Here is a 57,671-nt window from a genome sequence, read left to right on the forward strand (position 1 = left end):
CAAGTTCAATGTCAGCTTCCCGGAATACGTAAAGGGCATGAAGGAAGTTGCGGCGGAGCTGGAGGTGCCGCTCGTCGATCTTAGCGCCCTTAGTGTTGCCTATTACGACTCTATTGGCCCAGCAGCTACGCTGTCAGTGTTCCTGCATGTGGAACCGGGCATCTATCCGGCATTCATGAATGGTGTGCAGGATAACACCCACTTCCAGGAGTATGGAGCTATTCAGCTTGCGCGGCTGGTATCCGGGGCGATCAAGGACCTTGGCCTCCCGCTGTCCGAGTATGTGACGGGGATCGAGCCGCCGGATGCTCTGCCGGAGAAGCCGCAGGGCCTTAAGGCAGGCAGTATCAGCAATGCTACGGCGACTCTGAACTGGAATGCATCTGAAGGAGCGGATATTTACCGGATCTACAGGAAGCTGAAGGATGGCGCTGATTATACGCTGATCGGGACGGCAGCCGTTCCGCAGATTACGATTGGCGGCATGGAGGATGGCAAGGAGTATCAGGTGCGGGTATCAGCCGTCAACGGACTGGGTGAGTCGGAGCTTTCGGACGTGCTGACCATTCGCATGAAGAAGGCGCAGTTCAAGTATGATTTCGGTCTGACAACCAGCCCGGTCGCAGAAGGCTATGCGGCTGTCACGCCACAGACGCAGTATACAGAGGAGCGAGGCTACGGCCTTCTGACGACGGAGGGGATGGATGGCCGGGACCGCGGGGCAGGCGACGATCTGCAGCGGGACTTCATTATGCGCGGCGGCGGCTTCGAGTTCCAGGTGGATCTCCCTAACGGAATCTATTCCGTTAAAGTGCTGATCGGGGATATGCTGGCAGGCGCGTCCGCGCGTACGAGCGTCACCATAGAAGGCAAGAATCTGGGTACTTATTCATCCGGCAAGGCCAGCACAACCGAGCAGGTCTTTAACAATATTGAAGTGAAGGACGGCAGGATGAACTTCATGTTTGCCGACCAAAGCTCCATTGTTAACGCCGTAGAGATTACACCAGTTATCCAGGCGCCGGGTGACCTTAAAGCGGATTCCAAATCGCTGGACCCAGATAGTCCTTCCGTGACCCTGTCCTGGACGGCGGTCGAAGGCGCGGCAGGCTACGGGGTATACCGCAAGGATGTCGAGGCTGCGGCTCCGGTACTGCTTGCGAAGGTTGCGGAGTCTTCCTATACGGACCAGGAAGCGGTCATCGGCTCGGAATACGAATACACAGTTACAACGCTGGAATCACTGGATGGCTCCGGACTGGAATCGGTCCCGTCGGATCGGGTCCTGGTCTCCATGACGGATCCAGACGCCGCTGCGCCGCCTGCGCCGGTGAACCTGTCGGCGGTGTCAGTAACGAAGAATGAAATCACAATTACGTGGAATGAGGTGCCGGAGGCCTTGTCCTATCAGATCTTCCGGGCAGATAAGAACGGGAGCTATGTGCTGATTGGCAAGACAGCAGAACTGACATTCAAGGACACGGACGTGCTGACCACGGTTCCTTATTCTTACAAGGTCGCAGCGGTTAACGCAGGAGGTGTATCCCCGCTGTCAGAGGCTCTGGTGACAGAGGCGGGAACCGTTCTTAGCAGGCAGATGGAGTACTTGAAGAGAGCGCTTGTTGCCGTGAAGACGGATGAAGGTGTCTATGTCGGCTGGCGGATGCTGGGTACGGACCCTGAGAATATCGCCTTCAATCTGTATCGCAACGGCAAGAAGCTTAACGGCGAGCCGCTGACTGGCAGCACGAATTATCTTGACAGCAAGGGCAAGACGGATGCTGTATACGAGGTAAGAGCTGTCGTGGATGGCAGAGAAGAGCCGTCGGGAGAAACGGCACAGGTCTGGGGAGGAAGCAGTCTGGACATCCCGCTGAATAAGCCGGAAGACGGCGTAACGCCGCTTGGTGATCCCTATACCTACCGGGCTAACGATGCCAGTGTAGGCGACCTGGATGGCGACGGGGAGTATGAGTTTATCGTGAAGTGGGACCCGAGCAATTCCCAGGACAACTCAAAAGCCGGTTATACCGGCAATGTGTACATTGACGCCTATAAGCTCGATGGTACGCAGCTGTGGCGGATTGATCTGGGCCGCAACATCCGGGCGGGTGCACACTACACGCAGTTCATGGTCTATGACCTGGATGGTGACGGAAGAGCAGAAGTTGCCATGAAGACTGCGGATGGATCTGTAGATGGAGAAGGCGTTGCAATTGGTGATCCGTCGAAGGACTTCCGCAACTCCTCCGGTTATGTGCTGAGCGGGCCGGAATACTTGACAATCTTTGACGGCCTGACCGGCAAGGCGCTGGCTACAACCGATTATGAGCCGCCGCGCGGAACGGTTGATTCATGGGGAGACGGCTATGGCAACCGGGTTGACCGCCTGATGGCGGCCGTTGCTTACCTGGACGGCGAACGTCCTAGTCTGGTCATTACCAGAGGCATCTACACCAGATCGGTTCTCGCAGCTTATAACTGGCGGGATGGGGAACTGACGAAGCTGTGGACCTTTGATACGAAGAATGACGGTTATGGCTCATTTGCCGGCCAGGGTTATCACAGCCTGAGTGTTGCGGATGTGGATCGCGACGGCAAGGATGAGATTGTCTATGGCAACATGGTGGTGGATGATGACGGAACTGGTGTTTACTCGACCGGGCTTGGGCATGGCGATGCGCTGCATGTCAGCGATCTGAACCCTGCAAGACCTGGACTAGAGGTGTTCTCTACACAGGAAAACAAGGGATCGCCATACGGGTATTCCATGCGTGACGTAGCGACCGGCGAGGTTCTCTGGGGCGTGCACACCGGTGAAGATACCGGCCGGGGCGCAACTGCAGATATTGATCCCCGGCATACTGGCGCAGAGGCCTGGGCGGTATCCGGCGCCTGGAACAGCCGCACAGGCGGCCTGTATTCTGCACAGGGAGAGCGGATTTCCGACTCCATTCCATCTGCCAACTTTGCAATCTGGTGGGATGGCGATCTGCTGAGAGAGCTGTTGGACCACAACTTCAATGCAGAGGCAGGCGTTGGCGTCGGCACAATTGATAAATGGGATTACGAGCAGAGCAAGCTTGTTAACCTGCTCACAGCGACAGGGACGTACTCGAACAATCACACGAAGGGCACACCGGCTCTGCAGGCGGATCTGTTCGGCGACTGGCGCGAAGAGGCGGTATGGCGGACCGAGGACAGCAGCGCGCTTCGTATTTATACAACCACTGCCGTGACGGACCACCGCATCTTTACGCTGATGCATGATCCTCATTACCGTCTGTCTATCGCATGGCAAAATGTGGGCTACAATCAGCCGCCGCACACCAGCTTCTTCCTGGGCCACGGCATGGAGATGCCTGCTATGCCGCGTATTTACACGGCGGGAGCAGGTGCGCCGGTTACTGGCATAGCCGTAGAGCCGGGTAAAGCCGATGTCAAGGTAGGTGAACAGCTTCAGCTGAAGGCAGTCATCTCACCGGCAGGCGCGTCTGACAAACAAGTGACCTGGACGTCCGCAGACCGCAGCATTGCAGAGGTCAGCGAGGGTGGTGTTGTGACGGGTGTAAAGCCGGGACGGACGACAATAACCGCGGCAACGCGGGACGGCGGCTTTAAGGCAGAGGCGAATATCATCGTTAAGCCGAATAACGGAAGCTCCCAGCCATTTCTGAAAGGGCCGGAGCGCAGTGCCTCTGGCGAGCCCTTTGACTTGATTTATGGTCTGGGTGCGGGTAAGGAAGAGGCAGCCGCGCAGGATATCACGATTCACTATGATGCCGAGCGGCTGCGGTTCGTCTCCGTAATGCCTGTGGATGACAGCCAATTCGCTGTGGCTGACTATGATGCTGAGCAGCCGGGGGTTGTTCGCATCCTGGGCGTTCATGTTGGAGAAGAGCCGACAAAGGCGGCGGACGGATTGCTGAAGCTTGCCTTCCAGGTGAAGCCGGAGGCGAAGAAGGGTGCAGCTGGAATCTCGGTTGCCAGCCTGATTGCAGCCAGCGGAGCGGGCAAGGAAACGAAGCTCGAGGGGACAACACACTCTCTTCAAGTTAACCTTGCAAATGCGTCTGATCTGGCGGAGCTGATTACACAAGCTCAGAAGCTGCTTGATGAGGCCGTAGAAGGCAAGCGTGCTGGCCAGTACCCGGCGGGGTCCAAGGCTGCTCTGCAGGCTGCAGCTGCTGCTGCGGCAGCAGTCGCTGACAAGGAAGATGCATCGCAGCAGGAGATTGAAGCAGCGCTGAAGGAGCTCAGCCAAGCCGTGACCGTATTTCGTGCTTCTGTCCTTGTAAGCAAGCCGGAAGACCATAATGAGATTGGGAAGCGGTCGGTTGGCGACCTGGCTGTTATGACGAAGAGCTATGGCATGACCTCAGCTGATCCAGGCTGGAATGCCGCGAAGAAGAATGACCTGAACAATGACGGGAAAGTTGAAATCGTGGATCTGATTATGATGGCCCGTACGATTTTGAACAAGTAAGTGTGTACGGGGCTTGTAAGGGAGGGGCGGCGCAAGCCGTCCCTTTTTCTCATGAAGCAGCGGAGGTAAACAGTATGAAGGGGATGGATGCATGCCCGGCGGCAGGTGTCACTGCGGGTGGCGAAAGCGGGATTTTGTACTGATTTTCAGCGTGAAATAGTCACTTGCACCCCCTTGTTTTTTTGATTTTTCCGCTTATTTATGGTATGGTTGATACAGCTAAAGATGGAATCCACTCACATTAGGCGGGGGTTTAAAGGGTGCTTGCTTTGAAACCTTGCGCATGGTGTGATTTTTTTATTTCTGTCTTGGCCCGTACACTCATATATATAGGAGTGTATGGAAGGTGGACGAGGGATCAGAATACCAAGTCCCACGGCCCAGGCTGGTCTAAGAGAGGCGAAGCGTCTGACTGCCGCCTGTGGTATTCCATTCGAATCTAGCCGAGGAGGTTGCATAGCTGTGTATTATTCCCGTAAGAAAGTGGAAGAGGTTCCCGAGGAATTGACCGAAGTCTGGTCGTGTACCAATGACGGCTGCAACGGATGGATGAGAGATAATTTTGCTTTTGCGGTTGAACCGACTTGTCAGCTCTGTCAATCGCCCATGACCAAGGAGGCCAGGATGCTTCCCCAGCTCGTTAACACCAATCAGGATCAGCGCGCTGTGAGGAATGCAGTTAAATAAAAGCTTGCCGGCCGGCAGCGGTTCTTTCCAAAGAACTGCTGCCGGCCGTTTGCTTAGTCTACTGGCTGTACCTGGCGAGCTCCACTCCTGTCAGACGGATAATATCAGCAATGCTTTGCTCCAATGAGTGAAGAGTCTGCTTGCGGGTGTTGACCTGTCCGCTTAGTACGAGGGCCTTGCTCAAGGACTTGTGCGAGCTGACGGCATCGCGCTTGCGAAGCGACTGCTTCACTGAACCCCACTCCGCAGCAAGCGATTTGGACAAGCTGCTGACGGCGCTCCGCTCCGCCTTCTTCTTGAGCTTCACTGCATCCATTCCCGCAAGCATGCCGCGCAGGCGCTTCTTACGCTCTGCTGCTTCTGTACGGGCGGCCTTCAGCTTCGCTTCCCTGTTCTTAATATCCTGCTTGGCAACCTGTACGGCTGGCTTGATCTGATCCGCTTGTGAGCGCAGGGCTGCGGCAAGCTCCTTTTGCCCGAAGGATTTGGCTGCTGCTGCCTGTTTGGCGAGTGAATCATAGAGTGCCAGCAGGGGCTTGTACCGCTGTTTGATTTGTTCCACTTCCTTCTTGGCGGAAGCAATTCTGGAGGCACCCACCTGCTGAATCTGCTTGCGCAGGGCGAGCAGCGCTTCCTCGCTGCTGTACTGCAGCGATTTAATAGTTTGGTCCAGACTTCTCTCCGTCTTCACCGAAGCGGCCAGCTGGTCATAGGTCTTCGATAGACTTGCGGCGAGCTCGGGGGCGGCTGTATCCATGGTTTTGTCGAGATTGGCGCGGACGGAAGCCGTGAATTCAATGGGAGCTGCGCCAGCCGGCTGCGGGATTGCGAGCAGAATGAGTATGACGCACAGGAGCCGTGCGCACGGTCTGTGCAGTGTTCGTAATGGCATGATATACCGTATACCTCCCTGTAATTTGGGTGAGATAAAGCAAACGGGCAGAATACACGAAAAAAAGCACCCGTAAGAGACGCCTTGTGGCGATTCTTACGGGTGCTTCCGTCGTAAGCCGTGCTTATTCATCTGCTGCAACTATAGCAGGCCCTTCCTAAGTCTGTCAAGAGCTTCCATCTGTTCATGTGGTTACTGGAGGAGGAACGCCGTCATGCGACGCGAGCAGCCTGCGGTACGGTTATTCTGCTGCCTGCGGTTCCGCTGCCTGATAGCCCTTCAGCTCAACCGTCACCTTCTCCATTACAGGCGGATCCTCTGGGCGGTCGCTGGCACCTGTCGGCAGATTGACAATGGCATCCACCATTTCCATCCCCTCCGTAACAGCTCCAAACGCGGCATACTTGCCATCCAGATGGGTGGCGTCCGCAACCATGATGAAGAACTGGGAACCGGCCGAATCATAAGACGAGCCTGAGCGTGCCATGGAGATTACCCCGCGGGTATGCTTCAGATTGTTCGAGTACCCGTTTGCGTTGAATTCTCCTTTGATGCTGTATCCCGGGCCCCCCTTGCCAGTACCTTCAGGGTCACCGCCCTGAATCATGAATCCGGGGATGACGCGGTGGAAGATCGTTCCGTTGTAGAAACCTTTGCTAGCAAGCGAGATGAAATTATCCACTGTATTCTTGGCGACCTCGGGGTACAGCTCCACCTTAATCGTGCCGCCGTCCTTCATCTGGATCGTAACGACTGGATGCGGTGCAGCCGGGTCGTAGGCATTGCGGCCGCTTTGCTCCGTAGTGGTCTCTGGTCTTGGCCCGCAGCCTGCGGCAGCCGCCAGAAGCAGCATAATTGCGGCCGCTATGAGGGGCTGGAACCATTTAAGTGTCTGTCTGTTCATGTCGTAAGTCCACCTTTTATTTGAAATATCAGCCGGTCCTATTATACGACTTGGCCGGGTATTGGTACAAATCAGCCGGACCCCGTCCATTCGAACAGGCAGAGGAAGCTTCGGGGCATATAATGAGTCATATACCTGCAAGAAGACGGGGGTGATTCAGCATGATAATCATGCATCCGGAGGCTCAGTATGTACAGCGGCTTATGGGTCAAGTGGTCGGTGTAACGCTGCGGGACGGACAATATTATATAGGCCGTATCGTAGGTGTGAAGGATGGGGAGCTTATTCTGGCTGGTTTGCGCGGCAACGGGCGTGTGACGGGCAAGGGAGGCAAACGGGACCAAGCTCAAATATCAGGCTTTCTCGGCTCGCTGCTGGGCGGAGCACTGGGTGCCCCAGCTGCCGCAGGAGCCGCCGGAGCCGCCGGTGCAGCCGGAGGAGCTTTACCCGGGATGTTTGGCATGGTTGGCAGAGCCTGGCCGACAATCAAGATCGGCTTTGGCATGCTGCGGTATATCTGGCCGCTTGTCGGCAGGTTTATTTTCAAGTAAGGGTGAGTGAAGATAGCGGGTAAGCCGTCAGTGCGCAAACGCTGGCGGTTTTCGCTGTGTGGATAAATAAGGATAATGGCATATAATAAACAAACTATGGAAGGGTTTTTATGCAGGAAAACAGACAGATATGTCGATATGCAGAAAATTGTAAAGGAATTATTAAGATTTTGTTGCGCTTCACCAGCCGACTTATTATTATGGAAATTGTGACTTAATGCCAATAGCCTTCGAACGATGTCGAATATTCAATTGGCGGCGCTGGATGAAATACAGCAGAAACGGAAACGATAGGCTTCAAAGCCAGGGTTTCTTTATTTTAGGGAGGCAGCGGAATGGATTGGCAGGAACTGATTTTTAAGTTTGTCGGAGGACTCGGTATATTCCTGTTCGGTATCAAGTATATGTCCGAGGGACTGCAGAAGACCGCAGGAGATAAGATGAGGAATCTGCTGGCGACCTACACGTCGAACCCGCTCCTGGGTGTGCTGGTGGGGATTGTGGTTACCATCCTGATTCAGACGTCAACCGGAACGACAGTTATGGCCATCGGGCTTATCAATGCAGGCCTTATGACACTTCGCCAAGCGATTGGTGTCATTATGGGGGCCAATATCGGCACCACGATGACAGCATTCATTGTCGGGATCAAGATTGAAAATTATGCGCTTCCGATTATCGGTGTTGGCGCGTTCTTGCTGTTCTTCATCGGCAAGAAGAAGGTTCAGTACATAGGCCAGATCATATTTGGCTTCGGCACACTCTTCCTGGGCCTTTCCACGATGGGCGGCGGGCTGAAGCCCCTGAGGGACCTGGAGATATTCACAAATTTCATGGTGGATTTGTCGCACAACTCCATTCTGGGTGTCTTAGTCGGCACGGTGTTTACAATGATTGTCCAGAGTTCGAGCGCTACCATCGGCATATTGCAGCAGATTGCTGACGAAGGCATGATTTCACTCCAGGCGGCCCTGCCAGTCCTGTTCGGCGATAACATCGGCACGACCATTACGGCTGTCCTAGCTTCCATTGGCGCGACGGTTGCGGCAAAGCGGGCAGCCCTGGTTCACGTAATATTCAACGTGTGCGGTACGATCATCTTCACGCTGGCACTGCCTATTGTGCATAATGTGGTGCTCTGGCTTGGCGAGGATGTCAATGTGCGTATGCAGATTGCATATGCACACGGCCTGTTTAATACGGCGAATACCTTGCTCTTCCTGCCTCTGATTCCGGTGCTGGCCTGGATTGTAACCCGGATCATCCCGGGCAGCATGCAGGAGCTGGAATTCAAGCCAAAGTTTCTGGACCAGCGCTTGCTGGCAACCCCGTCAGTTGCGCTCGGACAAGCTCAACATGAGATCATTCGTATGGGAGGCTACGCGCGGGAGACATTAAATGACGCGTCAACCTTCTTCTTCGGGCGTGATCCTAAGGTAGCGAACCTGGCGATGCAGAAGGAACAGCTGATTAATGAGCTGGACCGGAAGATTACTGAGTACATGGTAAAGATCCAGCAGAACGGGCTTCCTGAGGGTGAGTCCGAGAAGGCTTCAGTGCTGATGCAGACGATCAATGACATTGAACGGATCGGCGACCATGCCGAGAATATCGTGGAGCTGTCGGAGTTCAGTGTAACCAATAAGGTTGACTTCTCCGAGGATGCGATGCAGAATTTGCGGGACATGCTGGAGCTGGCGGACAAGACGGTCGAGCGCGCCTTGTATGCGCTTGAGCACCAGGACAGGGAAGCGGCTGAACAGGTGCTGGCTTATGAAGCGGAGCTGGACCGGATGGAGGTCATGTTCCGCAAGGGCCACATTCAGCGTCTGAACCAGAATCTGTGCACCGGCAATTCGGGTGCTGTGTTCCTGGATATCCTGAGCAATCTGGAGCGGGTGGGCGACCACAGCAAGAATATAGCACAGTATATTTTGTACGGGGAATAGAGAGTAGAAGTGACGCGTTTGCTGAGGCTGGCAGGCGCGTTACTTTTTTTTCCACATTTCGTGTAAGACTTCCGTAAAGAAGGTTGATATTGGAATTTCCCTGTGCTATTATGGGGCTATCCGAACGAGAACTCCCTTACAATTCACATGTTGTAAAAGGTGATCAGCTTGGATTGGTACCTTTTACAATATGTGAATTTTTTTATGCATGTTTAAAAAAGGACCATATTAATAACCCATTTGGAGGAATATCCATGCAAACAGGAACAGTGAAATGGTTTAATGCGGACAAGGGCTTCGGCTTCATCGAGGTTGAAGGCGGCAACGATGTATTCGTGCATTACAGCGCGATCACAGGCGATGGCTTCAAGACGCTGGACGAAGGCCAACGCGTGGAATTCAACGTTGTTCAAGGCAACCGCGGACCACAAGCTGAGAACGTTGTAAAGCTGTAATATCCTGCAACTCAAATCCGGGCTCTTTCCGCTACCTGCGGAGGAGCTCTTTTATATGTCTACGGGGTGGAAAATAAAGGGGGCATGGCAATAGGACCATGCTCCTTTTTGTGCTGCTCTGATAACAGTTCCGGTGGTCTATACGCTTGCTAGAAGCTGGTTGCTATAATAGAAGAATATAATGGCGGAGGTGACAAAGAGGTACAAACAAGGCAAATCACCGGATGACCGGATACCGGACTGCCGGCAGAAGAAACAGCATGAATAACAACAAGACACGGGAGGAATCGGTTTGAAAAACCAAACATCCAAACAAGGTGAACGGCTTTCCATTTTTATGAAAGCGCTATTCGTTGTGCCTCTTGTACTGACGCTGATCGTATCCGGCTTTTCAATGGAAGTTATGGCCGGTAAAGACAAGAAGGCGCCTACAGCACCTGCTTCGCTGCAGGCGTCGGGGGTCACGGATACGGCCGTCACGCTTGACTGGCGGCCCTCAAGTGATAATGTCGGAGTCGCAGGCTATTGGATCTATCAAGGTACGGCAATGGTCGCCACGACCAAGAACACCACCTTCACGGCGGCGGGACTGCTGCCTTCTACAACCTATTCGTTTGCTGTAAAAGCCGTCGATGCGGCAGGCAATGTCTCAGCCGCCAGTAACCGGGTGAGCGTTACCACGATGAGCGGGGTACAGGAACCAGCCCCGGAACCGGTACTTGAGCCAGTGCCGGCAGATGAGCCGGTTCAGCAGCCGCAGCAGGCTGTTATCGGCTACTATACGGGCTGGTCAACCTATTCGGGCAGGCAGGTTGCCGATTTGGACGGGTCCAAGCTGACGCATATCAATTATGCATTTGCCAATATCAGTCCAGACTATAAGGTTACACTTGGAGACTCCTATGCGGATGTGGAGAAGCGGTTCACCGGCGACCAGACCGGGCAGCCGTTCTACGGCAACTTTAATCAGCTGCTGAAGCTGAAGCAGCGCTATCCGCATTTGAAGACGTTTATATCCGTTGGAGGCTGGTCCTGGTCAGGACGGTTCTCCGACGCTGCACTTACGGATGCGTCCCGTACGGTATTTGCCAACAGCGCGGTTGAGTTTATCGTTAAGTACGGCTTCGACGGCGTCGACATTGATTGGGAGTATCCGGTAGTAGGCGGGGCGCCAGGCGGTGTCAAGAGGCCAGAGGACAAGCAGAACTTCACGCTCTTGATGCAGAAGCTCAGAGAGAAGCTGGATGAACAGGGCGCCCGAGACGGCAAGCAGTACCTGCTGAGCTTTGCGGGAGGAGCAGGAGCCTACTACGCTAATAATGTAGAGCTGGCGAAGCTGCAGGGCTATGCGGATTTCGTCAATATTATGAGCTATGACATCCATGGCCCGTGGGATTCCCGGACAGGCTTCAATGCCCCGCTGTATAAGGACCCGGCCAGCGTATTCGCCGGCGCGACAAGCGTCCACGACGCGGTCCAGCTGTATATCAAGGCGGGGGTTCCTGCGGCGAAGGTTGTCATGGGTGTGGCCTTCTACGGGTACAAGTATGATAATGTCGCGAATGTGAACGGTGGTCTTTACCAGACGTATTCGGGCTCTGCTGCTGTTACGTACTCGGAAATTACGGCCAATTATCTGAACAAAGGATATATCCGCTATTTCCACAAGGATTCACTTGTGCCGTATCTGTTCAACGGCTCGAGCTTCATCACCTATGATGATCCGGAGTCGATGAGAATCAAAGGAGAGTATGTACGGAACCAGAGTCTTGGAGGGGCCATGATTTGGGCGCTCAGCCAGGATACAGTCAGCGGGGAGCTGCTACAGGCACTTCACACAGGTATTCAGCCATAATTCTATTATCCGCGTTTAACCAAAAGGGATGTCCACAAGTCATAACGACTTAGGGACATCCCTTCTTCGTCTCGCTTCCTGTTATTGGCGTGGCGGCTGAATGCTGATTCTGAAGGGGCAAGAAGACGAATCATGCATGCTTAGAACACGGCTTTCAACAATAATTGTGAGAAAAATAACAGGGGTCTAAACGCTTATTCTCTCGCTAATATATAACGGCATTCGACAGAAAATATTCAGATTGACGGGTCTTTAGATGCAAAGCAGATAGGCTATATTGAACTGATAATGATAATCATTTACAATCTTCTCAACTCTGAATGAGAGTGTTTAACCGGGTTAACCGGAAGGAGCCATGCATAACCGGAAGGGGAGAATTTATAGATGCCAGATAATGCGTATTATCTGGAAAGCCAGACGCGCAGAGAATCGAATGCGCGTTCATATCCGCGCCGGATCCCGGTCGCTATCCGGGAAGCGCGGGGCATCCATGTCACAGATGCGGACGGCAGGACATACCTGGACTGCTTGTCGGGAGCGGGAACACTGGCGCTCGGACATAACCACCCTGTTGTGGTAGAAGCACTGAGGCAGGCGCTGGACTCGTCGCTTCCGCTTCATACGCTGGATCTCACCACACCTGTCAAGGAACAGTTTGTGGATGAGCTGTTCAGCCAGCTGCCGCCTGAGTTCGCGAAACGGGCCAAAATCCAGTTCTGCGGCCCGTCAGGAGCCGACGCTGTGGAAGCGGCGGTCAAGCTGGTGAAGACAGCGACAGGCAGACGAACAATGGCTGCTTTTCACGGGGGCTATCACGGCATGACAAACGGGGCACTCAGTCTGACCGGCGCGCTGCATGCGAAGCAGCATGTGCCAGGGCTGATGCCGGATGTGCATTTCCTGCCTTACCCGTATACGTATCGTTGTCCATTTGGTCTGGGCGGCGAGCAGGGGCATGAGGTGGGTTCCAAATATGTGGAACGGGTCTTCGCTGATCCGTCCAGCGGCATACTGCCGCCAGCGGGTGTGATCGTGGAGGCCGTTCAGGGGGAAGGCGGGGTCATCCCGGCCCCGGCGCCGTGGCTGCGCGAGCTTCGCAGAATAACGACCGGGCAGCAGATCCCACTTATTCTGGATGAGGTTCAAACGGGAATCGGACGGACGGGAGCCTTCCTGGCATTCGAGCATGCGGGTATAACCCCGGATGTCATTGTGCTGTCCAAGGCAATTGGCGGGAGCCTGCCGCTGGCCGTGGTGGTCTATGATGAATCGCTGGATAGTTGGGAGCCGGGCGCGCATGCGGGAACGTTCCGCGGCAATCAGCTGGCGATGGCCGCCGGGCTGGCGGTGATCCGCTATATTCGTGAGAACGGGCTGGCATTGTACGCTGAGCAGGTTGGCGGAGTGCTCCGCAGGAAGCTTGAAGCTGTTCAGTCGGATACCGGCTGCATAGGAGAAGTTAGGGGCAAGGGGCTGATGCTGGGCGCGGAAATCGTAGACCGCCGGCTGCCGCCTGACTGTATCGGCAGCTATCCGCAGCATCCAGAGCTGGCAAGAAGCGTGCAGCGTCACTGCCTGGCGAGAGGGCTCATTCTGGAGCTTGGCGGGCGCTATGATTCGGTCGTCCGGTTCCTCCCGCCGCTTACGGTGACGGAAGAGCAGATTGAAGAGATCGCTGCTATATTTCATGATGCTGTGCTTGCAGCTGAACGGGAAGCAATGGAGCCCGCAGGGGCAATGGGATGAAGGGTGACAACAATATGAGTTCAGACATCTTTAAGCAGCCGTTATTTTTGCATTCAAGCGAGTCTTCTCAAGCGGCATACCGGGCCATGATGTCAGGCGCTGCCGATGTGCTGGTGAGGCATTACGCCGGACTGGAGCAGCCGTACAGCGGGCTGGGACCGGATGTGCTGGAGAGACTGATCGGGAATATCGAGGTGTGTCCCGAGGAAGAAGGCATGCCAATGCCGGAGCTGCTGGAGCTGATGGGCTCGGCGGTGCTGCGGAATTCCGCGATTGTGACCGACCCGCTCTGCATTGCGCATCTGCACTGCCCGCCGCTCATGCCAGCGCTTGCCGCGGAGGCACTGATCGCCGCATCCAATCAGTCGATGGATTCCTGGGATCAGAGCATGGCGGCTACCCTGCTGGAAGAGAAGCTGATTCGCTGGCTGAATGAGCTGCTCGGGTACGGCCAGCATGCGGACGGCGTCTTCACAAGCGGCGGAACACAGTCGAATTTCATGGGTATTATGCTTGCCCGTGACCATTATGCACTGGAACGCTGGGGATGGAATGTACAGCAGCAGGGGCTGCCGCCGGAAGCAGGCAGGCTGCGGCTGCTGTGCTCGGAGGAAGCGCATTTCTCAGTTAAGCAGGCGGCCTCTCTGCTGGGTCTAGGTCATCAGGCGGTTGTGCCGGTCAAAACCGATGCAAGGCGGCGCATGTGTCCATTGCGTCTCGAGGAGACAATAGCCAGATTGGTGAGCGAAGGCTTGTATCCATTCGCCATTGTGGCGACGGCGGGCACGACGGATTACGCGGCTGTTGATCCGCTTTCCGCGATCGCGGAGATTGCAGCGCGGCATGGCATCTGGCTGCATGTAGATGCCGCTTACGGCGGCGCGCTCGCCCTAAGCAGCCAGTATGGCGGACTGCTGGATGGTATCGGAGGTGCGGACTCGATTACGGTTGATTTTCACAAGCTCTTCTTTCAGCCGATCAGCTGCGGGGCATTCCTGCTCCGTGACAAGCGGCGCTTCCGCCTGCTGCGGCTGACGGCGGATTATCTGAATCCCGAGGATGAGGAAGGGACAGGACCGCCTAACCTCGTTGTAAAGTCGGTTCAGACGACCCGGCGCTTCGACGCCCTTAAGCTGTATATGTCACTGAAGCATGTGGGCCGGCGGCAGTTCGGGGAGCTGGTCGACCGTACGATCCGGACGGCAAAGGCTGCTGCAGAGCTGATTCGCAGGGAATCCTGCTTCACCTTAATGGCGGATCCGGTCATCAATACGGTGGTGTTTGCTTACCGGCCGCAGCTGGCTGAAGGGCGCTTCGCTGGACAGTCTGCTTCATCAGGAACCGGGCTTACTGCCGCAGATCAGCTGAACCTGACGATTCGGGAACGGCTGCTAGCCGAAGGGACTGGCGTGATCGCGAGAACGAAGTCGGACGGCCGGGTATGTCTAAAGCTGACGATCTTAAATCCCTTGACGGGGCCGCAGCATATCACGGTTTTACTGGAGAGAATCCGGACAATTGGATGGGAGCTTGAGACGGAAATTCCAAACGGAAAGGAGACAGTGGCGAGATGATGGATGCGGTGCAGGTCGCGGGACAAGCGGCAATGCAGGGATTGCTGAACTGTTATATAAGGGAGACGGGGGAAGGGAAGTGGCTGACGTCCCGTGAAGACGGGGCGTCAGAGGAGCTGCAGCTGCTGCTTCCGAGGCAGCAGATTGAAGTACGGGCAGCAGCCGGTTACCGCTCGCCTACAGGAAGACATCTGTTTCACAGCTTCCGCTATCGTGCAGGCGATGCTTGGGTGGAAGCCGATTATATGACGCTCGCTGCCCTGCTGTACAAGGAGCTCGCCCCGGAAGGGTCAGCGTCAGCGGTTCACCGCGAAGAACTGATGCTGCGCACAATCCAAAGCTGCCAGAACGTGGCGGCATTCGCACAAGCGCGCGGCGTGGACAGAGAAGAGCTATACGGTGAAGCGTTCGATTTCATCCAAGCGGAGCAGTCGCTGGTGTTCGGTCACCTGATCCACCCGACGCCGAAGAGCCGTCAGGGAATTGAAGGTGAAGCCCGAATCGATTATTCGCCTGAGATGAAAGGAAGCTTCCAGCTGCATCTGTTCCGGGCTCATGCCTCGATCGTGCAGGAGGACTCGGCATTGCCGCAGTCAGCTACAGAGCTGGTGAAGGAGCAGTACCGCAGGGATCCGGCGGCAGACCCGGCTTTCGTCGCAGCATATTGCGGTCAGGACGACTGGTCCCTGCTGCCGGTCCATCCGCTGCAGGCCGCGTGGCTGCTGGAGCAGCCGCATGTACAGGCTTGGCTTGCCGAAGGCGTGCTGCAGAATCTGGGGCCAGCGGGCAGTGCCTGGCAGGCGACCTCCTCGTTAAGAACCGTCTATCATCCGGATGCGGATTACATGATCAAGGGCTCAATCCCGGTTAAGGTGACGAATTCGCTGCGGGTTAACCTGACGAAGGAGCTGGACCGGGGGGTGGAGGTATCCAGACTGCTCCAGGCGGGCCTTGGCGAGCTGAAGGAACGTTTTCCCCGCTTCCGCATCATTGGCGATCCGGCATATCTGACCTTGAAGCGCCCCGGGTATGAGGAGTCGGGCTTCGAGCTTGTGCTGCGCGACAATCCGTTCCGGGGCAATAGAGCGCAGGGGGCGACACTAATAGCAGGACTCGGCCAGGACCCGCTGCCGGGCAGCACCAGCAGGATCGGCGTGCTGATCCGCTCCATAGCCGAGCGTGAAGGCCGGACAACAGCTGAGGTAAGCCTGGACTGGTTCCGCCGCTACATGAATGTGTCGCTGCGCCCTATGCTTTGGCTGTACATGACATGGGGAATTGCGCTGGAAGCCCATCAGCAGAACAGCGTTGTCCAGCTGGAGGAGGGCTACCCGAGCCGGTTCTATTACCGGGATAACCAGGGCTACTATTTCTGCCGCTCTACAGCTCATCTGCTGGAGCGTGAGCTTCCGGGCGTTGGAGAGAAGAGCCAGACCGTCTGTGATGATGCGGTGGCCGATGAGCGGCTTCGGTATTACTTGTTCTACAACCATCTATTCGGACTGATCAACGGCTTCGGTACGGCCGGGCTGATTGACGAGCGTCTGCTGCTTGCCGAGCTGCGGACCGCGCTTGAACGCTTCAAGCCGTTCGACCGCGAGCCTTCGGGACTGCTGGACAGCCTGCTGCAGGAGCCGGTGCTTCCCTGCAAGGCCAATCTGCTGACCAGGCTGCATGATATGGATGAACTGGCAGGCGCGATGGAGACGCAGTCGGTATATGTACCGATCGATAACCCGCTCGTAAAGGAGGTCGGATTATATGACGATGGCGCCAGTGTTCCAGCTGGAGCATCCGGGGATCGGGAAGACGATCGCCTTCCGTCCGGTGTCGCTGGAGCTTGACTTTGACCGGCTGCTCAAGTGGCAGCATGAGCCGCATGTCATTCCGTACTGGAGGCTTAATATTCCGGCGGAGCAGTACCGTGAGCATCTGGAGGCCTTCCTCGCCAACCGCAATCAAACCTTGTATATCGGCATGCTGGACGGCGAGCCGATGAGCTACTTTGAATCGTATTGGGCCGCTGGTGATATCATCGGGCGGTATTATGAAGCCGGGGAACAGGATCAGGGGGTTCATCTGCTGATCGGACCGCCGGACTATCTGGGCAAGGGCTATGCGCTTCCGCTGCTGCATGCGATGGTACACTTCCAGTTCGGTCATGCTGCGACGGAAAACATTGTAGCCGAGCCGGATATCCGCAACAGCAAGATGATTCATATCTTCAAGCGCTGCGGCTTCCGCTTCGAACGCGAGGTGGAGCTGCCGGACAAGACGGCGGCACTGATGTTCTGCAGCCGTCAAGATTTTGAGAGGAGCTGGACAGCTGATGATCAACCCGCAATCGGATGAACAGGAGCTTCTCCGCTCTGAACAGGCTGATGTGCCGGAGGGGGAGCCTTATGATCTGCTCGGCATCGGGATCGGACCCTTCAACCTTGGGCTTGCCGCGCTGCTGCAGAAGACGGATGTAAAGGCGGTATTCTGCGAGCGGAAGCCGCAGTTTGACTGGCATTCCGGCATGCTGCTGGAAGGGACGACGCTGCAGGTGCCTTTCTTCGCCGACCTGGTGACGATGGCTGACCCGACTCACCCGCTTAGTTATTTGAACTATCTGCACGAGCATGGGAGGCTGTATCACTTTTATTTTCTGGAGCGCTTCCATATCCCGCGCAGGGAATATAATCACTACTGCCAGTGGGCAGCATCCAAGCTGCCCAGCTGCCGGTTCGGCAGCGAGGTCGCCGATGTCCGGCTCGTGGAGCGCGGTGGCGTGAAGCTGTTCGAAGCCGTCATCCGCGATACGGCAAGCGGCGCGGCGCACCGCGTTCTGGCCCGCGATCTGGTGCTCGGCGTAGGCAGTGTGCCGCATGTGCCAAGGCCGATGAGCGGCTTCGGCATAACAGAGGGTGTGCTCCATGCGGCGGATTACCTTAAGCACCGGGAACGCTGCTTGTCCGCGTGCAAGGTGACGGTTATCGGCTCGGGCCAGAGTGCCGGGGAGGTGTTCCTCGATCTGCTGCAGGAGCAGCGCAATTACGGCTACCGCCTGGACTGGCTGACACGGTCGAAGGGCTTCCTGCCGATGGAATATTCCAAGCTGGGGCTTGAGCATTTCTCACCTGATTACACGTCCTACTTCTATAACCTGCCTGCGGCGGTGAAGGACCGTGTTCGCGCCAGCCAAGATCTGCTGTACAAGGGGATCAGCGCGAAGACAATCGCCGATATCTACGATCAGCTGTATGAAGCCGGGGTAGGCGGCGGCCAGCCGGATGTCGGCCTGCTGGCCCTGACAGAGGTCGAAGGCATTCAGCTGGCTGCAGGTGAGGATGCGGCACAATGCCGCCTGACCTGCCGGCATGTCGAGCAGGACAGGACTTTTAGTCATGACAGCGAGATTGTCATTCTGGCAACCGGGTACCGCCATGCCGTCCCAGGCTGTCTGGAACCGCTGCGCGGTCTGCTGGCGTGGGATGAACAGGAACGGTTCGAGGTGACAGAGGACTACCGGCTCGTCTGGAAGGACCACGAGGTGGCGAACCGGATCTACGTGCAAAACGGCGAGCTGCATACTCATGGTGTCGGCGCGCCGGACCTCGGGCTTGGTGCTCACCGCAACAGTGTCATTATCAACGGGCTTACAGGACAGACCGTCTACCCGCTGCGCAAGCGGAATGTGTTTCAGCAGTTTGGGCTTCAGGAGGCGGAACATACAGCGGCTGCCGCAGCGGAACTGCATGGTGAAGCAGCTGGGGGAACCGGCAGAACAGGCGCCAGTACGCCGGAAGCTGCCGGAGCCGCGGGCGAAGGGAGCGGGAAGACATGAGCGGGCTTGTGAACCCGCCCGCTGCAGAGGGAGCTGCAGCAGAGGCTGGGGCAGCCAGCCGGGAAAACGGCGGCAGCAGTCGGCCAGCCGCTGCAGCTGACGCTTACACAGCAGTCAGGCGGCGGGTATTCCGGCAGCTGATTGAATCCGTCTTGTACGAAGGCATTGTGGCGGCGGACAAGGAGCAGGCGGACAGCAGCGATAGCACGCTGTTCCGGCTGCATGGCTTTACAGCCGGCGCAGAGCCGGTGGTATATGAATGCCGGGGCAGAATCACCTCTTCCTTCGGACGTATTCGTCTCGATCATACGCCTGTCCTGAGAAGGGCAGGGCAATCCGTGAAGGAGGCGGAGTCGTTAGCGGCCTTCGTCGAGGAGGTGCTAGGCAGGACTGAAGCGGACAGCTTGAAGTTGTCCGCATTTGCCGGTGAAGTGGAGCAGACTCTGCTGCATGACACAGTGGCTTATGAGGAGCGGATCAGCCGCGGACTGCGGCTTGGGGAGCTGGACTATGATGCGCTGGAGAGCGGTGCGCTGAACGATGGCCATCCCTATCATCCGGCTTACAAATCCCGCATCGGGTTCGACCCGGCAGATAACCGTGCCTTCGGTCCGGAGTTTCGGACCTCTATTACGCTAATGTGGGCTGCGGTGCGGCTGGCGGATGCCGTGGCGGTAATAGACAGCGAGGCTGGAAGTCTTGAGGAGCTGTGGCGTCAGGAACTGGGTGAGATTGTCCTGCAGCAGTTCCGGCATAGACTGATGGAGGAGGGTTGCGACCCGGCCGCCTATGTGCTGCTGCCCATCCATCCGTGGCAGTGGCGGGAGCATATCAGCCGGCTGTTCCTTGCTGAAATCCGCAGCGGACGAATCATCCCGCTTGGTGAAGCAGGCAGCAGTTACCTCCCGCAGCAGTCGATCCGTACACTCGCTAACCGGATAGACGCTGGCAAGCCCTATGTGAAGCTGTCGCTGAACCTGATTAATACATCGAGCAGCCGCCAGCTGCTTCCTTTGTTCGTCGAGAATGCGCCAGTTGTAACCCGCTGGCTGAAACGGGCGGCGGCACAAGACCGGTACCTGACAGAGGAAGCGCGGCTTATTCTGCTTGGTGAATTTGCGGGTGTGTCGTACGCGGCGCCGGATCAGGCAGCCGCTGGGCTCCTGGCAGCGCAGAAGAGAGGTGCGCTCGGCTGCATCTGGCGGGAGAGTCTCTCCGCCTATCTTCAGGAAGGAGAGACAGCGGTGCCGTTCACAGCGCTCTGTGCGATGGAGGCAGATGGCCGGCCCTATATCTCATCCTGGCTTTCGGAGTATGGAGTGGACCAGTGGGTGGAGCAGCTGATGGAAGCCTGCGTCCTGCCGGTCGTGCATCTGGCGGTTGTTCAGGGGATTGCGCTGGAAGCCCATGCCCAGAACATGGTGCTGGTTCACCGGGATGGCCGCCCTGTCCGGGCAGCTTTGAAGGATTTTCACGAGGATGTGCTGTTCTACCGCCCGGGGCTGCTGCATCCTGAACTGTGTCCGCCGTTTACAGAGGATACCGGGTTTGAAGCGGAGAGGATCGAGCAGATCCGCTATCTGACGCTTGGCGCTTTATTTTTCATTAATCTTAGCGAGCTTGCCCTGCTCCTGGCCGAGCAGTTGGGCTATGAAGAAGGCAGGTTCTGGGATATTGCGGCCGGGTCGCTGCTGCAGCATATGGAACGCTTCCCTGAATACGCAGACCGCTTCCAAGCTGTGAACCTGTTCGCTGAGACGACCAGGGTGGAGCAGCTGACGAAGCGCCGTCTGTATCCAGAGGGGCTTAGCTTGATGCATGAGGTGCCAAATCCGCTGTATGCAGCGGCGAGAAGGAGGGGGATTCATGCTGACCGCAGGACGGGAGCATATCGGAAGGCTGGCGTTTGAGAGACGCTGGAGCAGTTACCGCAGTCATGAAGCGCTGGGCAGCCCGGCGGGCAGGAGGTTCGCCCTCTGTGTGAAGGACCCGGCAGAGCTGGTAGCTATCGTGATGTATCTGCGGGAGACGGATGGCTCCGCGCTGCTGCTGCATGGCGGTATGCCGCTGGAGACGGCACTGTCTCATGCCCGCAGGGCAGGTTGCTGCGGACTAGTATACGAAGAAGCCGAGACTTATCTGTCTGTCGAAGGTATTATGGGATACGCAGAGAGCAACCATGGCGGGTGCGGCGGCAAGCCGTCGCTGTTCCAATACAGCTCCGGCACGACCGGTGAGCCGAAGCTGATCGGCCGCAGCTGGGAAGAGATCAGCGCAGAGCTTGCCGCCTATAACGAAGCGCTTCAGGCCGACCCGTCATGGAAGCCGGTCGTATTAGCTTCTGTCAGCCACTCTTATGGGCTGCTGTGCGGCGTACTGGCTTCCCTGGCAAGAGGCAGCGAGCCGACGGTGGTGCCGAATACGAATCCGAAGCTTGCGCTTGGCATCATCCGGGACACACCGGCCCATCTGGTCTATGCCGTTCCGCTCCAGCTTCATCTGCTGGCTTCGCTCGCGGCAGGCGGGCAGCGGTTCCACCGGCTTATGACTTCAGGAGCGCCGCTGCCAGCGCCGCTGTGGGAACAGCTTGTGCAGCGCTCGGATGCCGTGCTGCAGCAGTACGGCTGCTCGGAGGCGGGCTGCCTGACGATCAGCCGGGGGATGCTGGCGCCGGGTGATATCGGCCAGCCGCTGCCGCATGTGCAGCTGACTGCCGGTCCCCAGTCGGATTCTCCAGGCGAGCTCATCGCAGATATCGGAAGCCGGATCATTCGAACGGGTGACGTGGGTTACAGGAATGAACAGGGTCATATCATGCTGATGGGCCGCGCTGATGATGTGATTAATATCGGAGGCTTGATGGTTTATCCGACCGAGGTGGAGGATACGCTCCTGCGAATGAAGGGTGTGCGCGAAGCGGTAGTCTACCGCGGCAGGCATCCGGTCATGGGCGAGATGGTGAAGGCGCAGGTTGCAGCTGATCCCGGAGTGACGCCGGAGATGATTCGCGCATGGTGTCTGCAGCAGCTGGCGCCTTATCAGGTGCCCGGCGCAGTCGCATGTGTAAGCAGCATCGAGAAGAACGGAAACGGCAAAGTAAGCCGTAAATTACTGGAAGCAAAGGAGGCGGCATTGTGAACCGGGAGCAGCTGAAGGAGAGGCTGCAGGAGCTGATAGCCGGTATGCTGCAGGAGATGGGAGCCGGTCTGGAGGAGACGGCGGGAGCAGACGGAAGCAAGCGCGGTCCGTTGGCGGGTACGCTGAGTGAAGAGCTACGGCTGAACGAGGATTTGCGGCTGGATTCGGTCATGCTGCTGCAGCTGCTTGTGCTTATTGAGACAAGGCTTGGCCTGCAGGTGCCGGAGAATGAAGTGGACCCGGGCATCTTTGATACGGTCGGGTCACTGGTTGATTTTATGCAAGAGCTGGACGATATGAATGCACCCGATCCTGTGTCTGGGCCGGGAGTCCGTTAAGGAGGACGCAATGAGATTCGGTTGGAAGGATATCAGGATCAACGTGCACTGCCTGGTCAGCTGTTACTGTGACATTGTTAAGCGCCGCAGCGGGGTTGATTACCGGCCCTTCTACTTCAATGTGTGGGATGCAGCGTTCGATGTGACGGAGGAAGGCAATCTGACCTATTATGCGAACCCTGCCAGTCTGGACTTCTACCATCTCTGGGTGGAGAAGCTGTTCGGCCTGTGTCCTGTGGATTGGTATGCTGCGCTGCACAGTCCGGAAGCAGGTGCGGAGAGGCTGTCCGAGCTGCTGGAGGAACGGCCGGATTACCGCTTCGTAATGCCCCATCTGGACATGTTTTATCTGCCGGACCGGGACACGAGGTTTGATCTGAAGCCCTTCCCGCATTACGTGTTTGTGGAACTGGTGTCCGATGATTCTGGGCAGCTGCTGATGTACGATCCGGATTTTCGCTGGGAAGGTCTTGTTCCACGGAACCAGGTGATGGGAGCGTTCATCAACAATCCTGACCCTGGCGGCTGGTATATCGATGCCGAGACTGTCAAGGAGCCTTCGCCGACGCTCATCAAAGCCTATTTCGATGCGGGGTTCAACCGGGATGCCAACGAATTGACAGACCGTCTGCGGGAGATCGTGACGGCGGCGGACCGGAATGGTTCTGCGTCTTCGCTGACAGCAGCGGTAAAGCATTTGAAGGTAATCGTCATCCGCAAGTACAGCTACGACTATGCGCTGATGTACTTTCACGACCATCTGGAGCTGCCTGCGGAGCATTACGAGCAGTGGGCGCAGACGATCCGGGATCTGGTGCAGCTGTTTACGTCAGTTCAATTCTTATGTGTAAAAATGGCGATGACCGGGCAGTCCGCCCTGCTGGCGCAAATCCTTGCCAAGCTGGACGAGGCCGACCGTACGGAGCGTCTGCTTAAGCTGGAGATTGAGCGGCTAATGCAGGAGTGGTGCGTGAAATACGGCGTGCAGCCGGAGGCAGCGGCAGGTTCGTTGTAGATAAATAATCTGGGTAGGAATAGGCAGAGAAACGAGGTGTAGGGCATTGAAGCTGTCATTGTGCACGATTTCCTTTCGCCATCAACTGATTTCGTTTGGCGATATCGTCCGCTTTGCGGAGCGGCACCGGTTTGACGGCATTGAGCTGTGGGGAGTGCATGCGCGCCAGATGTATGAACGGGAGCGGGAGGAAGCGCTGGCGCAGCTGGATGTAATGCGAAGCGCGGGCCTTGCCGTCTCCATGATCAGCGACTATATCGATATGGGCGGATCGGCGGACCGTCAGGCGGCCCTTGTGAAGGGCAGCCAGCTGGCGGATATGGCTCGCTGGTTCGGCGCTAGGCGGATTCGGATTTTTGCCGGAACGAAGGCAAGTATGGAGATGACGGCCGAAGAACGCGCCGATTGTGTGCGGCTGATTCGCGAACTCAGCGAGCGGTGTGCGGACAAAGGGGTGGAGCTGCTTGTGGAAACCCACCCTGGCACCCTGGCGGATACGCTGGCATCGACGATCCGGCTGATCCATGAGGTAGAGCATAAGAGCCTTGGCATTAACCTCGACTTCCTGCATCTGTGGGAGTCGGGGACGGATCCGGTTGCGGCGTTCCGGCAGCTGGAGCCCTGGGTCCGCCACTTTCACCTCAAGAACATCAGCTCGGCGGATAAGCTGGAGGTCTTCCTTCCTCAGCATGTATACGCGGCGGGAGCCAGCCGTGACGGCATCGTGCCACTCGGTGAAGGGGCAATCGACTATGCTCCAATCCTGCAGCGGATAGCGGATACGGAATGGTTCGGTTCTCTGGAATGGTTCGGCCACGATCCTTGCAGGGTGCTGGCGGCAGAATCGGCCTGGGTGCAGAGTATCTGCGGCGCGGCGGAGCATCAGACAGAACCGGTACGGTAATACGGAGACGTGCAAAGTCCGGAATACAGATGTTAGCTCAATACAACGGTACAGCAGCTGTTTAAGGCCTGCTGTGCGGTTGTTTTTTTGTTTGCTTGAAATAGCATCCGGAAAATAGCTGTATTATGCATGAATCGTACGTTTTTTGGCATGGTAAGGAGTGGGTGGATGCAAACGGAAGAAGGGGGATACACATGTTTACCACTGACCGGGTTGTGCTGACTGTTGTCTGGTCCCTTGTCGTTGGCTCATTCCTCTTCCTTGTGCCGGGGAGCAAGAGAAGGGAGTCGCTCATTGTGTTCTTCTCCTGCCAAATGCTTACTTGGTCGCTCAGCCTGTTGTTCGTTGAGTTTGGCCTCCTTACGAACCCCGTGCGGGAGTTTCAGGAGGCAACGCAGACCAATTTCACATTTAACTATGCGTTTTTCCCTATGATCGCGGTCTTCTACAACCTTTATTTCCCTGAACGGGCAGGCCGTATGCTGAAGCTGGCGTACATGGCCCTGGTTCCGATGATTGCTACCGTATGCACGCTGCTGGCGGAGCATTATACGAACCTGATCCACTATAAGCACTTTCACTGGTATATGAACTGGTTTGTATTTGCGGCAGGATTCTATGCGATGCGCCGGTATGCAATCTGGTTCTTCTATGGTTCAAGTCCCTCCAGGAAAGGCGGGAAGTACCTATGATCTGGATTACGGAGTGGAAATTTGATCATTGGTTCCTGGCTTCTGTCTATGTGACCTGCTTCATTCTGCTGTTCCTGATCCCTAAGGAGCGGCGCAGGCAGGCTCACGCCGTCTATCTGTTCCAAGGCTTCATGACCTGGATTCTTGGACTGATTGTGGTGGAGATGGGCTGGCTGGATTACCCGGTGAGGGAATTCAACCTGGCCACGCAGACAAGCTTCCTCTTTGAATATCTGGCTTATCCGACGGTGACAGCCTATTTCAATGTTTATTACCCGGCTGGCCGGCCGGCTATCGTTCGCATGCTGTACACAGGGGCCTACTGCGCAGCGATCACGATACCGGAGATTTTCCTGGAGGAGTACACGGACCTTATCGAGTATCACAGCTGGGAATGGTACTGGACGTTCATCAGCCTCTACCTGACACTCATGCTGTCCAGATGGTTCCATAACTGGTTCTTCTACGGCGGAGGAAATGATACTACCGTATACAAGAGGCTGATAGGTTCCGAGCAGGCGGAGCAGCGCAAGCCGGGACGGTAAAATGGCTGTGACGGCGGCTTTCTTCCAGCCCCTCTTTTCTGTTAAGATCAGGACAGGAACTGCATAGGGGAAGGGGACCGGGTGCTGGATGATCCCGAACTATATTCTGATTAAGGACAAGCTGGACCGGATGATGGTATCCGGCGAGCTGCCGGTAGGTGCGAAGCTGCCCTCCGAGCCGGAGCTGGCAGCCTCCTTCGGTGTGAGCCGGGAGACGCTGCGAGCCGCACTGAAGCAGCTGGAGCAGGAGGGCAAGCTGAGATGCCGCAACGGAGTGGGACGCTTCGTGATCCGGCCGCTGCACTCGATTCCAAGCTCCATTGACAAGCTGGGCTCAACCTCCGAGATGATTCACGCATCCGGCCTGCAGGAGACCGAGGTGCAGGAGTCGGTCCGGATTGACCGGTGCCAGCAGGAATGGGCGGAGAATCTGAGCCTTGAGGAAGGGGATGATGTCATCGTCATTGAACGGGTCCGCAAGGCGAATGACGATCCTGTATCCTTTAACATCAACGTGCTTCCGCACGGTATCGTCGGCATGGCGTTCGCCCGCAGGCCGCTGCAGGGCTCGCTGATGACCTTTCTGGAGGAGGAATGCAGCATTCGCCTGGTCAGCGCGATGAGTGAAGTCATCGTTCCTGCGGCGAAGGATCTGCATGCGAAGAAGCTCCGCGTATCACCAGAGGCGACGGTCCTGCTGCTGAAGCAGACACATTTTGACGAAGACAACCGGCCTGTACTGTTCTCATACGATTATTACCGCAATGATGTATTTAAGTTTTGGGTGAGACGCTCCCGCTGACGGGGGCGTTTTTGTTTAATATATCCTGCTGAAGCCTGCCCCGGCAGGTATTCTTAGGGTTCTAGACAGCATTGATCCAGATAAACGGTAAAGCTCTCTATATTCTGAAGAATATATCGGTTATCGCCTTCAAGCTTGCTCATCATGATGCTGCCTTCCAGGATTGCGAGCGTAAAGTTTGCCAGTGCACCGGCATCTACGCCTGCTTTGAATTCTCCGCGCCGGATTCCGTCTTCGATCACACTCTTCAGCATGATGAGGGAATCCTCAAGCGCCTTAACGGCTTGTGAACGCAGCACGGGGTGAGAATCATCACTCTCTACGGCTGTATTCAGCAGCGGACATCCGCCGACAAACGGGGGATGCTCTGCAACCTTGTCATAGACGCGCAGGAATGCCAAGAGCTTGCTTTTTGCAGTGTGATGCTGCTCCATGGCCTCAGTAAATAACCGCCCTACCGTACTGGCCGCATAATTGAAGGATTCGGCTGCAAGTTCATCTTTATTGGTAAAGTGACGGTAAATACCGCCCTTCTTAATGCCTGTCTTTTCGATGATATCGGCAATGGAAGCCCCGGCATAGCCTCTTTGATTAAAGAGCTCGGCAGACTTCGTAATGATATACTGACGTGTTTTATCGCCTTTGCGCATGGAAACCTCCTGATTATCGCGTGCTATGCTGCCTATTATATCAAATTCAGTAGTTGTAAATTATTCCCTCCGTGTTATGATTAATAAAGAGACCGGTTGGTACCTTTTTTGATTATACACTTTAGATGGAATGGGGGGAAGCCCATCGCGCAATCCTGTGTTGATGGTTGTGATTACAGCCCTGTTTACATGCGGGTTCAGTATGGGGACTGTTGAGATGCACCTGATGGCGATCCAGCAGACGATGCATGCTGCCCATACCATGCTCATCGCCTCGATCAGTATTCTCGGGTTGCTGAAGCTGGTTGGCGGATTTGTGTTTTCCGCTTTGCTGGACCGGTTTCCAAGGCGGAATATTGCTCGCAGGTGAAACGCTGAAGACGGAATCCATAGGGCTTCAAACTGGCATACTGCTGCTGTTCCATCAGCTGGGGGGCGTGGGTGCGGCTCTGGCCGGAGGGATTAATTATGACTTGTTTCAGAACTACCAGGTGCTTCTGCTCATCAATATTGGCCTTAGCTTGGGCACTGCCGTAAGAGACCGCCCGGGCGGTCTCTTTTTACAATTGTTTCATATGCCAATAACACGCCGCTAATAAAACAACCTGATAATCATACCCATAAGCTGTCTAGACAGCTATTATGATAATCGGAGGATGGGAACATGAAGAGAAGGTTGTCCTTAATGCTGTGCACCCTGGTGGCTGCAATGAGCCTTGCCGCTTGCGGCAATGGGAACAATGCCGGAAATGCCGGCAGCACAGGCGGTAATGCAGGCGCAGGCTCCAATGTGGAAGCTGCCGCAAACACGGCCAATGAGCCTCAGAAGGAAGCGCCAAGCTACAAGGTTACGATTGCGACAGCAGGCGATACGAATATGACGGAGCTGCAGGAAGAAGCGATTGTGCCGGGCTTCAAGGAGCTGTATCCGGGCTCGGAGATTAACGTGGTGGGAACAGGAGCGGGCGATGCGGGCTCGCAGAAGATTTTCGAGAAGCTGAAGGCCCAGAAGGATGCCGGCAAGACGGAGTGGGATATCGACGTGGCGATCGTGCATCAGAGCATGATGAAATCGCTGATTGAGAATGATCTGCTGGACCAGTATGTGCCGATGTCGGCCAACAAGGATTATGTGGTATCGGCGGACAGCAAGAACAGCCTGGGAACGAACGTGGAAGGCTATGTTATCCCGCTGTTCCACAGCCAGATTGCGCTTGCCTACAATCCGGACAAGGTGACGGAGGTGCCGGACAATTTTGACCAGCTGGAGCAGTGGATCAAGGATAACCCGAAGCGCTTCGGCTATAACGGCGTGCTGAACGGCATGAGCGGCGTGGGCTTCGTAACGGCCTATGCGTACCACAAGACCGGCGACTACACGCAGCTGACAGAGGGTCCATATGATGCCGAGCTGGAGAAGAAATGGCCGGCGGTTATGAAAGAGCTGAAGGCGCTGCCTGCGACGATTACCAACGGCAACAACGGCACGCTAGACATGCTGAACCGCGGTGAGATCGACATGGGTCCGGTATGGGTGGACATGTTCCAGCTGTGGATCAGCGAAGGCCGCCTGAACCCGAGCCTGAAGCTGAAGCTGCCGGTGCCGGGTCTGCCGGGGCAGCCAATGTATATCGTCATTCCGAAGAATGCGAAGAACAAGGAAGCGGCGCTGAAATACGCGGACTATCTGAGCTCGCCAGAGGTGCAGGCGGAAGTGATCGTAGGCCGCAACACCTGGTACCCGGGCATTGACGCGAACGTTGTGCTGGAGAAGGCCAGCGCCGAAGCGAAGGAGCAGCTGTTCAGCGATATCTCCGCGGACGACTTGAACAGCCGGGGCCAGTCACTGCCGCTGACCGACTACTTCAAGAATTTGCAGACCGCTTACGAAACGAACTAATTCAACAATATAGGACGGTGCATGGATGAATAACGCGCAAACAGCACGTGCAGCCGGGACGGAACGAACAGCGAAAATCCCATCGTCCATATGGAAATGGCTGGCCGGGGCGGGTATTGCCGCCCCAGCCGTTTCCATTGTGGGCATCTTCTTTGTTTATCCCTTTATTCAGTCATTGACAGAAAGCTTCCGCACCGAAGATGGTGCCTATACACTCGCAAACTACGGCAAGGCATTCCGGCTCTATGCCGGCGATATGTGGTTCACCTTATGGGTCAGCGGCCTAAGTCTGGGTCTGCTGCTGCTTTTGTCCGTGCTGCTTGGCGGACTGCTGCGATTGAAAACAGCCTCCTTCGTGGAGTTTCTCTTTAAGATCCCGCTCTTCGTTCCATTCGTCGTGGTAGGACATGCGATGCGGGTGTTTCTGGCTCCGCACGGCACGTTGAATTCGGCGCTTATGCCGCTTGGCCTGTATGACCCGGACCAGGTGCCGTCCATCGCCTTCTCTACAGCGGGACTGGTGCTGGCACTCGTCTGGAAAAATATCGGCTTCGCGCTGCTGCTCGTGCTTGGCGCCTTCCGCGGCGTTGATAACAGCTACCTGGAAGCTGCACGCAATCAGGGGGCGGGAAGCTTCAGACTGATCAAAGATATTCTGCTGCCGATGGGCAAGGGTTCGATCGGTGTTGTCGCCGTGCTGACGTTCAGCTCCATGATGGGGAGCTTCTCCATTCCGGCCATGATGGGCAGTGCCGACGGCAGGCAAATGCTGATGGTGGACCTCTATTACCAGATTGTCTATCAGCAGGATTATGGTGTGGCTAATGCACTCGGCGTCATCTCTTACCTGGTGTCAATGGGGGCGGCAATTTACTACATGAAGAAGGTGGCGAAGGCATGAACGCGGAAACTGCTGCTGTACAACCGGCCGGATCCGGCATGATGACGGGCGCACGCTGGCGCCGGCTGCTGCTCAGGATGATCCTGATGGCGGGAGCCTTGTTCCTGATCATGGGACCGCTCCTCAGCCTGCTGATCTGGTCGTTCGCCGAGAAATGGTACTGGCCGAGTCCGTGGCCGCTGGAGTGGGGAACCTCCTACTGGTCCAAGGTGTTCGAAGGCAAAATGATGGATGCGCTTATATCAAGCTTCCTGATCGCGACAGCGGTGACGGTTATCTGCCTGATCATCAGCATACCGCTGTCCTATATGCTTGCCCGCTACCGGATTCCGGGCCGGACCATTCTGCTGCTGCTGTTCCTGCTGCCGCAGGCATTCCCGCAGCTGCCTGTATTCTCGAACGCGATGGTGCTGATGTACCGCTGGGATCTCGTGGGAACCTGGACGGGCGTCATTCTGATTCATCTGGTAGGGTCGGTGGTGTTCTGCATCTGGACGATGGTGTCCGTGTTTCAGTCCATACCGACGTCAGTAGAGGAAGCCTCCACTATGCTGGGGGCATCGAAGCTGAGATCGTTCTTCACGATTACGCTGCCGCTGGCAGTGCCGGGTGTCATCGCATCCTCTCTGCTGGTGTTCCTGTACTCGCTGGATGAATTCACAGGCAGCCTGCTGATCGGCGCCCCGTTCAAAACAACGCTGCCGGTCTTCATGTATAACGCGGCGATGGGCTACGAAATGCAGATTGCCTCAGTAACGGCGATCCTGCTGATGCTGCCGGGTATTATCCTGCTGCTGCTGATGCAGAAGTTCATGAAGTCAGAATATCTAAGCGCATTCGGGAGGGTCTAAGATGCAGATTCGCATTGAGCGGTTAACGAAGACATATGCCAATCAGAGAGGGATTAACCAGATTGACTTGACGCTGCCGGAAGGCGGGCTGACTGCAATTGTAGGTCCAAGCGGCTGCGGTAAGACGACACTGCTGCGCACGCTTGCCGGACTGATCAAGCCGGACAGCGGAGCTATCCGCTTCGGCGGCAAGGATGTCACCTATGCGCCGCCGCAGCATCGCGGGGCGACAATGGTGTTCCAGAACTATGCGCTCTGGCCGCATATGTCGGTGTTCGATAATATTGCGTACGGGCTGAAGCTGCGCCGGACGCCCGCCGCTGAGATTGAGTTACGCGTAACCGATGTGCTCCGCCGCGTGGAGATTGACCCGGCCGATGTGAAGAAGCGGCATCCGCAGCAGTATTCGGGCGGCCAGCAGCAGCGGATTGCACTGGCAAGAGCGCTGGTTGTTCAGCCGCATCTGCTGCTGATGGACGAGCCGCTGTCTAATCTGGATGCCAAGGTTAGGCAGCGCCTGCGGGTGGAGATCCGCAACATTCAGCAGTCGTTCGGCATCACGGCGCTGTATGTCACTCACGACCAGGAGGAAGCACTGTCGATGGCCGACTATGTGGTGCTGATGAACGAAGGTCGAATCGAGCAGGCCGGCACGCCCAAGGAGGTATATTATCAGCCGTCCAGTTATTTCACGGCGCATTTCCTCGGCGACAGCCATACGCTGCATGTGCGGCGCGGCGCGGAGATGAAGAGGCTGGTCGTCCGTTCCTGCGATATGACAATCGGAAGCAGGGCAGAGCAGCTGCCGCCTGGCTCAGCCCGCGATTATCCGCTTGCAGAGTCTGTGGAAGGAGGCTGGCAGCTGACCGGCGAAGTGACCAATCACTTGTTTATTGGCTCTTCTTACCGCCACATGGTCCGGATCGGCAGCCAAACCTTCTTCGCGGATGCGGATGAGGCCTATGAGCCTGGCGTTTACCGCCTGCATCTGCCAGAGGAGCGGGCGTACTGGTTCGAGCCGGAGGGGCAGGGAGCGGACACGGGTGGACGGATGATCAGCGGGGTTACGGCATGAACGGATATCCGGAAGTGAAGCAGAGCGCAGCGGCCAGCGAAGCCGCACTATCTGCAGGGACCACTGTGACTGGAAGCGATAATACGTCTGCAGTCGTTTGCTTCCTGAATATCGGCTGGGGTGACAGCGATTGTAACGGTCTGCCGTCAGGTCTTCTGACCTTGATTGATGGGGAAGACGGGTCTCCGCCCCCGTGTAAGCAGTACGGCCTGGAATGGATGGAACAGGAAGGTGCGGAGCAGCTGGATATGCTGATCTTGACGCACCTGCACGAGGATCATCTCATGGGTCTGCTGCCGTTGGCGGCTGCGAAGCGGATTACAGAGGCTGTGCTGCGGTATGAACCGGTTGATCTAACGTCCCTTGATGCATTAAGCGGCTGGGACAGGGAAGATCTGTTTGTACGGCAGGTGCACAAACTGCTGGACAGCTATCTTCAGCTTATTCGCACGCTGGAGAGGCCAAGGAACGTTGATTGCTTAGTGTAACGTCTATGCAGATGAGCAGAACCGGCAGGCAAAGTCCTTGGAGGCTATGTATTCGAGCATCTTTATCCATGGACAGACGATCCGCGTCCGGCTTATGAACAGCTGATTAAGGGGATTGCAGGAGAGCAGTCAGAACTGCTGTCTTTCTATGAGGTGTCCAATCATGACAGCTCGATCTACCGGTGGTTCCCTGCTGATTCGGACAGACCGGATCAAGGTGTACTGTTCGGCGTGGACCAATTGGAGCCGGGCTGGCTATGACGAACTGTGCAGCGAGCGGCGGACGCAGTGGTATGTGACAGGTGACGTGCCGAGCGGCTTAACCCGGCAGGCTTCGAATGATAGAGGGATAGATATTATTATCGGCACGGAGATTGCAGTGAAACGGACAGCCGACGCGGCTGAATAAATACACTTAATAAGTGCAAAGGATGAGCAGTATGGAAGCACAACTACTGCGGCATGCGATGCTGTGGGCGAGAGAAGCGGGCACGCTGATGAAGAAGATGCTGGATGATGAGCTCCATATCGAGCAGAAGAAGAATGATTCGGATTTGGTTACGCAGGCAGACCGTCGGTGCGAGGAGCTGCTGCGCAACAGGCTTGCGCAGGTTTACCCCGGTCACTGGATACTGGGGGAGGAAATGGACGGCGGCATTGACTCTTACACTGCTTTTAAGCAACGGGGCGGCGGATATGGCTGGATTATTGACCCGATTGACGGCACGACGAATTATATCCATCGTATTCCCCATTTTGCGGTTTCGATCGGCATAGTGAAGGACGGACAGCCGGTGGCGGGTGTGGTCTACAATCCGCTCACTGATGAGTTGTTTCATGCGGTTAAAGGCGGCGGGGCATACCTTAATGACGCAAGGATTCAGGTGTCGCAGAAGGAGCGGCGCCTGTCGGAGGCTGTGCTTGCGACTGGCTTTTATGCGGGTGACTGGCATGAGGAGTCCGAAGCACTACCACAGATAAAACGCTTCGTGGGCAGCTGCCGTAATCTGCGGATGAACGGAGCGGCGAGCCTTGACCTCTGTTGGGTTGCTTGCGGCCGTTTGACCGGCTTCTGGCACCGGGGGCTCCACCCTTGGGATGCAGCGGCAGGCAGTCTCATTGTGACCGAAGCAGGGGGGCGTGTAACGGACCGGTTCGGAGCGGCATTTCACCTGGCGATGGATTCACTCGTGGCCACGAACGGATGGACTCATGATGAGATAACAAGCATTTTCCTTATGGATGTTGAAGAGTCGTATGTGGTGTGGAGGGATAAAGAGGAAAAAGCCTTTAAAAGTTGAGTTTTAACATATATAGGGTCCGACTTTGGAGTAGAAACTTCATGCGCTCCACTCAATTCCAGAACGATGATTTATATAATAGGAAAAATTACCCATAAAAATGGTAACTTAGAAACTGTACCTATTTTTTGTAAAATGTATCCTTTTATATGAGGTTGTTGGTTTTTTTTACATACTGAATGATTTGTATGTAGATTAAAATCATAAATCACTACCTCAATTATGAGGAAAGGAGGTGCTGTACAGCTATGCTCAAAAAGACAATTGCTTTAGGAGTTGTAGCACTTGCTGTATTGGGGAGTTCCGCCGCTTACGCTTATAACTACAAATTCAAATTTGACATGAATACTGGATTATGGCATGGTGCTGCCCACTCTAGTGAAGCGTATAAGTTTACAACAGATGAATCACCGGTGGTTAAAGTCTCCTCTGTAGAGTCTAAAGTGCGTATGAACTTTTTGGTTGTTAATTCTGAGGATGAACAAAGGACAGATGTCTTCACTACGAAGACTTCCGGTACGCATGTATTTGAAAATTACGGAATGGCAATTAACAAAAAATACCGACTAAAAGCTTACACAGATGATGGAAGTTGGTATAATACTTATAATGTTACAGGGGCTTGGAATCCTGATTCTTATTAATCCCGCAAGCATTCCCCGCTGCATTTATGATGCGGCGGGGAATGTTCATTAAAAATATAGCCTTCAGGTGATCCTATGTTATTAAGCGAACTTCGCAGGGCATTAATGAATATTCGAATGCTGTCTGTGATTCTTGTATCTCTTTGTTTACTGTATTTATCGGCCTACAATACTCTGCTCTCTACCAGCGTGTTTATTGATTCAGATGCCACGGATTTGAGTGACCAAGGGCTCGAGAAAATCCATGAGTTTGGGAAAAACAAATATCATATTTGGACACAGAGTTATATCTATATGCAAACTATCTTTATATTCGCAGCTGTGCTTCCTTTCACAGCATCTTATATTCAAGAAAAAAATAGCAAGTATCATTACTTACAGATAATTAGAGTGGGAGAGAGGAAGTATCGAGTTATCAAATTCCTGGTAAACTGCCTAGCCGGAGGCATAGCTTTGCTTTTACCCGAGCTTGTGTACTATATATTTCTCACTCTGTTAGCGAGAAATAAAGTTCTTGAACCATTCACTTTCCATCCCGAAGGTCTATATAGTAATCTGTTTACCGAAACTCCCGACCTCTATATATTATTCATTTTTGGTGTCCATTTCTTAATTGGATTTGCTTTCGCGGGCTTTGCTTATGGTATAAGTTCATTTTTTACAAAAACCATATTGGCATACGTTATTCCATTCGGCTGTTATTTAACATATGACATCATCATTTCAAACAATGAAACAATGAACAGATATGCGTTGACCAATCTGTATAACTTTATGAGCAGTACTAACTATAGTTTGGGTGACTTTTCGCTGGCTATAATTGGGCTGTTAGTCTTGGGGATATCTTTATACTATATTAATTATAGAATGGTAAATAAATATGGATAGCGTAATAATTCGACGATATATACTTTTTTTAAACAAGATAATTGTTAGGAGTTTTAGGACGTGGTCTCTCCTTGTATTGTCGGCTGTTGTCCCAATTTTAATGATGTGTATAAATTCTTACCCTTCAAGTGCCAATGGTTGGAATCGTTTCTTTTTTACTTACGGCAATCACTATTTCCACTATCTTTTTCTAATTCCTGTTTATATTGTTATTGTAATGGATATAGTTAATGATGGACCAATTATGCAATATATTCTTCCTTCATTACGTCTAAAGAGAAACTGGCTCTTTGCCAAGTTTGTTGCAGTTTTATTGTGGAGTATTGTTTATACATGTGCAACGTATGGAGTCAGTATGCAGGTAGCAGGTATATGGGGAAATGGTGATGCTTGGAGCGAGTATACATTGGACGGTAATGACATGTACACGTTATTCTACTTAAATTTGTTACCTAAACAAGCGGTGCTATTATTTGCTGTTAGGTTTTTTATTGGTTTGTTGTTCATCAGCGCACTATATATTAGTCTTCAATGTATAACTAGACGCAGAAGCCATACCATTAGTATAGTAGTTGTTGTTACTTACTTGGCTTTAAACATTGTCATGAAAATTGGAAACGTGCCGATTTTACGTTCGATTGATATAAGCAACTTATATGTGTTTCACTATGAAAGCAGCTACAACTTGACATGGTTTCTTGCTCAATCAAATCTTCCCCTTTCAGTGATTGTCTTGGCATTTATTAGTGTTTCAATGTGGTTGGTTAAGGAGGCTGATTATTAATTACTGTTCGAAATATTATCCGAATTGTCTTATCTTATCATCTCGAACAATCTTACCGCCAGTTGTTTATCTTTATTGTTTGGCCGCTTACTATAAGTATGATCTACTTGCTATTTTCCAAAACGTTCGATAATTTTGGACTCCTGGATGCGGTGATCTTCAATTACGGGGGATACCCAGAATACAAAGTTGCTATTATGCAATTGCTTGTTAGTATCTTTCCCTACTTGATGTTTAGTGTGTTTTTGGAGCTCTATCTGTTACGCAATATGGGAGCTAAAGCACAACATTACCTAATTCGTCTTAATAACAAATATGAGTATTATTTCTCGCATTTTCTTAGCATTCTAATATTTGTTGTTATATATTTTATTACTTATAATGTTGGCCTATTTGGAATGGTTGCATTAAAATTCCCGTTGAATAGTATGATGGAACTAAGTGGTAGTAGGACTTATTCGATCTATCAGATTATCGTAAACATAATATGTGTGCAAATTATTGGGACCTATACCATTTCACTTATACAAATAATCATCACTCAGATAACAAAGAAATTTCATGTTAGTATTGTTTTTATAGGAATTATATATATTTCACATTTCATCTTTCCAAAGCTCTTATTTCCAATTGGTCAGAATGTTTATCTTACAAAAACAAATGTTTTGTCTTCTATAGAGCCCAACCTCTCTCTAACATTGTTTTACCTAGTTAATTTGATAGTTACTATAGTTGTCGGAAAATTAATTTTTAGTAATAAACGGGCTGTAATATTAGAGATTGATTGACTAACGAGGGAGTGAGCAGTGTGGAAAGGTATGCAGTGAAAATTGATCGCCTGTCAAAAAAGTTCAGAGGGCGTATTATATTTGATAACGTATCCTTTGCTCTTCCGACTGGGCAAATATATGGTTTCATCGGACCGAATGGATCAGGGAAATCCGTTCTTTTCAAAGTGTTATGTGGATTTTTGACGCCTGATCAAGGAGAGGTCGAGATTTTAGGGGACAAAATAGGTAAGAAAGTAGATTTCCCTCAAGACACCGGAATAATAATTGAGCAACCGGGTTTTTTGGATCAGTACACAGGTATGAGAAATCTCGCCCTTTTAGCGTCTTTAAGAAGAAGAGTTGGAGTAAAAGAAATACGTGAGACCCTTGTGACGGTTGGGTTAGATCCTGACAACAATCAACCGGTAAAGAAGTATTCACTTGGAATGAAGCAGCGCCTGGCTATTGCCCAAGCGATTATGGAGAATCCAAGGGTGCTCATTCTTGACGAACCATTTAACGGTTTAGATAGGGATGGAGTTGAGCTCATACGTTCCTTACTGGTTAGGGAAAAGAACAAAGGAAAAACAATTCTTTTAACAAGCCATATTCAAGAAGATATTTCGCTGCTGTGTGATGAGGTGTTTGAGTTTGCTAATGGAACTATCTATAACATTGAGAATAGAACGTCTATATAGCTTAGTATACTTCAGGTTAGTAACACTACCCGGCTTCACGTCTTTAGCTTGAAGGTAATATCTCCTATAATGGATACGTACCTATCCGAAGAAGGAGTGAACCAATGATGAAGTACCGCAAGCTTGGCAAGAACGGACCTGAGATTTCGGTGATCGGCTTTGGCTCATGGGCAATTGGAGGATCGGGCTGGGCGAGCAGCTGGGGCTCGCAGGATGATGAGCTGTCTGTAGAGAGTGTAAGAGCAGCGCTCGATCAAGGCGTTACCTTCTATGATACGGCAGCTGTATACGGCCTCGGTCATTCGGAGGAAGTGATTGGCAGAGCGCTCGGCAGCGACCGTCACAAGGTTGTACTGGCTACCAAGTGCGGACTGGTGTGGGACGAGGATAAGAATGTGACCCGCAACGGCACCTATGATTCAATCCTTCGGGAAGCGGAGGCTTCACTGAAGCGTCTGGGCACAGATTACATAGACTTGTACCAGATGCACTGGCCGGATACGATGACGAATGCGCCAGCGGAGGAAACGATGCGGGCGATGGACAAGCTTGTCCAGGATGGCAAAGTACGCTATGTCGGCGTAAGCAACTACGACGTGCCGTTATTGGAGAAATCGCTTACAGTCCGTCATGTAGACTCTCTGCAGCCGCCTTATTCGATTTTGCGTCCGGCAGTGGAAGAGAAGCTTCTGCCGTTCTGCCAGGAGAAGGGGATCGGGGTAGTCTCTTACAGCCCGCTGACATCGGGGCTGCTTTCGGGCAACTATACGTATGATACGACTTTCGACGAAGGCGATTGGCGTTCCCGTTCGGCGGCGCATACCGGTGAGGGGCTGCGGAAGAATGTGGACAAGGCCAACCGTCTGAAGGCCATTGCGGAACGTTACGATATCACGCTGCCGCAGCTGGCGGTAGCTTATGTGCTGGCTCATCCGGCACTGACAAGCGCGATTGTTGGTGTCCGTAAGCCATCGCATATTCTGAATATCCTGCCTGCCGCAGAGGTTGCGCTGGATGAAGCCGCATTGCAGGAGATCCGCGCGATCGCAGCAGAATAACATCCGAAAGTTAGGGGAGTGGTTAGACGATGCTGTCGATCGACTTATCCGGTAAAACGGCGCTGATTACCGGTGCGACCGGTGATCTGGGCCGGGTTATGGCGCGTACGCTTGCATCCGCCGGTGCGGATATTATCATTCACTACAACCGCAATGCGGACAAGGCGGCAGAGCTGCAGCGGGAGCTTGAAGCCATGGGCCGCAGGGCAATGTCTGTCCAGGCTGACATTACGAAAGCCGAGGCCGTAGAGGCGATGCGGGAGCAGGTGGAGCGGGAGATAGGGACAGTCGATATTGTCGTGGCCAACGCGGTCATTCAATACGAGTGGACCACCGTTCTGCAGCAGGCCCCCGAGGATTATATCAGCCAGTTCGAATCCTGCGTCATGCAGAACGTGTATCTTGCCAAAGCCTTCATCCCGTCTATGATCGAGCGAGGAGCGGGCGGACGGCTGATCGGCATCAACACCGAATGTGTGCTGCAGAACTTCGAAGGCCAGTCTGCCTATGTGGCGGGCAAGCGGGGTATGGATGGTGTCTACCGTGTGCTCGCACGCGAGGTTGGGGAGCATCAGATTACCGTCAACCAGGTTGCGCCGGGCTGGACGGTCAGCGACCGGGACCGTGAGCGGAACACGGAGCGGAACGAAGCTTATGAACGGAATGTGCCGCTGAAGCGGCGGGGGACGGATCAGGAAATTGCTAATGTCGTCGCCTTCCTGGCCTCCAATCTCTCCGGCTATATTACCGGTGCTTATATTCCAGTCAGCGGCGGCAATGTCATGCCCGCTATCTAATATATTCAGCGCCCGCGAGGGCAGCAGCGAACGTCTGTATAGGACTGCTTCAGAGCAGTCTCATACAGACTTTTTTGTTGCCGAAAGCTGGTATAACACGCCTGCTCCGGAATATTTACGGACAGGTGGACATAAGCATTAGGGACCTAAGGCATGGCTATCGGCAGCAGCGCAGAGCGATTGGCGGCGTGCTGCTTTTTGGCGCGTCTGCCTGTCAGCGCAGCCGGCTGAAGCTTGCTGGCATTACGGCACCGCTAACCTTGGAAGACGTCAGGTTAATTTCTCAGGCTGCGGGGGATAAAAAATTTCATTTGTTGGCATTTTAAAGGAGGTGAGGGTTCCACAGGTCTGTTGGCTCCCTAACGAAGCGTGAGAATACAGAACCAAGTCCATTCAATAAGAGAGAGGGTTGAGCGTATGAAATCAGGAAGAAGAAACCGGGTCCTGTCTGCCTTTATTCTCCTTACGGCTCTGGCCATGATCGTATCCGCCTGCGGCGGCAACAACAATGCGGGCCAGAACGGCGGCAATCAAGGAACGAACGATCCGCAGACCAATACAGGCGGCAACAATGCACCTGCCGGATCTGCGCTTGAGCAAGCTTACAACGGTGATTTCAAAGGGACAAAGGTTACGATGTTCGGACCATTCACGGACGCGGACGAAGTGAAGTTCACGGAGAGCATCCGGGCCTTCGAGGAGACGACCGGCATTGACATCGCGTATGAGGGCTCGAAGGAGTTCGAAGCGACGATCTCGGTAAGGGTTAACGGCGGCAATGCGCCGGATATCGCCGACTTTCCGCAGCCAGGGCTGCTTAGAGGGTTCGTGAAGGACGGCAAGGTGATTGATGTCAGCACGTTCATGAGCGAGGAGCACCTGAACCGCCAATATAATCAGAGCTGGCTTGATATGGCGTCCATGCCGGGACCGAGTGGTGATGTCATGGCCGGTGTCTGGGCACGGAGCAGTGTGAAGAGCCTTGTGTGGTATAACAAGCCGGAGTTCGAAGCGGCGGGCTACAAGGTCCCGACCACCTGGGATGAGCTGATGGCTCTTACGGACCAGATCGCACAGGACGGCGATCCGGCCTGGAGCATCGGCATTGAGAGCGGTGCGGCCACAGGCTGGCCGGCGACCGACTGGCTCGAGGATATCATGCTCCGAACCACTACACCGGAGAATTATGACAAGTGGGTAGCGGGAGAGCTGCCGTTCACCGATGACATTGTCAAGAACGCGGTGAAGCGGATGTCCGATATCTGGTTCAATGATAACTATGTGTATGGCGGCCGTAAAGCGATCGCAACGACTTCGTTCGGTGATGCAGTCCGGCCGCTGTTTGACAATCCGCCGAAAGCCTGGCTGCACCGGCAGGCCGGGTTTATCACAAGCTTCTTCCCGGAAGGTCTGTCAGCAGAGAACTATGACTGGTTCCCGCTGCCGCCGATTGATGCCGAGTACGGCCAGCCTGCGCTGATTTCCGGTGATATCTACGCGATGTTCAATGATCGCCCGGAAGTGCGTGCGGTTATGGAGTTCTTCACGACAGCCGAGTCGCTGAAGACATGGATTCAGTCAGGTGGTGTGACAGCGCCAATGAACGATGCCGATCCTGCCTGGTATCCGAATGAACAGGAACGCCGGATGGCTGAATTCCTGCAGACAGCGGATACGATCCGCTTCGACGGCTCCGACTTGATGCCCGGCTCTGTAGGGGCGGGTACGTTCTGGAAGGGCATGACGGATTATGTCAGCGGAACGGCAGACCTGGATCAGGCGATGCAGCAGATCCAGACCGGCTGGAAGTAACTTGGATTTAGAGCTGGCGGGAGGCAGCCGGACCGTGTGCGGCTGGCCGTCCTCCCGCTTTTTACTACACACAAATAGGCTCTCGGTTTATAAGTCAGGGGGGATTGTAACAATGGAAGTGCAGGTGAAGAAGGGAAAAGGCAATACTCTGCGTTTGCTCTTGCTGTCCGTGCTTGTGCCAGCGCTGAATATCGCGGTCCATTGGCTGATCTTTTTGTTTTTTCGTGATTCGGGACTTCCTCCTGTATTGAATGCGGTCATTGCCGTCGTTTGGGGAGCGCTCGGGATCTACTCCATTTACTACTCACTTAACTGGGTAGTTGAGCAGTATCCGGACCAATGGAAGCGGAGAATATTGCCTTTTGTGTTCATTGGTCCGGCTGTCCTGCTGCTGGGCTGGCTGCTGGTGCTGCCTACGCTGCGGACGCTGTATCTGAGCTTCCTGGATGCCGGGTCCCAGAACTTTGTGGGGTTATCGAATTACGCGGCCGTCTTTACAGACCGCCTGCTTGCAACCGCGCTGCGCAATAACCTGCTGTGGGTATTCGTCGGTACGATTCTGTGTGTCAGCATTGGCCTGCTGATTGCCATTCTGGCAGACCGGAGCAGCTTTGAGAAGCTGGCCAAGGCGATCATCTTTATGCCGATGGCCATATCTTTTGTCGCAGCGGGTGTAATCTGGAAGTTCATCTATTACTATCAGCCGGAACAGCAGCAGATTGGCCTGTTGAACGCGATTGTAGTGGCGATGGGCGGAGAACCGCAGGCATGGATCAGTATGATTCAGCCTTGGAACAACCTGTTCCTAATTGCCATACTGGTCTGGATGCAGACCGGATTCGCAATGGTTATTTTTTCGGCGGCGATCAAGAGCATTCCGGAGGACATGCTGGAGGCGGCGCGGATGGACGGGGCCGGGGAGGTCCGGATTTTCTTCAAAATCATGATTCCCTACATATCAGGTACCCTGCTGTCGGTGACGACCACCATTATCGTCTTTACACTGAAAATCTTCGACGTCGTCATGATCATGACCGGCGGCCAGTACGATACAGAGGTTGTGGCGACCCAGTTCTACAGGCAGCTGTTCATGTACCAGAATGCGGGCTACGGGTCCACGCTTGCGATTGTGCTGCTGATTGCCGTTATACCGGTAATCATGATCAATTTGCGGCAGTTCCGGAGAGAAGGGGGCTTCTAATATGCGTAAAAAAGGACCGCGCGGCTCCAGATGGCTGATTAACACCGTGCTTGCGGTAATCTGTATCATCTGGTTCGTGCCTACACTGGGGCTGCTGATTTCCTCATTCCGGCCTGCGGCGGATATTCTGCAGACGGGCTGGTGGAAAATCGTTCCCCACCGCGACTGGGCGGCTGTGGATACGATCACGCTGGACCGGGAAACCGATCTTCGCCAGCCGATTGCGGTAAACGGAGTCACGTTCAGTGATGCCCAGCTGCGCACAGGTGTAGTTCAGGACGGGAGCCGGCTGATCTGGGAAAACCGCCGTGCGCGAACGATCAGCGTGCAGGAGAAGCAGTGGGTTATGATGACGGACTTCACGCTGCAGAACTACCAGACGGTTCTGGGGGGGAAGAGCTACCAGATCACGATGCCGGACGGCAGCACGAAGACGGAGCAGGGCAGCGGCATGTCCCAGTCGTTCTGGAATACGCTTGCGGTTACGGTCCCGGCGACAGTCATCCCGATCTTCATTGCTTCCTTCGCGGCCTACGCCTTCGCCTGGCTGCGCTTCCCGGGGCGCAAGCTGTTCTTCATCATTATTATTGCGCTCTTGGTGGTGCCGCTGCAGGTAGCTCTGATCCCGATTTTGCGGGATTATACGTCGCTGGGATTAAACGGAACCTACTTCGGCATATGGCTGGCGCACTCGGCATTTGGCTTGCCGCTGATCACCTATTTCATGTACAACTCGATCAGCCAGCTGCCGAAGGATCTGTTCGAATCGGCCTTCATGGACGGGGCCACGAACTTCACCATATTCAGCAGGCTGATTCTGCCGCTGTCCGTGCCGGCGCTGGCTTCCATCAGTATCTTCCAGTTCCTGTGGGTGTGGAATGACTATCTGGTGTCGCTTATCTTCCTAGGCAGCCAGCCGAATGTACAGGTCATGTCTATGAAGATTGCCAACCTTGTCGGCTCCAGGGGCAATGACTGGCATCTGCTGACAGCGGCAGCCTTCATCTCCATGCTGATGCCGCTCGCCGTATTTTTTGCGCTGCAGCGTTACTTTGTCCGCGGCCTGCTTGGCGGATCGGTCAAAGGGTAAGGAGATTTAAGGGGAATCTGACCCGCGCCGCGGGCTGACAGGGCTGCTGCCGCAGGAGCGGCAGCAGCCCTGTCTTAAGATAACCAGCGTTATTGGCTGGACGGCAATCTTATAAGGAGTAAACAGATTACTACCTATTGTTAAGGAGGCAAGCCCATGCTTGGAAAGCCGGTATGGTGGAAGGAATCGGTCGTTTATCAGGTCTACTGGAGAAGCTTCTATGATACGAACGGAGACGGCTATGGCGACCTGCGGGGCGTCATCCGCAAGCTGGACTACATCCGCTCACTCGGCATCACAATGATGTGGCTGAACCCCTTCAATGAATCGCCGGATAAGGATAACGGCTATGATATTTCCGGCTACTACGGGATCATGCCAAAGGCGGGAGACGAGGCGGACTTTGAGGAGCTTCTCGCCGAGGTGCATAAGCGGGGGATGAAGCTGATGATGGACGTCGTCCTTAATCACACCTCGAATCTGCACCCGTGGTTCCTGGAGTCCAAGTCCTCGAAGGATAATCCCAAGCGCGACTGGTATATCTGGAAGGATGGCCCGGCTCATCAGCCGCCGACCAACTGGCGGTCCTATTTCAATCCGTCCTGCTGGGAGTACGATGAAGCGACCAGCCAGTATTACATGCATTCCTTCGCCGTGGAACAGCCCGATCTGAACTGGGCCAACCCTGAGGTGCGGGGAGAGATGTACCGGATGCTGCGATACTGGCTCGATAAGGGAATCGACGGGCTGCGGCTGGATGCGCTGGCGCTGCTGGCCAAGCCGGAGCAGTACCGCGACGCGGAGGACCCGCATGATATCCGCTATCTGACACACAATCCGGGCCTGCACGACTACCTGCAGGAGATGAACCGCGAGGTGTTCAGCCGCTATGACATGATGACCGTTGGTGAAATTGCGTATGCCACACCGGAGAATGGGCCGTTGTTCGTGGATGAGGAGCGGAGTGAGCTGCATACGCTGTTCCACTTTGAAGTGGCGGATGAAATGCCGGAGTGGGACATGCCCCGCTACAAGCGTATTCAGCGTACCTGGGCGGCGGCTCTCCAGGACCGCGGTGTCAACTCGCATTTCCTGAACAACCACGATCATGCCCGCCAGGTGACGCGTTACGGCAACGATGGAAAGTACCGGGTCGAATCGGCCAAGCTGCTGGCGACGCTGATCCACACACTGCCCGGCATTCCTTATGTCTATCAGGGCGAAGAGATCGGCATGACCGGCGTAAGGTACGATTCAATCGGCGACTACCAGGATATTGCGATGCGCAACCGGTATGCCGAGGAGGTAGGGCTTGGTAAAGATCCGGCGGCAGTTCTCCGTTCGCTGCAGCCTCTGAGCCGGGACAATTCCCGATCACCGATGCAGTGGTCGGATGCGCCGCAGGCTGGTTTTACGGAAGGGGAGCCATGGATAGGAGTCAATCCGAACTACCGGTCGATTAATGTGGAGCAGGCGCTTGCCGATCCGGACTCGGTTTACTACTATTACCGCGACCTGATCGAGCTGCGCAAGCAGCATCCTGTCATGGTATACGGGGAATTCGAAGACATCAGCGGCGATGATCCGCATCTGTATGTCTACCATCGTACGCTTGATGATGTCCGATGGACGGTAATGCTGAATCACGCGGAAGAGAGCGGGACTTTCAGCGTGCCGGCGTTTATAGGGGGGGACAGCGGCCCTGGTCTGGTCCTGGGAAATTATAAAGACAAGCCGAATATTGACCTGAAGAGCGGGAGCGTAGAGCTGCGTCCTTATGAAGCCTGTATATTTGAGAGTGATGTGAAGATCTGACCTTTGGCGAACTGCAGGCGAATATGGTATGATAGGACCAAATTTTGCTACTCAAGAGATGGGAAGAGTTGTCCTGGCTCGTTTTCGCTTGCAGTGTGATCTGAATCATACCTTTCCAACCAGGGATTGGCGATAATCGGGATGGTATCCGCAAGGGATGCCAACAGCATTCGTATCGGCATGGAAATGGGAGGAAATAATGGAACATCAACCTTTAATGAATGTAGAGAAGCTGGCTCTCAAGAAGCATGGCATTTACCGGCACAGCAAGATCAACTACTTGCTGAGGTCCATGCTGGCCAGCATGTTTATCGGCTTTGGCGTCATCGTTGCTTTCAAGACAGGGAATTTCTTCTACACCGAGCATTCGCCCTTCACGTACCCGATGGCGGCGATTACCTTCGGTGCAGCTATTATACTGATTTCCTACGGGGGCGGCGATCTGTTCACCGGCAATACCTTCTACTTCACGTTCGCCGCACTGCGGAAGAAGCTTAAGTGGGCGGAGGTTGTCAAGCTGTGGGGAATGAGCTACGGCGGTAATATTCTGGGCGCCGTCGCTTTCGCCCTGCTGATCTGGTTGACGGGGCTGTTCAATGATACGACCGTCAACAGCTTTCTCTTCAGTGTGGTGGACAAGAAGATGAACGCCCCGACGATGGAGCTGTTCTTCCGGGCAGTCCTCTGTAACTGGCTTGTCTGCCTGGCGTTCTTCGTGCCAATGTCCATGAAGGCGGACGGGGCGAAGATGTTTGCCATGATGCTGTTCGTATTCTGCTTCTTCATCTCGGGATACGAGCATAGTATCGCCAACATGTGTACATTTGCCATTGCACTGGTGCTCAACCATCCGGGGACCATTTCGTATGCGGGTGTTATTCATAATCTCATCCCGGTTACCCTTGGTAATCTGATCGGCGGGGCTGTATTCATGGGCTATATGTATTACTACGTTAACAAACCATTCGGAGAGGAGCAGGAACATTGAAGAAGACGAGGATTGTTGTAATCGGGGTAGGTGCAGTGGGTTCTACAACCGCGTATACGCTGCTGCTCAGAGGCCGCATGGATGAACTGGTGCTGATTGACGCTAACCGGGACAAGGCGGTTGGGGATGCGCTCGACATGAACCACGGGCTGCCGTTCGTCGGCCAGACCAAGGTATGGGCAGGTACATATGAGGATTGTGCTACGGCTGATATCGTGATTATTACAGCTGGTGCTGCCCAGCGCCAAGGCGAGTCGCGAATCGATCTGCTGAAGCGGAATGTCGGCATATTCGAGAGCATCATTGATGAAGTGCTGAAATACAACGATCACGGTATACTGCTGATCGCCTCCAACCCGGTCGATATCATGAGTTACTTCTCCTGGAAGAAGTCAGGCTGGCCGACTAATCGCGTAATCGGCTCGGGGACCCTGCTTGACAGTGCCCGGTTCCGTTACCTCATCGGCGAGAAGCTGCAGATTGACTCGCGCAGCGTACATGCCCATATCGTGGGAGAGCATGGGGATTCCGAGCTGCCGCTGTGGAGTCTGGCGAATATTGCAGGTACGGAGCTGCAGCTGGATGAAGAGGCCAAGCAGGAGATCTTCACGAACACAAGAGATGCGGCTTACCAGATTATTAATGCCAAGGGCGCAACCTTCTATGCAATCGCGCTTGCCCTTGATCGCATCTGTACGGCTATTCTTCGCAATGAATCGGCCGTTATGAATGTATCGACGCTGCTGAAGGATTATCATGGGATATCGGATGTTTACCTTGGCGTACCTTGTATTGTGGACCGCCAGGGGGTACGCGAGGTGATGCAGATCGCGATCACAGACGAGGAGAAGGCGCTGCTGCACAAGTCGGCGGATAAGCTCAAGGATCTGATTAAGTCGATTTCCATCTAGCAATCAAACAGCTGCATAAGCAGTAAGGTACAGGCTTTGCCGGGATGATCCCTCGTCCCGGGGAGCCTGTTTTTTTGTGACCCTGCTGCCAGGGAGGCGCCGCATGTGCTCTAATTAATTTCCTATATGTGGGACATAGTAAGGGGGAAGAGAGAAGAGAGGTGTGAGAAGCGATGTTTGATAATGAGCGGCTGTTCTCCGAGCTTGAGGTCAAGGAGCCGTTCCATGACGAAGAGCTGCTCAAGCTGCTTTGGGGAGAGAGGTGGGGGCTTCGTCACCCGACCGGAACATTAAGGAGGGTGCTCGTACATCGTCCGGGTCATGAAATTCTGGAGCTGCACCGTAAACGGTATGAGGTGGAAGCCAGCTCGCTACTGCTTAAGAATGTTGCCGGGAGAATGAGCAGCTCGAATGGAATGGATAAGCCGGATTTGCAGCTTGCTCAAGAGCAGCATGACAAGCTGGTCGAAGCCCTGCGTGCGGAAGGGGTTGAGGTCGTTCATCTGGAAGGGGTGTCGCATCTGCTGCCCGACCGGCTGTATACCCGGGACCTCGGCATGGTGGTTCCGGGCGGGATTATTATGGGGAGGTTTGCGCTGTATCTGCGGCTAGGCGAGACTAGATTTGCAATGGAAACTCTGACAAAGCTAGGGGTGCCCATACTCGGTCTTACACAGGGCAGTGCTTTCGCGGAGGGAGGCAGCTTCTCGATGATTCATGCCAACCTGGCTGTCGTGGGCAGATCTGAACGCTTTAATCAGGCTGGGATCGAGCAGCTTCGTAATCTTCTAAGCATTCAGCATATCGAGCTGCTGACGGTCGATATGCCGGCAGGCAAGATTCATCTGGATGAGGCCTTCATGATGGTGGACCGGGACAAGGCACTGATCAATAGGGATCTGCTGCCTTATTGGTTCCTTACTCATCTTCAGGATCTGGGAATCAAGCTTATCCATGTAGACCCGGAAGACCCGCTGCTAACGATAAACTGCCTGGCCGTTCGGCCAGGCAGGGTCATATTTCCGGCTTCAGGTGTCCGGACTCGCAGATTGCTGCAGGAAAACGGAGTGGAGGTTGTGCCGGTAGATGTCTCCGAGATATATAAAATGGGCGGAGGCATCCACTGTATGACACTGCCTCTCATTCGGCTGGATGATTAGTCAGTCTGCTGAACTCTGTCCTGCCTGCAGATAGGTTTCGATCAGGTGAAGGGCGTTATCCTTATTGCCGGCGTCGATCCGGATTCCGACAATGAACTCCTTCATATGCAGTGGCAGCTGCTTGGTCATTGGGCTGCTGCCAAGAGCTATGCCGTATACATGCTCGGTGGGATTATCCTGGGTTGCGGCCTTAAGGGCAGCGCCTTCCGGCAGAAGCTCACTCCATGCCCCGCTTGCATATTCATCCAGGCTGGCGAGGATATCGTTGCGCACCATCCAGTCAAAGATGGAGCGGTCCATAATGTACACATCAGGATCCTCTGTTGCCAGTTGGATGACCGCCTTCTGCTGCATGGCGATGTCCATCTCGCTGCGTGCATCCATGGAGAAATTAAGGATTGACGTTTCCACCCGCTCCCACTCCGGGAACTGGGCGAGCAGGGCTTCGTTAAGCGGCTCTGTCTGCTGGCTGCCGTCTTCCATATAAAATTCTCCGAAGAGGGAGGCGGTCAGGGCCGCGGGCGGAAGGCTGGCAAGACGTTCCTGCTCGGCCTTGTTGTCCATATAAGTGTTGACCCCGTAGATAATTATGGCTATTACGGCTATGGCTCCGATCACATGGAACTTGTAGTAGCTGAAGAAGTGATCGACCTTCTCGGCGGTACCTGCAAATCTCTTGTATTTGCCGTACTGCTGCTGGTTGATGTCTTCCACGGCCTTGCGGTTCTCTGCTTCCAGAATCGTACGGTAGGCCTTGGTCACTTCGGAGAAGCCGCCGCCCGCGGCATCGTCCTGCTGTGTCTGGCTGGCACGTGACTGCCGGAGCAGCAGGGTGTACCGTTTCTCGACCTCTTCCTTCGTCGCTGTGTCGGGAAGGCCCAGCCGTTCATATGCTTCCTTCAGGTCGTTCATCTCTAGAATCACCTCGCTGCAGCGTAACATGGGTGGCGTTCGCTTGGGTTATAGTACTATTGTATAACAAAATTACACGGTCAGCCATCGCAGCTGGCTGCCATCTCGGTCAGGGGTATAGGCTCACCAGGTCAGCAGGCTGTAATCCTGTCGGCACGCGGCAGGACGACCGTGAATACCGTTCCATGGCCAAGCTCGCTTGTGACCTCAATGCTGCCATTGTGGTTCTCGATAATATTATAGCTTACCATCAGCCCGAGCCCGGTTCCCTTCTCCTTGGTTGAATAAAAGGGCTGTCCAAGCTTATCCAGCTTGTCTGCAGGTATTCCGGTACCCTCATCAGCGATTCTGATATACACGCAGCATTCATCGGCTTCAAGCGTTACACGAATCGTCCCTCCTCCTGGCATGGATTCCATAGCATTCTTCATTAAATTAATCATCACCTGCTTAATCTGGCTATCATCACAGTATACGAAATAAGGGCCGTGGCCGGGCATGATGAAGATCTCAACATTCTTAAGGACAGCCTGAGGCTGCAGTAGGGAGATCACCTGGTCGATCAGGATGCTTATCCGGCTGCGGATGAACTGTACACTTCTTGGCTTGGCCAGCATGAGGAGTTCGTTGGAAATATGTTCAATCCGGCTTAGTTCATCATTCATAATGGTAATATAGGTATCGCGTTTCGTGGGAGAAGACGCGCCGGACTGCAGCAGGCTTAAGAAGCCTTTCAACGAAGTCAGCGGATTTCGTATTTCATGGGCTATTCCGGCAGCAAGCTGCCCGGCTATAGAGAGCTTCTCCGACAGCATAATGAGGTCCTTCGACCGGTTCTGTTCAGTAATATCGGAGAAGGTCAGGATGCTTCCGGTTCTGCCGTCGCCGTTGAACGGTACAGCCATATATTCCACGGGGAAGGTGGTGCCGTCGGCTCTTCGAAAATGTCCTTCCATCTTGCCGCTGTTCATCCCCTGCTTCATGGCCTGGCAAACGCTGCATGCCTCTTCGGGCACCGGAGGGCTGTTTGGTCCCTCTGCGTGTATACATGAATGGAATCCAATTGAACGGACGGTCTCAGCCGGGTATCCGGTCAGCAGCTCAGCCGCTTCGTTCCAGACCATTAGGTCTTCTTCCTGATGGTAAGCATAGACGCCCTCCCGGACGGCGGACATGATGTGGGACTGCATGGCAATTATCTGCTGCTCTCTGCTGACGGGGGGAAGCATGTTATGCTCGATTAACTGAACGAGCGAATAGGGGGAACCGCTGCCGCCAAGGCTTCTCCGGACACGGATCGATAGCTGCTTCACAAAACCGGATGGAGAGGTGTATAGGTCTTTGTGCTCAATCCATTGATTGTTCGCGCGTCCCGGACGGAGAAGATGATGGAACCGGACCGGGAAGACTGCGAAAAAGTCCGACTGGTGTAAATCATTCAGATTGCAGCCTATCAAGGCTGCAAAGGAGTGGTTGACCATCAGCCAGCGGCCGTTCAGATCAACGATGGCTTTACCTGTCCAATCTTGCTGGAAGGCATTCTTGTAAAGTTGAAGCTCATCTTCAGCTCTCAACAATGTCATACCGAGTCTCCTGTCGTTTTTTAACTTCTATTATCTACCACCTGTCTTCCTATTTCAATGGGATCGATCATAGGGTTGCGATAATAATTAATGCGCTGGTCTTGGGTATATAGGAGGATGAGGGCATCAAACAGGCCGTTCCCGGTTTGGGAACGGCCTGTGGAATATAGCTAAAGAATAGCTGTGCTAACGTGTGGAGTTCTCGGCGGCGGCCAGATTTTGACGAAGCTTCTCGAGCTCTCCGTCTATCTTGCTGTCTCTCTGATCAGCCTCAGCGCTCCGGTAAGCGGAATGGTAAGGGCTTAGAGCGGAATAGCTTTCACCCGGGCGGAAAGCGCGAATTTGCTCGGCTTCAGCTTCGCGCTGGATGATTTTCTCTTCCATGCGCCGGAATCCGCGAACCGCATCCCTGCCGCCAGATGTGCTGTGGCTGAAAGGTGCCTGATGATAAAACTCGGCCTTACCGGCGCGCTGCACCAAATCCTCGCGCTTCTCGTGCATCCGCTGCAGCTCTGCTTCGGCAGTTTGAATGCGGCCTTCCAGATCGGCTGCACGCCTTGCAGCCTCTTCCTTCCAGAATACATGCTGCTCAGCCTGGGCGGCTATGGCGATTTTGTCACTCATTGCAGCCCGTGCGTCCTGCTCACGGCCTTCAGCGAGGGCTGTTGCTGCGGCTGCCTCGGCATGCTCCGCCATACGTGTATACTCCTCGCCGCGCCGCTGCATCGTCAGAACGGTCGCCTGCTCCCGGACCAGAGCGGCCCGCGCTTCTTCAAGCTCCTCTTCCATCTGGCGGCTGTAATGATTCAGCATCATCACGGGGTCTTCCAGCTTGTTCAGCGCCTCATGCGCGGCTGCCTTCGTCACATCAACCAATCGCTGCAAAATACTCATTGAAAGTTCACTCCTTCAAGTTAGGCCCGGTCCTGTCAGGACGGGCGGCAGTTTTTTTAGTTATAGCGGTATCCGTTGAATGGGTCAAAATCAGTATTCATATGCAGCACGGGTGCCTTTGGCGTAATGACCGATGCGGCAATATAGATAAGCAGCATGCTGCCAAAGCTGAAGAGCGTGGTCAGGAGGATAATGATTCGGATGAAGCTGGCGTCCATCTTCAGCCATTCAGCTATGCCCCCGCACAAGCCCGACAGCTTGCGGTCCGTGCGTGACCGGTACAGTTTATTCATAACATTCACAGCTCCTTATTGAGAGTATCAGCGGCTGCATGCGGAACAGCGCGTTGCTGGCTTCACATGCGTCGAACTGATTGCCCGTTTGTTTTCTTCATGTGTCTATTGTATAGGGAAGGCAGGGGGGGAGGTAACGGACCCGCGGCGGTTTTCGTACCTGGCCCGCGGTCGGGGATCAAGTGAGGCTCAGGACGGGCAAGCGATAAATAATTCTTATATGGTGAGCGGTATATTTACATCGTTTGCGTCTTGCGCATTTGATTCGAGTGAGTTACAGTTATTTTACAGGTTAAATGTTATGTTAGTTAACATATTGAAGTAGTTTATATTCCATTTCTCATATGTCCATGCGCAGAACACGTAAGGGAACCTGCCGTATTTGATGGTTGTCTTACGTTTTGACAGAGGGGGATTGTTATGGAGAAACAGCGGCTGGTGCTTGTAGGCAACGGGATGGCAGGGGTCAGATGTATTGAAGAAATACTGGCCTTGGCGCCTGAACGGTTCGATATTACGATCATAGGCTCAGAGCCTCATCCGAATTATAACCGGATTATGCTGTCCAAGGTGCTGCAGGGAGACACGGGAATTGAGGATATCGTCACTCACGACTGGTCGTGGTACAGGGAGCGGGGCATTAATCTGCTGACAGGGGAAACGGTGGTGGGCCTTGATCGGGCTGGACGGACCGTATCCACGGACCGGGGGAGGGTCATTTCATACGATAAACTCATTTTGGCAACCGGTTCTCTTCCATTCATGCTGCCGCTGCCGGGTGCTGATAAGCCGGGCGTCACAGCGTTTCGTGATATCAAGGATTGCGAGACGATGATCGAGGCGGCGGCGGGCTACCGCAAGGCAGCGGTTATCGGCGGCGGACTGCTTGGCCTGGAGGCAGCGAGGGGGCTGCTCAATCTGGGGATGGAAGTGGATGTTGTTCATATAAACGGCTACCTGATGGAGCGTCAGCTGGACACCGAGTCGGGGACGATGCTGCAGCGGGAGCTGGAACGGCAGGGAATGCGGTTTCTCCTGGAGAAGCAGACGGAGCGAATCTATGGACGGAAGCGGGCGGAGGGTCTTCAGTTTCGGGACGGCTCGAAGGCTGCGGCGGACCTGATTGTCATGGCAGTCGGTGTAAGGCCGAATGTGAAGCTGGCGCAGACGGGTGGTCTTGAGGTTAACCGGGCTATTGTGGTGAATGACCGGATGGAGACCAGTGAAGCCGGCATCTATGCGGTGGGGGAATGCGCCGAGCATAGAGGAATGGTGTACGGCCTTGTGGCTCCGCTGTACGAACAGGGCAAAGTGCTGGCGAAGGCAATCTGCGGGGAAGAGACACCCGGCTATAAAGGCTCTATCCTATATTCGCAGCTTAAAGTATCAGGCGTTGAGGTGTTCTCTGCTGGCGAAATTCGCGATAACGAGGTGGATACCTGCCTGAAGCAGTATAACGGCATCAAGGGCACGTATAAGAAGGTTACCGTTAAGAACGGCAGGATTGCCGGGGCTGTCCTGTTCGGTGACAGCAGCGAGGGAAGCAAGTGGCTGAATTATATTAAGCAGGGTGCCGACGCGAAGGTGCTGGATGAGGAGGCCGCGGCTGGAGCGGGCGGTTCAGGCCTTGATGCCGCAGCGGCACTTAAGGATACCGACACCGTATGCTCCTGCAATAGTGTGACCAAAGGAACGATTATATCAGCGGTTATGGAGGAAAGACTGGAGACGGTTGAAGAAGTAAAGGCATGCACGCGTGCCTCCGGCTCCTGCGGCGGCTGCAAGCCGCTGGTCGAAGCCGTTCTCCGGTATGCGCTTGAGCATGCGGATGAAGCGGGGGCTGGCGGGCAGCCGCCGATGTGCGGATGTACCGGGCTAAGTGACGGGCAGGCAAGAGAGGCGATCCGCAGCGGCGGGTGGGCAGGCGCAGAGGAAGCAATGGCGGCTCTTGGATGGAACGAGCTGCATGGGTGCAAGGTATGCCGTCCAGCTATCCGTTATTATACAGCGGTGTTTGGACGGGAGTATTCCATTGGCGGCGGCGAGAAGCTTGCTGACGGCAGTATAGTTTTGTCGCCCCGCTTCTACGGAGGAGTCGTGGATGCGAGGCAGCTGAGAAGGCTGGCTGAGCTTATGGAGCAGTACGAGGTCCCGCTTGCCAAGCTGTCCGCAGATGGCGGGCTGGATCTGCTGGGGCTTAGCCCTGAGCTGGCGGGTGAAATGAAACCACTGCTGCCTGAAGCCGTACGCACGGCTTCCTATGGCCATCCAATCGGCCCTGTTGCGACCTGCCGGGGCCTGGGTTATGAGGAGGGGGCGATTCAGGACTCGGTGCGGCTCGGAGCTGAGCTTGAGAAGCGGGTTGCCGGACTGGAGCAGCCTGCCCCTGTCAGAATTGCAGTGTCCTCCAGTCCGCTGCATCCATCGGGTACGCTGTCGAAGGATATCGGACTTGTGGGTGTGCCGGAGGGATATGAGCTGTATGTGGGCGGACAGGATGGCCGCCTTCTGCGGGAAGGGGAGCTGCTCTGTACCGGATTGTCCGCAGAAGGAGCAGTAGATATGACTGCTGCACTGCTGATGCTGTACCGGGAGACGGCCGCTTATGGGGAACGAGTGCATGCTTGGGTGGAGCGCCAAGGAATCATTCAGCTGCGTGAAATGCTGTTTGATCCGGATTTACGCAGCGGGCTTCTGGCCCGGCTGGGGCTTATGATGGAACGGTTATCCGTGAATGATAAACAGCCGGCATCGGCTGCAATGGTCAGGTGATTATATGAGAATAATGAATGAAATGCCAGGTCGGAAGGCAGAAGCATCCGAAACGTCAACCTTCGTGATGCAGTCCCAATGTCCCTTCTGCAGTGTCCAGTGCAAGATGGAGATCGAGCAGTCGATGCAGCCAGAGGATCCTTATAAGCGCCCTCGCTATACCGTAAACGGGCTGCCGAATGCGGCATCCGAAGGCAGGCTGTGCGTGAAGGGCATGCATGCATACCAGCATGCGCTGAGCAGCGAAAGGTTAGCTTATCCAATGGCCCGGCGGAACGGTGTGCTGGAGAGAATCTCATGGGAAGAGGCCCATGAACTCATCACCGCGCAGATCCGCAGTTCGCAAGAAAACTACGGCCTGGATTCGGTAGGCCTGTATGGTGGCGGGTCACTTACTAACGAATCAGCCTATCTGCTCGGCAAATTCACCCGGGTGGCGCTGCGCTCGCGTTATATTGATTATAATGGCCGGTTCTGTATGTCGGCTGCTGCTTCGGCAGGCAACAAGGCGTTCGGCATTGACCGGGGGCTGACCAATTCTCTGGCTGATATTGAGGCAGCGGGCTGCATAATGCTTGCGGGTACAAATATCGCAGAGTGCCAGCCTACTCTGATGCCTTATTTTACAAGGGCAAAGGAGAATGGTGCCTATATCATTGCCATTGATCCGCGCCAGACCGGAACGACTGAGTTTGCCGATCTTCATCTGAAGGTAAAGCCCGGCATGGACGCAGCGCTCGCCAACGCGATGCTCCGCGTCATCTTCGATGAGGGCTTGACTGACCCTAGCTTCATCGCGGACCGGACGAACGGCATTGAAGAGCTGAAGGCGCATGTAGCGGCGATTGATCTCGAGGAAACGGCAGAACTCTGCGGTGTACCGTTAGCAGATATTCGTAAGGCTGCCTCTGCCTTCGGCCGGGCATCCGCGGCTATGGTGTTTACCGCAAGGGGCGTGGAGCAGCAGACGGACGGGTACATGGCGGTCAGAAATTTCATTAACCTGGCCTTGGTAACAGGTAATGCCGGCAAGCCGGGCGCGGGCTATGGTGCGGTCACCGGCCAAGGCAACGGCCAGGGCGGCCGGGAGCACGGCCAGAAGGCAGACCAGCTGCCGGGCTACCGCTCCATCGAGGACCCGGATCACCGGGCTTATATCGCAGGGATATGGGGGGTTGAGCCTGAGTCGCTGCCTGGCAAGGGGGTGTCGGCCTACGAGATGATGGAGAAGGTGCATGAAGGCGAGATCCGTACACTGCTTGTCATGGGCTCGAACCCGATCGTATCCAACCCGAATGCCGATTTTGTGGAAGAAGGCCTCAAGAAGCTTGATTATCTGGTTGTGGCTGACATGTTCCTCTCCGAGACGGCGCGGCTGGCTGATCTTGTGCTCCCGGTGACCTCCTATCTGGAGAATGAAGGCACGCTGACGAACCTTGAGGGGCGTGTTCTGCTCCGGGAGGCGAGCCGTGCGCCGCATGGCGAGGCCAGACATGACTGGCGGATTCTCTCTGACCTGGCTGAACAGCTTGGGTCCGGCAGCAAATTCAGCTACGCTTCGGTGGAGGATATCTTCGAAGAGCTGCGGATCGCGAGCCGTGGAGGGGTTGCCGATTATTATGGCATCACCTATGAAAGGCTCCGCCGGGAAGAGGGAATCTATTGGCCCTGCCCTTCAACAGACCATCCGGGTGCGGCGCGGTTATTCGAGGAACGGTTCGCGCATCCTGACGGCCGGGCGGTATTATTGCCAGTCCCTAATCATCTGCCGCCTGAGCAGACAGACAGCAGCTATCCGCTGTATCTGACCACGGGGCGCACGATGACGCATTATCTGACAGGTGTGCAGACGCGAAGAAGTGCCGGTCTTGCTGCGCGTGATATCGAATCGTACGCAGAGCTGCATCCGAAGACAGCGCGCAGGCTGGGATTGCAGGCGGGCGAGCTGCTGCGCCTTGCTTCCCGGCGCGGCGAGATAGTCGTCCGCTGCCGCATAACAGCATCCATTCGGGAAGATACGGTATTCGTTCCGATGCATTGGGGAGACAGCCAGTGTGTGAACAAGCTGACCAATCCGGCGCTTGATCCGACATGCCGGATGCCGGGCTTCAAGGTGTGTGCCGTGCATGTGGAGCCGCTGCTTAAAGTGAGGCAGGCTTAACCATAAATCTTAATCCGCAGAGACAGCTTCCGCAAAGGGCTGTCTTTTTCTATGAGTTGCTGCTTGTTAACACAGCCTTAATGAACCAGTGCTACAGTGGGGCTATATTTCGTTATCCAGGGAGGAAACGGCTAATGAGCCATAACACGATTAATTATGCCCACCGGGGTGCTTCAGGCACCTCGCCGGAGAACACAATGGCAGCCTTCAAACGTGCGGTGGAGCTCGGAGCGACGGGAATTGAGACGGATGTGCAGATGTCGCGTGACGGCATGCTTGTACTGATTCATGACGAATCCCTGAAGCGTACGACAGGGAGTGAGGGAATGGTAGGGACGACGGATTATGCAGATTTAAGCCAGCTTGATGCCGGCGCGTGGTTCGGTCCTGAGTTTGCCGGTGAGCGCATTCCGCTGCTGGAAGAGCTCCTTGAGCTTGGCAAGCAGCACAGCTTGACGATCAATATCGAATTGAAGAATGGAATTGTCCGTTATCCAGGTATGGAAGAAGCGGTCATTGCAGCCGTTGAGGCTCACGGTATGGAGAAGCAGGTTATTCTTTCAAGCTTTAATCATTATTCAATGGTGCACTGCAAGCAGCTGGCGCCGAACATCCAGACAGGCCTGCTGTACATGGAAGGTCTGTATAGGCCTTGGGACTATGCAATCAGTGCGGCGGCGGATGCGCTGCATCCTTATTACCCTGCCGCGATGCCTGAGTGGATTGCGGAGGCGAAGCGCCAGGGCGTCATCTGCAACCCATTTACGGTGAATGATCCGGATGTGATGAGGCAGTTAATTAAGGCTGGCGCAGCAGGTATCATCACCGATTACCCGGACAGGCTGGCCGCTCTGCTGGCTGAGGAAGGGGCTTAAGTAATCGTCATGAAGAAGACCTGGCTGCTCGGCTTCG

The 57,671-nt window shown here is 54.6% G+C and carries 51 protein-coding genes (2 of these 51 running past the window's edge); 44 read left to right on the top strand and 7 right to left on the bottom strand.

The annotated features are described in order from the left end of the window. A protein-coding gene (locus tag DNH61_RS27025) for a rhamnogalacturonan lyase family protein (protein ID WP_181438690.1) crosses the window boundary here: on the top strand, window positions 1-4,486 show its 3' portion. It extends 1,688 nt beyond the left edge of the window; only the last 4,486 of its 6,174 coding nucleotides appear in the window; its start codon lies off the left edge, out of view; its stop codon occupies window positions 4,484-4,486. 462 nt (window positions 4,487-4,948) lie between these two features. Further along, the gene (locus DNH61_RS26395) at window positions 4,949-5,173 is read left to right on the top strand and encodes a cold-shock protein (protein ID WP_181438691.1); all 225 of its coding nucleotides are present in this window, start codon (window positions 4,949-4,951) and stop codon (window positions 5,171-5,173) included. A gap of 58 nt (window positions 5,174-5,231) precedes the next feature. Here the strand turns inward: DNH61_RS26395 and DNH61_RS12690 are convergent, their stop codons facing one another. Together DNH61_RS12690 and DNH61_RS12695 are read right to left on the bottom strand one after the other, a co-directional pair. Beyond that, window positions 5,232-6,065 (bottom strand): hypothetical protein, encoded by an 834-nt coding sequence (locus DNH61_RS12690; protein ID WP_111147020.1) that lies wholly within the window; start codon window positions 6,063-6,065, stop codon window positions 5,232-5,234. Between the two features lie 241 nt (window positions 6,066-6,306). Then, complete coding sequence (locus tag DNH61_RS12695) at window positions 6,307-6,969, bottom strand: peptidylprolyl isomerase (protein WP_111147021.1); 663 nt, start codon at window positions 6,967-6,969, stop codon at window positions 6,307-6,309. A 161-nt stretch (window positions 6,970-7,130) separates the two neighbouring features. On the opposite strand from DNH61_RS12695, the gene DNH61_RS12700 reads away from it, so the two are divergent. The 17 genes from DNH61_RS12700 to DNH61_RS12780 all read left to right on the top strand — a co-directional run bounded on the left by DNH61_RS12700 (window position 7,131) and on the right by DNH61_RS12780 (window position 26,362). Beyond that, window positions 7,131-7,520 (top strand): hypothetical protein, encoded by a 390-nt coding sequence (locus tag DNH61_RS12700; protein WP_111147022.1) that lies wholly within the window; start codon window positions 7,131-7,133, stop codon window positions 7,518-7,520. A 335-nt stretch (window positions 7,521-7,855) separates the two neighbouring features. Further along, a complete protein-coding gene (locus DNH61_RS12705) occupies window positions 7,856-9,469 on the top strand; it encodes a Na/Pi cotransporter family protein (RefSeq protein WP_111147023.1) in 1,614 nt (537 codons plus the stop codon). 254 nt (window positions 9,470-9,723) lie between these two features. Next, complete coding sequence (locus tag DNH61_RS12710; protein WP_111147024.1) at window positions 9,724-9,924, top strand: cold-shock protein; 201 nt, start codon at window positions 9,724-9,726, stop codon at window positions 9,922-9,924. 292 nt (window positions 9,925-10,216) lie between these two features. Beyond that, on the top strand, window positions 10,217-11,779 hold the full coding sequence (locus tag DNH61_RS12715; RefSeq protein WP_111147025.1) for a glycosyl hydrolase family 18 protein: 1,563 nt from the start codon (window positions 10,217-10,219) through the stop codon (window positions 11,777-11,779). A gap of 384 nt (window positions 11,780-12,163) precedes the next feature. Continuing rightward, window positions 12,164-13,525, top strand: coding sequence for a diaminobutyrate--2-oxoglutarate transaminase (locus DNH61_RS12720; RefSeq protein ID WP_111147026.1), 1,362 nt, complete (start codon window positions 12,164-12,166; stop codon window positions 13,523-13,525). A 14-nt stretch (window positions 13,526-13,539) separates the two neighbouring features. After that, window positions 13,540-15,099 carry a pyridoxal phosphate-dependent decarboxylase family protein gene (locus tag DNH61_RS12725; protein WP_181438692.1) on the top strand — a complete coding sequence of 520 codons (1,560 nt, stop codon included), beginning with the start codon at window positions 13,540-13,542 and terminating at the stop codon, window positions 15,097-15,099. Next, complete coding sequence (locus tag DNH61_RS12730) at window positions 15,096-16,943, top strand: IucA/IucC family protein (protein ID WP_111147028.1); 1,848 nt, start codon at window positions 15,096-15,098, stop codon at window positions 16,941-16,943. Before DNH61_RS12725 ends, DNH61_RS12730 begins: the two co-directional genes overlap by 4 nt. Beyond that, the gene (locus tag DNH61_RS12735; protein WP_111147029.1) at window positions 16,861-17,451 is read left to right on the top strand and encodes a GNAT family N-acetyltransferase; all 591 of its coding nucleotides are present in this window, start codon (window positions 16,861-16,863) and stop codon (window positions 17,449-17,451) included. The genes DNH61_RS12730 and DNH61_RS12735 overlap by 83 nt, the downstream gene beginning before the upstream one ends. Further along, window positions 17,429-18,928 carry a lysine N(6)-hydroxylase/L-ornithine N(5)-oxygenase family protein gene (locus DNH61_RS12740; protein WP_111147030.1) on the top strand — a complete coding sequence of 500 codons (1,500 nt, stop codon included), beginning with the start codon at window positions 17,429-17,431 and terminating at the stop codon, window positions 18,926-18,928. Before DNH61_RS12735 ends, DNH61_RS12740 begins: the two co-directional genes overlap by 23 nt. Further along, window positions 18,925-20,838 carry an IucA/IucC family protein gene (locus DNH61_RS12745; RefSeq protein ID WP_111147031.1) on the top strand — a complete coding sequence of 638 codons (1,914 nt, stop codon included), beginning with the start codon at window positions 18,925-18,927 and terminating at the stop codon, window positions 20,836-20,838. The genes DNH61_RS12740 and DNH61_RS12745 overlap by 4 nt, the downstream gene beginning before the upstream one ends. Further along, window positions 20,795-22,066, top strand: a complete 1,272-nt coding sequence (locus DNH61_RS12750) for an AMP-binding protein (RefSeq protein WP_111147032.1) — start codon at window positions 20,795-20,797, stop codon at window positions 22,064-22,066. Before DNH61_RS12745 ends, DNH61_RS12750 begins: the two co-directional genes overlap by 44 nt. Window positions 22,067-22,122: 56 nt before the next feature. After that, window positions 22,123-22,404, top strand: coding sequence for a phosphopantetheine-binding protein (locus DNH61_RS12755; protein WP_425452246.1), 282 nt, complete (start codon window positions 22,123-22,125; stop codon window positions 22,402-22,404). 10 nt (window positions 22,405-22,414) lie between these two features. Continuing rightward, window positions 22,415-23,419 (top strand): DUF6005 family protein, encoded by a 1,005-nt coding sequence (locus tag DNH61_RS12760; RefSeq protein WP_111147033.1) that lies wholly within the window; start codon window positions 22,415-22,417, stop codon window positions 23,417-23,419. A gap of 46 nt (window positions 23,420-23,465) precedes the next feature. After that, window positions 23,466-24,323, top strand: coding sequence for a sugar phosphate isomerase/epimerase family protein (locus tag DNH61_RS12765; protein ID WP_111147034.1), 858 nt, complete (start codon window positions 23,466-23,468; stop codon window positions 24,321-24,323). A 194-nt stretch (window positions 24,324-24,517) separates the two neighbouring features. Further along, on the top strand, window positions 24,518-25,015 hold the full coding sequence (locus tag DNH61_RS12770; RefSeq protein ID WP_111147035.1) for a CBO0543 family protein: 498 nt from the start codon (window positions 24,518-24,520) through the stop codon (window positions 25,013-25,015). Next, a complete protein-coding gene (locus DNH61_RS12775; RefSeq protein ID WP_181438693.1) occupies window positions 25,012-25,560 on the top strand; it encodes a CBO0543 family protein in 549 nt (182 codons plus the stop codon). The genes DNH61_RS12770 and DNH61_RS12775 overlap by 4 nt, the downstream gene beginning before the upstream one ends. An 88-nt stretch (window positions 25,561-25,648) precedes the next feature. Next, the gene (locus DNH61_RS12780; protein ID WP_111147036.1) at window positions 25,649-26,362 is read left to right on the top strand and encodes a GntR family transcriptional regulator; all 714 of its coding nucleotides are present in this window, start codon (window positions 25,649-25,651) and stop codon (window positions 26,360-26,362) included. A gap of 53 nt (window positions 26,363-26,415) precedes the next feature. Here DNH61_RS12780 and DNH61_RS12785 read toward each other — a convergent pair whose 3' ends face one another. Next, entirely contained in the window at window positions 26,416-27,012 is a 597-nt protein-coding gene (locus DNH61_RS12785; RefSeq protein WP_111147037.1) for a TetR/AcrR family transcriptional regulator, read from the bottom strand. Between the two features lie 202 nt (window positions 27,013-27,214). Here DNH61_RS12785 and DNH61_RS26400 point away from each other — a divergent pair, with 202 nt between their 5' ends. The 21 genes from DNH61_RS26400 (at window position 27,215) to DNH61_RS12905 (ending at window position 48,144) form a co-directional block, all read left to right on the top strand. Beyond that, the gene (locus DNH61_RS26400) at window positions 27,215-27,382 is read left to right on the top strand and encodes a hypothetical protein (RefSeq protein WP_181438694.1); all 168 of its coding nucleotides are present in this window, start codon (window positions 27,215-27,217) and stop codon (window positions 27,380-27,382) included. Beyond that, window positions 27,369-27,608 (top strand): hypothetical protein, encoded by a 240-nt coding sequence (locus tag DNH61_RS12795; RefSeq protein ID WP_111147039.1) that lies wholly within the window; start codon window positions 27,369-27,371, stop codon window positions 27,606-27,608. The genes DNH61_RS26400 and DNH61_RS12795 overlap by 14 nt, the downstream gene beginning before the upstream one ends. Before the next feature lie 68 nt (window positions 27,609-27,676). Continuing rightward, complete coding sequence (locus DNH61_RS12800; RefSeq protein WP_111147040.1) at window positions 27,677-28,912, top strand: extracellular solute-binding protein; 1,236 nt, start codon at window positions 27,677-27,679, stop codon at window positions 28,910-28,912. A 25-nt stretch (window positions 28,913-28,937) separates the two neighbouring features. Continuing rightward, window positions 28,938-29,813 (top strand): ABC transporter permease, encoded by an 876-nt coding sequence (locus DNH61_RS12805; protein WP_111147041.1) that lies wholly within the window; start codon window positions 28,938-28,940, stop codon window positions 29,811-29,813. Then, on the top strand, window positions 29,810-30,664 hold the full coding sequence (locus tag DNH61_RS12810; protein WP_111147042.1) for an ABC transporter permease: 855 nt from the start codon (window positions 29,810-29,812) through the stop codon (window positions 30,662-30,664). The genes DNH61_RS12805 and DNH61_RS12810 overlap by 4 nt, the downstream gene beginning before the upstream one ends. A gap of 1 nt (window position 30,665) precedes the next feature. Further along, window positions 30,666-31,739: an ABC transporter ATP-binding protein gene (locus DNH61_RS12815; protein ID WP_111147043.1), complete on the top strand. Its 1,074-nt coding sequence runs from the start codon at window positions 30,666-30,668 to the stop codon at window positions 31,737-31,739. Next, window positions 31,736-32,227 carry an MBL fold metallo-hydrolase gene (locus tag DNH61_RS12820; protein WP_111147044.1) on the top strand — a complete coding sequence of 164 codons (492 nt, stop codon included), beginning with the start codon at window positions 31,736-31,738 and terminating at the stop codon, window positions 32,225-32,227. Before DNH61_RS12815 ends, DNH61_RS12820 begins: the two co-directional genes overlap by 4 nt. A gap of 163 nt (window positions 32,228-32,390) precedes the next feature. Then, window positions 32,391-32,636, top strand: coding sequence for a hypothetical protein (locus tag DNH61_RS12825; RefSeq protein ID WP_111147045.1), 246 nt, complete (start codon window positions 32,391-32,393; stop codon window positions 32,634-32,636). A 31-nt stretch (window positions 32,637-32,667) separates the two neighbouring features. Further along, on the top strand, window positions 32,668-33,528 hold the full coding sequence (locus DNH61_RS12830) for an inositol monophosphatase family protein (RefSeq protein ID WP_181438695.1): 861 nt from the start codon (window positions 32,668-32,670) through the stop codon (window positions 33,526-33,528). 248 nt (window positions 33,529-33,776) lie between these two features. After that, the gene (locus DNH61_RS12835) at window positions 33,777-34,172 is read left to right on the top strand and encodes a hypothetical protein (protein ID WP_111147047.1); all 396 of its coding nucleotides are present in this window, start codon (window positions 33,777-33,779) and stop codon (window positions 34,170-34,172) included. A gap of 964 nt (window positions 34,173-35,136) precedes the next feature. After that, complete coding sequence (locus DNH61_RS12845) at window positions 35,137-35,844, top strand: hypothetical protein (RefSeq protein WP_146241011.1); 708 nt, start codon at window positions 35,137-35,139, stop codon at window positions 35,842-35,844. Between the two features lie 808 nt (window positions 35,845-36,652). Continuing rightward, complete coding sequence (locus tag DNH61_RS12855) at window positions 36,653-37,312, top strand: ATP-binding cassette domain-containing protein (RefSeq protein ID WP_111147051.1); 660 nt, start codon at window positions 36,653-36,655, stop codon at window positions 37,310-37,312. A gap of 104 nt (window positions 37,313-37,416) precedes the next feature. Then, the gene (locus tag DNH61_RS12860; protein ID WP_220036936.1) at window positions 37,417-38,370 is read left to right on the top strand and encodes an aldo/keto reductase; all 954 of its coding nucleotides are present in this window, start codon (window positions 37,417-37,419) and stop codon (window positions 38,368-38,370) included. Between the two features lie 29 nt (window positions 38,371-38,399). After that, window positions 38,400-39,167, top strand: coding sequence for an SDR family NAD(P)-dependent oxidoreductase (locus DNH61_RS12865; RefSeq protein WP_425452238.1), 768 nt, complete (start codon window positions 38,400-38,402; stop codon window positions 39,165-39,167). A gap of 417 nt (window positions 39,168-39,584) precedes the next feature. Beyond that, on the top strand, window positions 39,585-40,979 hold the full coding sequence (locus DNH61_RS12875; RefSeq protein WP_111147053.1) for an ABC transporter substrate-binding protein: 1,395 nt from the start codon (window positions 39,585-39,587) through the stop codon (window positions 40,977-40,979). Window positions 40,980-41,091: 112 nt separating this feature from the next. After that, window positions 41,092-42,180 carry a carbohydrate ABC transporter permease gene (locus DNH61_RS12880; protein ID WP_111147054.1) on the top strand — a complete coding sequence of 363 codons (1,089 nt, stop codon included), beginning with the start codon at window positions 41,092-41,094 and terminating at the stop codon, window positions 42,178-42,180. Between the two features lies 1 nt (window position 42,181). After that, a complete protein-coding gene (locus tag DNH61_RS12885) occupies window positions 42,182-43,270 on the top strand; it encodes a carbohydrate ABC transporter permease (RefSeq protein ID WP_111147055.1) in 1,089 nt (362 codons plus the stop codon). Between the two features lie 156 nt (window positions 43,271-43,426). Then, window positions 43,427-45,085, top strand: a complete 1,659-nt coding sequence (locus DNH61_RS12890) for an alpha-glucosidase (protein WP_111147056.1) — start codon at window positions 43,427-43,429, stop codon at window positions 45,083-45,085. Between the two features lie 199 nt (window positions 45,086-45,284). Then, window positions 45,285-46,073 (top strand): formate/nitrite transporter family protein, encoded by a 789-nt coding sequence (locus tag DNH61_RS12895; protein WP_111147057.1) that lies wholly within the window; start codon window positions 45,285-45,287, stop codon window positions 46,071-46,073. Then, complete coding sequence (locus DNH61_RS12900) at window positions 46,070-46,984, top strand: L-lactate dehydrogenase (RefSeq protein WP_181438696.1); 915 nt, start codon at window positions 46,070-46,072, stop codon at window positions 46,982-46,984. The genes DNH61_RS12895 and DNH61_RS12900 overlap by 4 nt, the downstream gene beginning before the upstream one ends. A gap of 173 nt (window positions 46,985-47,157) precedes the next feature. Next, window positions 47,158-48,144: a dimethylarginine dimethylaminohydrolase family protein gene (locus tag DNH61_RS12905; RefSeq protein WP_111147059.1), complete on the top strand. Its 987-nt coding sequence runs from the start codon at window positions 47,158-47,160 to the stop codon at window positions 48,142-48,144. Here the strand turns inward: DNH61_RS12905 and DNH61_RS12910 are convergent, their stop codons facing one another. The 4 genes from DNH61_RS12910 to DNH61_RS12925 all read right to left on the bottom strand — a co-directional run bounded on the left by DNH61_RS12910 (window position 48,145) and on the right by DNH61_RS12925 (window position 51,826). Then, window positions 48,145-49,056, bottom strand: a complete 912-nt coding sequence (locus DNH61_RS12910; RefSeq protein ID WP_111147060.1) for a J domain-containing protein — start codon at window positions 49,054-49,056, stop codon at window positions 48,145-48,147. It abuts the gene before it with no gap. Window positions 49,057-49,187: 131 nt separating this feature from the next. Then, window positions 49,188-50,639: an ATP-binding protein gene (locus DNH61_RS12915; RefSeq protein ID WP_111147061.1), complete on the bottom strand. Its 1,452-nt coding sequence runs from the start codon at window positions 50,637-50,639 to the stop codon at window positions 49,188-49,190. 186 nt (window positions 50,640-50,825) lie between these two features. Continuing rightward, the gene (locus tag DNH61_RS12920) at window positions 50,826-51,533 is read right to left on the bottom strand and encodes a PspA/IM30 family protein (protein WP_111147062.1); all 708 of its coding nucleotides are present in this window, start codon (window positions 51,531-51,533) and stop codon (window positions 50,826-50,828) included. A gap of 56 nt (window positions 51,534-51,589) precedes the next feature. Then, window positions 51,590-51,826 (bottom strand): PspC domain-containing protein, encoded by a 237-nt coding sequence (locus tag DNH61_RS12925; RefSeq protein WP_111147063.1) that lies wholly within the window; start codon window positions 51,824-51,826, stop codon window positions 51,590-51,592. A 420-nt stretch (window positions 51,827-52,246) separates the two neighbouring features. Between DNH61_RS12925 and nirB the strand changes: the two genes are divergently transcribed. The 4 genes from nirB to DNH61_RS12945 form a co-directional block, all read left to right on the top strand. Beyond that, window positions 52,247-54,598, top strand: a complete 2,352-nt coding sequence (gene nirB, locus DNH61_RS12930; RefSeq protein ID WP_111147064.1) for a nitrite reductase large subunit NirB — start codon at window positions 52,247-52,249, stop codon at window positions 54,596-54,598. 13 nt (window positions 54,599-54,611) lie between these two features. Further along, window positions 54,612-56,759, top strand: coding sequence for an assimilatory nitrate reductase catalytic subunit NasC (nasC, locus tag DNH61_RS12935; RefSeq protein ID WP_245948164.1), 2,148 nt, complete (start codon window positions 54,612-54,614; stop codon window positions 56,757-56,759). A gap of 134 nt (window positions 56,760-56,893) precedes the next feature. Next, entirely contained in the window at window positions 56,894-57,634 is a 741-nt protein-coding gene (locus DNH61_RS12940) for a glycerophosphodiester phosphodiesterase (RefSeq protein ID WP_111147065.1), read from the top strand. A 9-nt stretch (window positions 57,635-57,643) separates the two neighbouring features. Beyond that, window positions 57,644-57,671, top strand: partial view of an SLC45 family MFS transporter gene (locus tag DNH61_RS12945; protein ID WP_111147066.1) — the 5' end (the start) only. The gene runs 1,205 nt beyond the window's last position; 28 of the gene's 1,233 nt are visible here — the first part of the coding sequence; the start codon lies at window positions 57,644-57,646; its stop codon lies beyond the right edge, outside the window.

This window comes from Paenibacillus sambharensis, assembly GCF_003233845.1.
GTDB classification, from domain to species: Bacteria; Bacillota; Bacilli; order Paenibacillales; family Paenibacillaceae; genus Paenibacillus_I; species Paenibacillus_I sambharensis.

Excerpts from the sequence above, each read along its gene's own strand:
- DNH61_RS12760 (WP_111147033.1), top strand. The coding sequence starts at position 22,415 with ATGAGATTCGGTTGGAAGGATATCAGGATCAACGTGCACTGCCTGGTC.
- DNH61_RS12910 (WP_111147060.1), bottom strand. The coding sequence starts at position 49,056 with ATGAACGACCTGAAGGAAGCATATGAACGGCTGGGCCTTCCCGACACA.
- DNH61_RS12750 (WP_111147032.1), top strand. The coding sequence starts at position 20,795 with ATGCTGACCGCAGGACGGGAGCATATCGGAAGGCTGGCGTTTGAGAGA.
- DNH61_RS12700 (WP_111147022.1), top strand. The coding sequence starts at position 7,131 with ATGATAATCATGCATCCGGAGGCTCAGTATGTACAGCGGCTTATGGGT.
- DNH61_RS12940 (WP_111147065.1), top strand. The coding sequence starts at position 56,894 with ATGAGCCATAACACGATTAATTATGCCCACCGGGGTGCTTCAGGCACC.
- DNH61_RS12740 (WP_111147030.1), top strand. The coding sequence starts at position 17,429 with ATGATCAACCCGCAATCGGATGAACAGGAGCTTCTCCGCTCTGAACAG.
- DNH61_RS12905 (WP_111147059.1), top strand. The coding sequence starts at position 47,158 with ATGTTTGATAATGAGCGGCTGTTCTCCGAGCTTGAGGTCAAGGAGCCG.
- DNH61_RS12785 (WP_111147037.1), bottom strand. The coding sequence starts at position 27,012 with ATGCGCAAAGGCGATAAAACACGTCAGTATATCATTACGAAGTCTGCC.
- DNH61_RS12915 (WP_111147061.1), bottom strand. The coding sequence starts at position 50,639 with ATGACATTGTTGAGAGCTGAAGATGAGCTTCAACTTTACAAGAATGCC.
- DNH61_RS12875 (WP_111147053.1), top strand. The coding sequence starts at position 39,585 with ATGAAATCAGGAAGAAGAAACCGGGTCCTGTCTGCCTTTATTCTCCTT.
- DNH61_RS12825 (WP_111147045.1), top strand. The coding sequence starts at position 32,391 with ATGACAGCTCGATCTACCGGTGGTTCCCTGCTGATTCGGACAGACCGG.
- DNH61_RS12920 (WP_111147062.1), bottom strand. The coding sequence starts at position 51,533 with ATGAGTATTTTGCAGCGATTGGTTGATGTGACGAAGGCAGCCGCGCAT.
- DNH61_RS12730 (WP_111147028.1), top strand. The coding sequence starts at position 15,096 with ATGATGGATGCGGTGCAGGTCGCGGGACAAGCGGCAATGCAGGGATTG.
- DNH61_RS12890 (WP_111147056.1), top strand. The coding sequence starts at position 43,427 with ATGCTTGGAAAGCCGGTATGGTGGAAGGAATCGGTCGTTTATCAGGTC.
- DNH61_RS12735 (WP_111147029.1), top strand. The coding sequence starts at position 16,861 with ATGACGATGGCGCCAGTGTTCCAGCTGGAGCATCCGGGGATCGGGAAG.
- nasC (WP_245948164.1), top strand. The coding sequence starts at position 54,612 with ATGAATGAAATGCCAGGTCGGAAGGCAGAAGCATCCGAAACGTCAACC.
- DNH61_RS12755 (WP_425452246.1), top strand. The coding sequence starts at position 22,123 with ATGGGAGCCGGTCTGGAGGAGACGGCGGGAGCAGACGGAAGCAAGCGC.
- DNH61_RS12705 (WP_111147023.1), top strand. The coding sequence starts at position 7,856 with ATGGATTGGCAGGAACTGATTTTTAAGTTTGTCGGAGGACTCGGTATA.
- DNH61_RS12885 (WP_111147055.1), top strand. The coding sequence starts at position 42,182 with ATGCGTAAAAAAGGACCGCGCGGCTCCAGATGGCTGATTAACACCGTG.
- DNH61_RS12775 (WP_181438693.1), top strand. The coding sequence starts at position 25,012 with ATGATCTGGATTACGGAGTGGAAATTTGATCATTGGTTCCTGGCTTCT.
- DNH61_RS12800 (WP_111147040.1), top strand. The coding sequence starts at position 27,677 with ATGAAGAGAAGGTTGTCCTTAATGCTGTGCACCCTGGTGGCTGCAATG.
- DNH61_RS12770 (WP_111147035.1), top strand. The coding sequence starts at position 24,518 with ATGTTTACCACTGACCGGGTTGTGCTGACTGTTGTCTGGTCCCTTGTC.
- DNH61_RS12720 (WP_111147026.1), top strand. The coding sequence starts at position 12,164 with ATGCCAGATAATGCGTATTATCTGGAAAGCCAGACGCGCAGAGAATCG.
- DNH61_RS12880 (WP_111147054.1), top strand. The coding sequence starts at position 41,092 with ATGGAAGTGCAGGTGAAGAAGGGAAAAGGCAATACTCTGCGTTTGCTC.
- DNH61_RS12810 (WP_111147042.1), top strand. The coding sequence starts at position 29,810 with ATGAACGCGGAAACTGCTGCTGTACAACCGGCCGGATCCGGCATGATG.
- DNH61_RS12835 (WP_111147047.1), top strand. The coding sequence starts at position 33,777 with ATGCTCAAAAAGACAATTGCTTTAGGAGTTGTAGCACTTGCTGTATTG.
- DNH61_RS12780 (WP_111147036.1), top strand. The coding sequence starts at position 25,649 with ATGATCCCGAACTATATTCTGATTAAGGACAAGCTGGACCGGATGATG.
- DNH61_RS12815 (WP_111147043.1), top strand. The coding sequence starts at position 30,666 with ATGCAGATTCGCATTGAGCGGTTAACGAAGACATATGCCAATCAGAGA.
- DNH61_RS12805 (WP_111147041.1), top strand. The coding sequence starts at position 28,938 with ATGAATAACGCGCAAACAGCACGTGCAGCCGGGACGGAACGAACAGCG.
- DNH61_RS12860 (WP_220036936.1), top strand. The coding sequence starts at position 37,417 with ATGATGAAGTACCGCAAGCTTGGCAAGAACGGACCTGAGATTTCGGTG.
- DNH61_RS12725 (WP_181438692.1), top strand. The coding sequence starts at position 13,540 with ATGAGTTCAGACATCTTTAAGCAGCCGTTATTTTTGCATTCAAGCGAG.
- DNH61_RS12820 (WP_111147044.1), top strand. The coding sequence starts at position 31,736 with ATGAACGGATATCCGGAAGTGAAGCAGAGCGCAGCGGCCAGCGAAGCC.
- DNH61_RS12690 (WP_111147020.1), bottom strand. The coding sequence starts at position 6,065 with ATGCCATTACGAACACTGCACAGACCGTGCGCACGGCTCCTGTGCGTC.
- DNH61_RS12710 (WP_111147024.1), top strand. The coding sequence starts at position 9,724 with ATGCAAACAGGAACAGTGAAATGGTTTAATGCGGACAAGGGCTTCGGC.
- DNH61_RS12745 (WP_111147031.1), top strand. The coding sequence starts at position 18,925 with ATGAGCGGGCTTGTGAACCCGCCCGCTGCAGAGGGAGCTGCAGCAGAG.
- nirB (WP_111147064.1), top strand. The coding sequence starts at position 52,247 with ATGGAGAAACAGCGGCTGGTGCTTGTAGGCAACGGGATGGCAGGGGTC.
- DNH61_RS12925 (WP_111147063.1), bottom strand. The coding sequence starts at position 51,826 with ATGAATAAACTGTACCGGTCACGCACGGACCGCAAGCTGTCGGGCTTG.
- DNH61_RS12865 (WP_425452238.1), top strand. The coding sequence starts at position 38,400 with ATGCTGTCGATCGACTTATCCGGTAAAACGGCGCTGATTACCGGTGCG.
- DNH61_RS26400 (WP_181438694.1), top strand. The coding sequence starts at position 27,215 with ATGGGGACTGTTGAGATGCACCTGATGGCGATCCAGCAGACGATGCAT.
- DNH61_RS12830 (WP_181438695.1), top strand. The coding sequence starts at position 32,668 with ATGGAAGCACAACTACTGCGGCATGCGATGCTGTGGGCGAGAGAAGCG.
- DNH61_RS12695 (WP_111147021.1), bottom strand. The coding sequence starts at position 6,969 with ATGAACAGACAGACACTTAAATGGTTCCAGCCCCTCATAGCGGCCGCA.
- DNH61_RS12895 (WP_111147057.1), top strand. The coding sequence starts at position 45,285 with ATGGAACATCAACCTTTAATGAATGTAGAGAAGCTGGCTCTCAAGAAG.